Consider the following 57671-nt stretch of genomic DNA (forward strand, 5'->3'; position numbering starts at 1 on the left):
AACAAGTTAGCATGAATCAAAACTTACGTATCCCTTCTGCATTATTAAATGATGTAATTATGGATGCTGTAGCAATCAACCCTACACCTACAGATAAAGGCAAACGTTTGAAAATCTTCTATGGTACACAAGTTGCAGTTAAACCACCAACTTTTGTTATTTTTGTAAACGAAGAAGAATTGATGCATTTTTCATATGAACGTTTCTTAGAAAACCAAATTCGTAAGGCTTTCACGTTTGAAGGAACGCCAATCCGAATTATTCCAAGAAGAAGAAAATAACAAATTTTACCATAGTTTGCGTTATTTGACAAAAATAGTTGTTTATCAGAGAAGAAAATTAAAAAAACGATTGGAAAACGTTAAATCCCTTGATATTATAAGGTTCTTATGATAACGTTATAGCAGAATATTGATGATGAAAATCAATATTTGTCGCAAGGCTTGGACCACTCAAGTTTTGTGATTGATGGAAAGCATCATAAAATTTTTCAGGAGGTGAAACCATCCATGGCAAACAAAGCAGAATTAATCGAAAAAGTTGCAGAAGCTACTGATTTAACTAAAAAAGACGCAACTGCGGCAGTTGATGCTGTATTTTCAACTATTCAAGAAGCTTTAGCTAACGGTGAAAAAGTTCAATTGATCGGTTTTGGTAACTTCGAAGTACGCTCTCGCGCAGAACGTAAAGGACGTAACCCACAAACTGGTGAAGAAATCAAAATCCCTGCAAGCAAAGTACCTGCATTCAAACCAGGTAAAGCTCTTAAAGACGCAGTTAAATAAGACGCTTTTAATAACCCTCGATTAATCGAGGGTTTTTGTTTGAAATAACAGGGAAGTTAATTTAATAAAATGTAATGTAAATTAATAAACATACTTAAGTTTCAAAGCAATATTAATCTAAAATAATGTGATGATAAAAAGAGAGAATATTTATTTTCTCTTTTTTTGTTATTTTTAAAACCTTAATAAACATATTTAATATAATTCGTTGACTCTAACTTAAATATTTGATAAATTATAGATAGACTTTGATGAAGATCACAAAACAATTACTACGAATATTGAAAGGGGTTGCAATAGAGTGCGCATTAAACTTGTAATGGATGTTCCAAGTAAAGTTTTACCTATTGACTATCGTCGTAAAATCATGATGATGATTAAAATGTCATTATCTGAAATTGATAAAGAACTGTTCCATGATTTGTTTAGTTCAAATCAAATGAAGCATTATACATTTTCTGTTTTTTTGCCAAACGCTAAATTCGTACAGAATAAAGTTTATCTTAAAAATAAGTCACAGCTCTTAGTGAATTTTTCAACGAATGATGCAGAGATATTACTACATTTTTACAATGTATTTCAGGCATTAAAGAATAAAGTGATTGATTGGGGAGACGAAACGGGAGAGGTAAAAGTGGTTCAAGTGAACACAGTATCTACACCAAAAATAAATGAAAAGACCGTAATTTGTCGTACATTATCTCCTATTATATGTAGAGACCATAACAGAGAAACCCGAAAAGACTGGTTCTTTGATTATCGCGATAAAGAGTTTCAAGAAATACTAAGAAGAAATTTAAAAATTAAATTAACTAATAAACTAGGCCCACACGTCGTATATGATATTGACAAGTTAGTAATTGAACCACTAGCAATGAAACAAACAGTAGTTAGTCATTATGAAAAGAAAATTAATGTATCTATTGGAAGGTTGAAATTATCTGGGGAACCCTATCTATTGGAAGAATTAATATCTAATGGACTAGGTTCTATGTGTGGTAGTGGCTTTGGTTTGTTGGAAAAAATTTAGCCATTTAGGGGGTGAAAAAATGAGTGACCAAATTAATGTATATTTAAACGAATGGAATAAAAATGCTGCTATCTTAGGTTTTATAAATATTGTAGGAGATAAAAATGTTAAACAAAATAAGGATGGAATTATATTTTCTGAATCTATGTTAGACAATTTTTCGACTAAATATTTCGATTATTTCATTAATATCTATGAAAAAAGTTTATCTTATTACAAAATAGTATCTTACAGAAAACAAATAGAATACTTTGAACAGACAAATTTTGAGAATTTTACAGAAGATAGTCTCAATCATTTAAATAGTTATATTCGTGATACAGTAAAATATTATTTGAAAAGTAGTAGTTATAAGGCAGCATATCCTTTTATTAAATTAAATTATGATATTGAACGAGCTGGTAAAGAATTAACTGTTGTATCTATTTTAAAAACCAAAGATAAATTTGCTGATAAAAAGAATGAAGTCATTACTGAAGTAAAAGATAGGTTTCAAAAATTAACAAAAATTATTGATTATATTACTAGTGATGATGGTAGAAAATATCTTGCTGCTAAAAATGTTATCTATACAGTAATTAACAAAGGGTGGGACGGTGTAGCTTTTTTAAATACCGGAAATTCAAAAAAGGATAGTTATATTGAATTTGAAAAATATTTTGTTCAACCCTTGAAAGAATATTTAGGAGTTGATAAAAGTAAATATAAATTTTCGTGTTGTTCATGCCAGCAGCCTATCAAAAGTTTGAAAAATGATACCTTATCTTTTTTACAAAAGACTGGTTATGATGTTGCAAGAAAAAATGCTCATGCGTGGGAATTTCAAAATGATTTAGCTATTTGTCCACTATGCAAATTGTTATATGCTTGTTTACCTGCAGGAATGACGTATGTGGGGAATCAAGGGATATTTGTCAATGCAAATTCAAGTTTGGATGTTTTGAAAAGAACTAATAATCTAATTAAACAAGAAGTACATGTTCTCAATAAAGAAACATCTTTGAATTTAAATACTTATGGTGCTTTGATTCGTTCATTAAATGAGAAGGAAGAACGAGGATATGAATATGAGTTAGAAGATGTACAAGTAATTCGCTATCAAAATGAAACGTATCGTTTTAATATTCTTTCTAAAAATATCATAAGTGTTATCGTTAATAGTAAGAGAGAATTAGAATTATTACGTAGAACAACTTTTTCAAGTAATAAGGAACGTTTTTACATCTATCAATTAGTTCTTGAACGATTATTTAACAGTCAAAATTTATTCAGTTTAATTCATCAGTTAATTGTTTTAAAAGTGACGAATCGCTCGGATTTATATTATCAATCAATTCATATTAGAAATTTAATTAAAATTAATCAAAAATTCTTAGAAGGAGGAATAAATGCAATGACAGAATTAGATAAAAATATTGTAAATCGTGTATGGTATGTTAGTCAGCTATTCAAAAAAGGTTATAATAATCCGCGTAAAGTAGCAGGGATTTCTCACAAATTATTAAATGCTTTACGAGCAAATGACCGTGATACTTTTATGGATATTATTTTAAATTGTTATGCATATATGAATCAAGCAGTTCCAATCGAATTTAAATATATTTTTAGAGATCGAGAGACTTTTAAAACGATTGGTTATAGCTTTGTATCAGGTATTATTGGACCAGTTGAAACTAAAAATTCGGGGGTAGAAAATGATGGAGAATAAAGGATTAACGGTTACAATTATTTTTGAAGCAGAAAGTGCTAATTATGGAGAATCATTAGGGAATGTGGCATCTTTGAAAAAGATTACTCGTGGAAAAGGCGAACAATATACTTATATTTCTCGTCAAGCTCTACGTTATAACATTGTTGAGCAATTAGGTGAACCATTGACTCCTGTAAAAGGCGAGGGTAGTGGGGATAAAAAAGTCATGCAATTTAAGGCAGAAACAACTATTGCTGAGTATCCAGAATTAGATTTCTTTGGTTATTTGAAAACACAAAAAGGTTCTAATGGTAAAAAACGTTCTGCGAAAGTCAGATTATCCAATGCAATTTCTTTAGATACATTCAAAAATGATACCGATTTCTTAACAAACAAAGGGTTAGCTGATCGTGATAATGAGTCAATGAATTTGGCACAAGCAGAAATTCATCGTTCATATTATCGCTATACACTTACGATAGATTTAGATCAGATTGGTATTGATGTAGTAGACGGCATTGAATTGGATAATACAGAAAAAAATCGACGTGTAGACAAATTATTAGGAACCATTGAGTATTTGTATCGAGATATTCGTGGTCGAAGAGAGGATTTAAAACCGTTGTTCATTATTGGTGGTGTTTATGATGTAAAGAATCCAATTTTCCAAAATGTTGTGAATGTAGAAGAAGGGATTATTCAGCTTAATCCAATTAAATCTGTATTAAGCAAACGGGTTATTGATGATACGATTTGCGGAATTGTTGACGATGAATTTAAAAATACAGAGGAAATAAAAAATGAATTGTTTGCGGTAAATATTGCAGAATCCTTAGAGAATATCAGAAAGAAAGTTGCTGAGTATTATGAAAGCAATTAGATTAAAATTATCTCAAGATTTAGTTAATTATAAAAAAGCAACAAGCACACAATTAAAAGAGACATATCCACTTCCGCCTTATTCAACAGTCATCGGAATGGTGCATGCGGTATGTCAATTTACTGAATATCAGAAAATGGATATTAGTATTCAAGGAAGCTATTTTTCAAAAGTTAATGATTTATATACACGCTATGAGTTTAGTAATGGAATGAAATATGAAGAAGGGAGACATCAAATTAAAGCTGGTGAGTTTGGTGTTTCACGTGGTATCGCCACTGCCGAATTATTAGTTGATGTTCATTTAATGTTACACATTGTCCCTAATAATCAAGAACTAATATCTGTTATTGAGCAAGCATTTTTATTTCCGTATGAATATCCTTCTTTGGGAAGACGAGAAGACCTTGTAACTATTGATGAAGTAAAAATAGTAGAATTGAGCGAAGTAGAACTTCAAAATGATAAAGATGTTAATCAGGCCGCTTATATTCCCAAATCATACTTTGGTGATATTGGAAAGCATGCAGTAAAGGGGACAAGGTATTTTATTTCTAAAGAATATGAGCTAGTTGATTATGGTACAAAAAAGAAACCGCAAGTATTTCGGAAATGGTTACCGAAAAAAGAAGTATTATATGTTACTAAAACAACAATAGTTGAAGATACTATTATAGTTTGTGATGAAGATGGAGAAGTAGTATTTGCAAGTTAATTGAGAGGTGCGTGTATGGAAGGGAAAAAATTTTTAGCCAAATCTGATGGAGAAACTATCATTCAACATACGAAGTTACTTTTGAAAAACTTAGATATTTTAAAAGAAATTTATCCTGATATCAATGTAAATTGGGCGTTATTAAAATTGGCTTGCATATATCATGATTTAGGAAAATTAAACGAAAAATTTCAATATAAAGTTGACAAAAATTTACGTACCACAGCTGGAGAAGTTCCACACGGTCTTTTAAGCACAGCTTTTATTCCTGCAAAAGAATTGATTCATAAAGGATTTAGTAAAGAAGAAGTGGAAATTTTAGCTTATGCCATTGGAAGACATCATGAGCGGGATTTTAGTAAGGTGAGTATAGCGGATATCAAACGAGAAGTAAGTACTTTAGATGTTACTGATTTCCCATATCAACAATTGGGAATTGATGAATTGCATATACGAGTGTTATCTAAAAAATATTTTGAACATGATGTTCACATGTCAGTTATTCAATTTGGTGATGCGTACTTTGATTATGTTATGTTAAAAGGATTGCTTAATCGATTAGACTATGCAGCAAGTGGTCATATAGAAGTGGAACATCCTAATGATTTTCTTATAGATTCGATGGGGAATTTAGGGTATCAATGGAATGATTTACAGGAATATATGTTAACACATCAAAAGGAAAATCTTGTGATTACTGCACAAACTGGTTTAGGAAAAACTGAAGCAGGACTACTATGGTTAGGTAATAATAAAGGTTTTTTTACTTTACCAATTAAAGCTGCTATTAATGCTATATACAATCGAATAGTAACAAAAGTTGTTAAAGATACACAAGAACAAAAAATAGGTTTATTACATTCTAGTATTCATCAAGAATATTTACGAGCCAAAGATGAGGGCATTTTTGAAGAGTTATTAGATGTAGATAATTATGTAAATAGAACAAGACAATTATCATTGCCATTAACAGTGTGTACACTAGATCAATTGTTTGATATAGTTTTTCGCTATCCAGGGTATGAGCAAAAAATTGCTACATTGTCGTATTCCAAAGTAATCATTGATGAAATTCAAATGTATTCTGCTGATTTATTGGCTTATTTGATTTATGGTTTGAAAATGATTACAGATTATGGTGGAAGTTTTGCTGTTTTAACAGCGACACTTCCACCATATATTACAGATCTAATGATGAAAGAAGGATTACGTTTTAAGCAACCTAAAGAAGGTTTTGTAGATGAAAATTTAATGATTCGCCATAGTGTAGAGATTTTACATGAGACAATGAATACTTCAAAAATAATTCGAGTATTTTCTAAAAATAAAATTCTAGTTATTTGTAATACGATAAAGCAAGCAAAACAAATGTATCAACAAATTTCGGATGAAGTAGGAACAGAATGTGTACACTTAATGCATAGTGCGTTTATTCGTAGAGATCGTACGCAAAAAGAAAAAGATATTCTTGATTTTGCCCAAAATGGAAATACAGATGCAGGTATTTGGATTTCCACGCAAATTGTGGAAGCCTCCCTAGATATTGATTTTGATATCTTATTTACAGAACTTTCTGATTTGAGTGGGTTATTTCAGCGAATGGGTAGATGTTATCGTAAAAGACCATGGATTCCAGAAATAGGTATAAATGTCTATGTATATGATGGAGGAAGTAAAAATTGTTCAGGAATTGGAACGGTCATTGACAAAGAAATTTATGAACTGTCTAAAAATGCATTACTACAAGTTTCTGGTCCATTAACAGAATCAGAAAAAATAAAATTGATTTCTCAAATGTTTACAACTGATAAAGTCAAGACATCAACTTTTTATCAGTCGATTAATGATCACTTAGAATTCTTAGAGTTATTATTTGAAGGAGAAAAAACCAAAAATGAGGTGTTGAATGAATTTCGGAACATCCATAATTTGAGTGTAATACCTTCAAGCATTTATGAAGAAAACAAAAAAATAATTACAAAGCTTGTTCAACTTTTAAAAATTCCAAGCAAAATAGCAACATCTCAAGAAAAAATAGAAAAGAAAAAAGGACGTATTCTATTAAATGAATACAAAGTAGATTTACCTATGTATGCACTCAAAGGTTTAGAAATAGAAGAGCTGGAAATAAATGATTATGAAAAAATAAGTATTTTAATCAGTTGCAATTATGATAGTAACAATGGAATAGAATTGCATAAAAGACAGAAAAAAGCAGATATTGACGTGGAAGATCAATTTTTCTAGGAGAATATTTATGAAAATTACAGGTACAATGATTAATTATTATTTTGTTTGTCATAGAAAACTATGGTTGCATGTTCATCGTCTATCTTTTGAAGAACAACATGAGAATGTTCAATTGGGTAAATTATTGGATCAATCAAGTTACACCAGAGAAAAAAAGCAAATTATGATTGACGAAACAGTGAATATTGATTTCTTACAAGATTGGAAAATTATTCATGAAGTTAAAAAAAGTAAATCAATGGAAGAATCTGCAGAATGGCAAGTTCGATACTATATTTCTTATTTACGTAAGAAAGGAATAGCTGTTGAACGAGGAATCTTAGATTATCCTTTATTAAAAAAACGCAAGGAAATATTATTGAATGATGAAGAAGAGGAGAAATTAAAAGATATATTATTAGATATTGAATATATAAGTAACCAAGAAAATGCACCCGCTACAATAAATAAAAAATGGTGTAAGAAGTGTGCATTTTATGAATATTGTTTTTCTTAAGGAGGATATTCAATGGTGGAAAGTTATTATTTATTTAGCAGTGGAGAATTAAAAAGGAAAGACAACGTTGTGAGAATGACTGCACCAGATGGACGTTTCAAGGATATAAAGATAGAAATGACTAGAGATATTTATTTGTTTGGTGAAACAAGTATGAATACTAAATGTTTGAACTTTCTTTCTACAAACAAAATTCCCATGCATCTTTTTAATTATTATGGTTATTATACAGGAAGTTTCTATCCGAAAGAAGTTAATATATCGGGTAACTTGTTGATTCGTCAAGTAGAACATTACACTGATGAAACACGTCGACTGATTATTGCTAAAGAAATTATTTATTCTGCAAGTTATAATATTTATCGCAATGTGCGTTATTATCATCAAAGAGGGAAAGACTTAGAAACACAGTTGGATCAACTAAAAGCGTTGAGAAAACTGATTAGTCGTGCAAAAAATATTCAAGAATTGATGGGAATTGAAGGAAATATCCATCAGGTTTATTATACATGTTGGGCAATTGTTGTAAATCAAAAAATAGATTTTCAAAAACGTGTAAAGCGACCACCGGATAATATGATTAATACTTTGATTTCGTTCTTGAATTCTCTTGTTTATACTAGTTGTCTTTCTGAAATTTATGTCTCTCAACTCAATCCGACAATCAGTTATTTGCATAGTGCAAGTGATAGAAGATTTTCATTGTCGTTAGATATTGCAGAAATTTTTAAACCGATATTGGTAGATCGATTAATATTTTCGTTATTGAATAAAAAAGTTATTTCTGAATCAGATTTTGATACAGAATCTAATTTTTGTTATCTAAAAAAAAATGCACAACAAAAAATTTTAAAAGCATATAATGAACGGTTAGAAAAAACAATTAAACATAGAGAATTAAAACGACATATATCTTATCGTCACTTAATGCGTTTAGAATGTTATAAACTAATTAAACATTTAATGAATGATAAAAATTATGAAGGGTTTAAAATATGGTGGTAATAGATGTATATTATTTTAATATATGATATTTCTACTGAGGGTTCTGGTGCAAGAATTTCTAGAAATGTTTTTAAAATTTGCAAGAAATATCTAACTCATGTTCAAAAATCTGTTTTTGAAGGAGAATTAACTCAAAGTAAATTAAAGAAGTTACAAATAGAGCTATCTGAATTTATTCGCGATGATATGGATTCTGTAGTTGTTTTCAATAGTACTCAACGCAGATGGTTGAAAAAAGACTTTTGGGGAATGAATGAAGAAGAAAAAACTTCTACATTTTTCTAGTCTATCTATCGTTAATAGTGTAAAATTAATAATAGTTCGACAGAATGAGTTGAACAATTGATAAATCAAGGTTTTAACTATAAAAGTTTAATGATATTACCATCAATAAATTAAATTTGCGATTAAAAAAGGACCTATCAACAGAAATGCGAAATGAATCCTATATGTATCAATATTCTTATGCAACGGAGTCTTAATTTAAAATAATGAAATGTAAATATGCTTAAAATGTTTGTCGTGAAATTCCGGGTCATAGTCTTAATTTAAAATAATGAAATGTAAATTTTTTTTTAACGTGTTTGTCAACTAATTTTTGACTGCGTCTTAATTTAAAATAATGAAATGTAAATCTTAATAATTTAGATTATACAGGCAAAATACAAGTCTTAATTTAAAATAATGAAATGTAAATTTGACAAACTCTTTTATCTTTTGCCCTGTTTGGTAATGTCTTAATTTAAAATAATGAAATGTAAATTGAAAAAGGTGGCATTTTTTGGCGGATTTTTCGCACGTCTTAATTTAAAATAATGAAATGTAAATATGCTTGAACACGCATTTCAATTTCTTTTTCTTTGAGTCTTAATTTAAAATAATGAAATGTAAATTTTGCTAAACATACATTGACACCACAAAAACTTTTAGGTCTTAATTTAAAATAATGAAATGTAAATTTGGTAAGAACAATTATAAGACATTCTTCTTTGCTGTCTTAATTTAAAATAATGAAATGTAAATTTGTAATAGATTGTAACTGTTTCTTTTTCTGTTTCGTCTTAATTTAAAATAATGAAATGTAAATCATCAAGAAAAACACAATCTTGGTGTTACGAGTTTGTCTTAATTTAAAATAATGAAATGTAAATTATGGAAAAACCTTACAAGAAACAGCGGTTGATGTGTCTTAATTTAAAATAATGAAATGTAAATTGAAAAAATTAGTTAATCATTTTAACGCTATCACAGTCTTAATTTAAAATAATGAAATGTAAATTTTAAACCTAATACGTCAAACGTATAATCGGTTTTCGTCTTAATTTAAAATAATGAAATGTAAATCTTTGTCCCCTTGAATCTTTTTCATTATTTCATATAGTCTTAATTTAAAATAATGAAATGTAAATTTTGATTGATACAAGGGTTCATGCAATCGTTCGCAGTCTTAATTTAAAATAATGAAATGTAAATTAGAAATGGATAACGCTGCTACTTATCCGGATTTATGTCTTAATTTAAAATAATGAAATGTAAATCACGACAAAGTTTGCGCAAATTAAGTTAATCAAAGAGTCTTAATTTAAAATAATGAAATGTAAATATATTAACGTCAATACCTCTGTACCTTTAAGGCAGAGTCTTAATTTAAAATAATGAAATGTAAATTTCTAAGGCGTTCTAGGTTTAAAGGTTCATTTATCTGTCTTAATTTAAAATAATGAAATGTAAATTTAATTTTACAGTATAAATACGGACGGGAGACAGGGTCTTAATTTAAAATAATGAAATGTAAATCAAGGACAATTAACTATTAAAACCGCTGGAGTATCAGTCTTAATTTAAAATAATGAAATGTAAATCTCAAAACGTTCAAAAAAGCTATAGATTTAGGGGCGTCTTAATTTAAAATAATGAAATGTAAATGCGTACAAAATGGTTTTCTATTCAGTCAGGTACGAGTCTTAATTTAAAATAATGAAATGTAAATCGTGCATATCAACGGATTGTTAAGTTCTAAAGATATGTCTTAATTTAAAATAATGAAATGTAAATTTTTTAATTCTTTAAATGCTGTTTTGGAATTGTTACGTCTTAATTTAAAATAATGAAATGTAAATGCACCAGAAGATGTTCAAGTGCAGATTTCTACTATCGTCTTAATTTAAAATAATGAAATGTAAATCTAATACGTCAGAGACAACGTTATCTAGTAACTATTGTCTTAATTTAAAATAATGAAATGTAAATTTTGCAAATTGAGAAGCTAATTTAGAACGTAATTTTGTCTTAATTTAAAATAATGAAATGTAAATAAAGAAGTTCGTCAAGTTTATCTTCTGTCGTTTGTTGTCTTAATTTAAAATAATGAAATGTAAATAAATACAGCATACAACGAAATTGCAGGACGTACTGGGTCTTAATTTAAAATAATGAAATGTAAATAGGAATTTCTCGTTTTTACCTGGCTTATCTGCTTTGTCTTAATTTAAAATAATGAAATGTAAATAAAGAAGTTCGTCAAGTTTATCTTCTGTCGTTTGTTGTCTTAATTTAAAATAATGAAATGTAAATTCGTTCCGCTCCTCACTCGCCAATTCTCTAATCTCTGTCTTAATTTAAAATAATGAAATGTAAATTCACGAGCGACAGAGCAGCAACGGACTTCACAACGAGTCTTAATTTAAAATAATGAAATGTAAATTTAGGTAACTTTCCAACGCTTGTAGCACAACATCTTTGTCTTAATTTAAAATAATGAAATGTAAATACGAAAAACGGCTCATTATTTACTAAAACTGTTCGAGTCTTAATTTAAAATAATGAAATGTAAATTGTCACAAGGCGAGTGGAAGAAAGCGAAAAAAATTGGTCTTAATTTAAAATAATGAAATGTAAATTGAAAAAACGTTTGGATCAATATCTTGCGAATCAGCGTCTTAATTTAAAATAATGAAATGTAAATATAGAATAAAAACTTTCGTAGCATTTAATCATAATTGTCTTAATTTAAAATAATGAAATGTAAATCTCTTTCGGAAGGATTTCAATTCCTTGTTCCTTCAAGTCTTAATTTAAAATAATGAAATGTAAATTTTCCAGTAGGTGGTGTAAACCCATTTTCAACATCGTCTTAATTTAAAATAATGAAATGTAAATGCGGATAGTGCTTACGGATTTGAAATTGCAACTATGTCTTAATTTAAAATAATGAAATGTAAATCACGATCCATGAGCATTTGATTCTGACTCTCCAAAGTCTTAATTTAAAATAATGAAATGTAAATACTCCAAAGAAACAATAAAAAGACGATTGTCCTAGGTCTTAATTTAAAATAATGAAATGTAAATCAACAAGCATCTAATATTTTCATCTACTCACCTTCTGTCTTAATTTAAAATAATGAAATGTAAATAGAATTGAATTTGAAATAGAAAAATTGGAGGAATCAGTCTTAATTTAAAATAATGAAATGTAAATCTGCTTTAGCAAGAGGTAACCACAAAGCCTTAGAGTCTTAATTTAAAATAATGAAATGTAAATAGACGAGATTTGGTAAATGCGATGGAGATGTTATTGGTCTTAATTTAAAATAATGAAATGTAAATAAGTTTGACAGGTATGGAAATTTCAAGTTGTTCGGGTCTTAATTTAAAATAATGAAATGTAAATTTTTTAAATTCGGGCACTGTCTCCATTTCTTTTTGGTCTTAATTTAAAATAATGAAATGTAAATTCAAATTAACAGACGTAAATATCAAGTTGTAGATGAGTCTTAATTTAAAATAATGAAATGTAAATATGTTCGGGAACAGGCGCAAGAATTATATTTGATACGTCTTAATTTAAAATAATGAAATGTAAATTTGCAAGTTATTTTCTGGATGATGAATACTGTAGCGTCTTAATTTAAAATAATGAAATGTAAATATCAATAAAAAAATTAGTAGTCAAGTCCATAATCCTGTGTAAAATACTATACAATGTTCTCACTGTTTTTTACTTGCCAAACTTAATATACTTTCTTGTCGAACTCAGCCATTCATCATGCAAGTCCATAAGGACTGCTCCAATTAATCGATTGGCTGAAGCATGGTTAGGAAAGATTCGAATGATTTTTTCTCTTCTGCGTACTTCTTGGTTCAGACGTTCAAGAAGGTTGGTGCTTTTCAGTCGGTTGTGAGAGTTACCCAAAACCGTGTATTGAAAGGCATCTTCGAAGCCATTATCTAAGGTTTCGCAAGCTTTTGTATATTTTGTTTGATCGATGTATTCATCTATGAGGCGATTTTTGGCCTCTCGTGCTAAATTGATATCTGTAAACTTAAAGATTCCTTTTACAGCTTCTCTAAAAGGTTTAGAGTTCTTCTTAGGAATCGTTGTAAAAATATTTCTTAAGAAGTGAACTTGACATCTCTGCCAACTTGCGTTGGTAAAGGATTTACGAATCGCAGACACTAAGCCTTTATGGGCATCAGAAATTACGAGTTCTGTTCCCCTTAAACCTCGTTCTTTTAAGTACTCAAAGAAGATGGACCAAGTATCATCACTCTCTTCGCTTTGAATCATAAAGCCAATGATTTCTCGGTCTCCATCTTCTGTAATTCCGATCGCAATATGGCAACTTTTAGAAAGGACCCTGTTATCTTCTCTAATCTTTATGTAGAGAACATCTGTCATCAAGTAAGGATAGTTTGTATCCGAAAGTGAGCGGTTCTGCCACTCGTTGACCATTGGGTCTAACTGTTCAGTCAGACTAGAGACAAAGGATTTAGAAACTGATTTACCACACAGTTCTTCAACGATTTTTGAGACTTTACGTGTTGAAACGCCTGAAACATACATCTCAAGCATTGAAGCGAGCAGCGCTTTTTCATTTCGCTGATAACGCTCAAACACCGTTGGTGAAAACTCGCCGTCACGTGTTCTGGGTACTCGTAATTCAAGAGTTCCAACGCGAGTCGTAAAGTCACGCTCGTAGTAGCCATTTCGTTGGCTTTGTCGGCTTTCAGATCGTTCATAGTCTTCAGCTTGAATGTATTCAGTTCGCTGGTTTTCCATCAATTGATTGAATACAGTGGTCAAAATGTTTTTAGAAACATCGTCTTTTACAGAATGTTCAATAATACTTTGAATCTCTTCGTTGTTCAGTGTAAAATGTACTTGGGTCATGTAAAGTCCTCCTAGGTATGTTTTTAGTGGTTAAAAACATTGTACCGTAAAAGGGCTCTTACATGGCCTTTTATCTTTTACACAATTATATGGACTTTATCAAATTAGTGCATACAATCATTACGATTAGTCTTAATTTAAAATAATGAAATGTAAATGTAGATTCCTTAGTCATAGCAACTGACAATGATTCTGTCTTAATTTAAAATAATGAAATGTAAATTTGAATCGTCTCAACTGTCAATATAGCCACTTGCTAGTCTTAATTTAAAATAATGAAATGTAAATCAAGCATATTCAAATACCTATTGGGAAAATACTTATGTCTTAATTTAAAATAATGAAATGTAAATATCAAAGAGTATGATGATGTCATGGATGCTTTGAGGTCTTAATTTAAAATAATGAAATGTAAATGAAAATATGTTTATCGTTTATGATGACACCATCAAGGTCTTAATTTAAAATAATGAAATGTAAATCAGTATCGAATCAAGTATAAAAACAGCGGAGCTTTTGTCTTAATTTAAAATAATGAAATGTAAATTTATAACTATAAGACGGTCTTTTACGTTTACCTTGGTCTTAATTTAAAATAATGAAATGTAAATTTTTTAGGATGGTCGTCTAACAAAGGAGAGATGAGGGTCTTAATTTAAAATAATGAAATGTAAATCTAAATCGGCTGGAAAAATTGGTATGATCAAACGTGTCTTAATTTAAAATAATGAAATGTAAATAAAATCAACGCTAAAATAAACACTCTTTTAGGGGACGTCTTAATTTAAAATAATGAAATGTAAATGTCAACATTTGCAAAAGCGTTTAGGACAGGTAAGCCGTCTTAATTTAAAATAATGAAATGTAAATTTTCTCGCTGTACTCATTTTCCTTTTCGGTTTAACGTCTTAATTTAAAATAATGAAATGTAAATACTATTCCAAATAACGCTTATGTACTTATTAGACAAGTCTTAATTTAAAATAATGAAATGTAAATAAGCAATTCGGGCATTCTTTGATTGGTTCGACGTCAGTCTTAATTTAAAATAATGAAATGTAAATTCTTGTAATCGGAAAGCCCAGCCTAAAGTGTTAAAAGTCTTAATTTAAAATAATGAAATGTAAATGTGAAAGAAAAACAAGAAGTGACGGCACTGATAAGGTCTTAATTTAAAATAATGAAATGTAAATTTATCATCAGCGTGGGGTTTTACTTATAAGATAAATGTCTTAATTTAAAATAATGAAATGTAAATTATTTTTCTGTTGGCTCAATCGTATATATCGCTAGGGTCTTAATTTAAAATAATGAAATGTAAATCTTCTTTAAGTGAATCTAGTGCTTCTAAAACATGTCGTCTTAATTTAAAATAATGAAATGTAAATCCGATTGCCAAATGCTTGTATCGTCAACGAAATAGTGTCTTAATTTAAAATAATGAAATGTAAATATTGTCAAAATAGTCAACGAATAGCTGATTGTTCTTGTCTTAATTTAAAATAATGAAATGTAAATGATAATCGAACATTAGTTAACAAATACATTTTTATTGTCTTAATTTAAAATAATGAAATGTAAATATCAAAAACAAAGACAAGAAAAGCTTGAATCGAAAGGTCTTAATTTAAAATAATGAAATGTAAATTAACTTAAAATATACACAAAACGGAACGGCAACAGGTCTTAATTTAAAATAATGAAATGTAAATAGTGATAAAAATTTCAATTTGGTTGAGTACATGCACGTCTTAATTTAAAATAATGAAATGTAAATGTTAAAACCAGTAAACTACCGGGCACCTCGTCAGGCGTCTTAATTTAAAATAATGAAATGTAAATACTTATAGAACGGTTGCGATATATGTCTAGGTATCAGTCTTAATTTAAAATAATGAAATGTAAATTAATGTTTCGAATAGCTAAATTAAAAATTAGTATTGGTCTTAATTTAAAATAATGAAATGTAAATACGTACAAACAAGATGTCGGGCGCAATGAGCCAAAAGTCTTAATTTAAAATAATGAAATGTAAATCAAATTATTGGGGCGTTAGTATCGGCTTTTACAGGTGTCTTAATTTAAAATAATGAAATGTAAATAAATGTGCAAGAAATTTTAGAGCAACATGATGTAGCGTCTTAATTTAAAATAATGAAATGTAAATCTGGCAGTCGGAGAGTTGTTAGCAGGGTTAATCGGCGTCTTAATTTAAAATAATGAAATGTAAATCGACATCATCTATAGCTTGATATTTACGTCTGTTAAGTCTTAATTTAAAATAATGAAATGTAAATTTTCGTATTTTGCGGTTAATGCTAACACTCTGACAAGTCTTAATTTAAAATAATGAAATGTAAATACGTGCTTGTAAAACTTGGTTGTCTGTTACATTTTTGTCTTAATTTAAAATAATGAAATGTAAATATATTTTCAGGAAGAGCATGCTCAAAGAAAAACGAGTCTTAATTTAAAATAATGAAATGTAAATGTGGAAGAAAGGGATAAATCAAGGGCTAATACTTTTGTCTTAATTTAAAATAATGAAATGTAAATTCCAGAACGACAAGGATGGGAGAGAGAATGGTATAAGCCTAATTCAAATTATTTCTGAAGAATGTCGCTTAGAAGAATTACCAATTGTCTATAATTCAAACTTTGGGCACACTGCACCAATCATGAGCTTGCCTATTGGTTGTACAATCGAAATTGATTGTATGAAAAAATCTTTAATTCTTCTTGAATCTCCAGTAAAATAACCAGTCCATTTAATTCTAAGTGGGCTGGTTAAATTTTAGGCTTTTTTATTTGCCGAAAATAATTTGTTTTTAGGCTTCAAATAACTAAATCCTTCGCCTTCTACTTCATGGACATTGATAACTGAAACAAAGGCTTTTTCATCTGTTTCGTGGACAATCCGTTTTACTTCAGAAATTTCACGTGGACTGACAACGATGTAAATGATATTTTTTGTTTGGTTTGAATAACCACCTTCACCATTGAAATAAGTTAAACCGCGTTCGAGTTGCTGCATTAATAAAGGCGCAATCTCTGGATTTTTATCAGACATGATTAAAATACCTTTAGCTGAGTAACCGCCATCCAAAATGGAATCAATGATTTTAGTAAAGACATAAGCGAAAATTAAGGTGTACATCATACGATTTAAATTGATATAAGATAATGAAAGAATCAAAATAATTACGTCAAAAATTAGTAATGACTTTCCAACAGAAATTCCAAAATTTTTCTCTACAATACGTGCGATAACGTCACTACCACCTGTTGTTCCCCCAACTTTATAAACCATTCCACTACCAATTCCTGTAATGACACCAGCTAGTAAAGCTACAATGAGCAAGTCGTGTTGTAAATCGATGACTAGTGGGATTTTTTGCCAAAAGCTTAACCAAAAAGATAAACCCACAGTTCCCAAGATTGTGTAATACAAAGCACGTTTACCTAAAATTCGTCCACCAATAATTATTAAAGGGATATTTAAAAATAATGTACTAATAGCTGGATCAATAGAAAATAAGGCGCGTAAAATTAACGTAATTCCTGTAATCCCGCCTTCTGCTAAGTCGTTAGGAATATTGAAAAAGACAATTCCAAATCCATAAATAGCTGTGCCTAGAAGAATAACGAAAATATCTCGAATGGTTCGAAATGAAAAAATTGCTTGCATGATGTTCCTCCTTATAAAATAATCGTTCTAAATGTAGCACGTAAAGATGGAACAGACAATAGTTCTTTTCTATGAATTCTTTTTACAATTTGTTAAGATAGAAAAGGAGAAATTTAGAGGAGTGGATCATTTTGGAGAATCAACGTTCATTAGCGTCGATGCAAGAAGAAGTCGATGCGTATATTCAACAATTTAAATCAGGTTATTTTGGCCCGTTAGCGCAAATGGCGCGTTTAACAGAAGAAGTTGGGGAATTAGCTCGAGAAGTTAATCATCATTACGGTGAGAAATCTAAAAAAACAACAGAAGCTGCCAAAACAGTCGCAGAAGAGCTAGGTGATGTTTTATTTGTGACAATGATTATGGCGAATTCTTTAGATATTGATTTGACAGAAGTTTTTGAAGAAAATATGGAAAAATTTAATCGCAGAGATAGCTATCGTTTTGAACGAAAAGATGGGAAACAACCTGCGGAAGATAAATGAGGTGAGTCGATGAAATTAAAGGTAATCCCTCAAGAATATCAAACAGCATTACCTATTTTGAAGAAAATTGAAGATGCAGGATTTGAAGCGTACTTTGTAGGGGGGAGTGTGCGTGATGTCTTATTAGGCCACCCTATTCATGATGTTGATATTGCGACTAGTGCTTTTCCTGTTGAAATTAAAGAAATTTTTCCTCGAACGATTGATGTAGGAATTGAACATGGTACGGTTTTAGTACTAGATGGTGATGAACAATACGAAATCACTACGTTTCGAACAGAATCAGCATATCAAGATTTTCGTCGCCCAGATCATGTTGAATTTGTTCGTTCGTTAGAAGAAGATTTAAAGCGTCGTGATTTTACAATCAATGCTTTTGCGTTGAAAGAAGATGGTGAAATTGTTGATTTATTTGATGGTTTAGTTGATTTGGAAAACAAAGTTCTACGTGCTGTGGGGAATCCTCATGAACGGTTTCATGAAGATGCGTTGCGAATGATGCGTGGCTTGCGTTTCGTTAGTCAATTAGGCTTTCAATTGGAAGCAGAAACATTTGCATCTATTTATGAGAATCATGCGCTATTGGAAAAAATTTCAGTTGAACGGATTAATATTGAATTTATCAAATTATTATTAGGGCGTTATCGCCAAGCAGGTCTAGAGATGTTTGTGGAAACAGAATGCTATATTTATTGTCCCCAATTACGTAGATTTGGTGAAGGCTTACTCCGATTTTCTGAATTAACTGATCGACAAATTGAAAAGGAAATTCATGCGTGGGTTTTGTTAATCGATCAATTAGGATTAGCAGAGACAGAAATTCGACCGTTTATGAAAGCATGGAAGTGTTCAAATGAAATTATTCGTACGACACAAGCTGTATTTACAGGATTACAATTTCGAAAAACACAGATGTTTACGAAGCAATTACTTTATACCTTAGGAGAAGAACAAGCGATTTTAACTGAAGAATTATTGCCCTATTTTGGATTAGATAATGATGTGGTTGCTGTTCAAGAACAATACCATCAATTACCGATTCATTCGTTGCATGATTTGGCAATTAGTGGACATGATCTCTTAGCGCATGTTAAGCGAAAACCTGGAAAATGGATGAAAGAAATCTTGACGCTTTGTGAGCAAGCTGTGGTAGAACAAGTAATTCCTAATGAGAAAAAAGAGTTGCTTAACTATGCAGCAGCTGCAATTGAAAAAAAAGAATGTTAAGAATTTGATGCACAATGAGAAAAACTAGTTCTTCTCATTGTGTATTATATTTACTAGAGACAATTGTTATGCTACACTAAGTATGTGGCATTTATTAACCAATAAGGTAAGGAGAGTTCAACATGGCTAGACAAATGAAAGCGTTAAAATTACTTTTCCGAAATGGAGAGACTTGGACAATCGATCGTCGTTACATTGGTGATTTATGGATCAAGCAAATTTCAACAAGTTTTGGTCGTATTAAAGGTAGTGACTTTGTAGAAATTCACCCATGTGAAGCATTTAAAATTGAAATCTTCCAAGAAGGCGATCATGTATCAACTCACGATATCAACTTAGGTGGTTTGGAATCAGGAATGTTTGCACGTGCCTTAAAATATGAAGATATCGAACGTATGGAAATATTATACGAAACAGGTCATCCTGATGTTATTTATTTCCCATACAAAGATAAATCAACTGATGGATTGGATAATGCATACCAATCAACAAAAATCAGTGAAAAAACTAAAAATCTTTACATTGTTATCGATCCAAAAAATACTGTAGATGATATCTACGGCAAACACTTCGAATAAACAACAGGCGAGAATTCTTTTTAGAATTCTCGTTTCTTTCTGAAAAAATATAAGGTGGAATGATATGGCAAAGAAAAAAAACAATACACCGACAAATACTGTTAAAGGGGTATTGTATTCACTTGTTGCGTTGCTTGTTTTCACGGCGACAGCTGGACAAATTGACTTGTCAAAAGTGGATTGGTCCGATCCAACAACTATTTTGGATGCGTTTGATGATACACCAAAACAGTTAGCAAATTATCCACAGCTTGATGCGTTACCAGAGTATGATGGTACAAATATTGTGGTGACACTAAATGACAATCATACGACGTTTACCGAACAAGAATTATCACTTGCCAATGGACCTTGGCAAACTTTTTCTCCGCTTGATTCTCTCAACCGTGTCGGGCCAGCAAATGCTCTATTACATAAAAGTATGATGCCTAAAGAAGAGCGAGGAGATATCTCAGGTGTGTATCCAACAGGGTGGAAGCAAAAGAAACTTGATGACGGCAAATGGCTATATAACCGCTCGCATTTAATTGCTTTCCGTTTTACTGGAGAAAATGATAATTGGCAAAACTTATTTACAGGTACGCAACAAATGAATCAAAAACCAATGAAAGAATATGAAGATAAAGTCGCCAATTATTTAAAAGAAACTTCCAATCACGTACGATATCGAGTGACACCTTATTTTAAAGGGGATGAACTTGTTCCTCGTGGTGTCCAGATTGAAGCACATAGTATTGAAGATCAAGGATTGTGTTTTAATATTTTTATCTACAATGTGCAAGACGGGTATAGTATTGACTATGCTACAGGGGATTCTAGAAAAGCATAAGACAGTCACGATTACAATGTGTAGTCGTGGCTGTTTTTTTTAAGCAAAATAAAAAACGCTAAATTCTGGTTAACCAAGAATTTCAGCGTTTAATCAAACTATTATTTAGTTTCACGATGTAAAGTAACTTTTCTTTCACGTGGGCAATATTTTTGTTTTTCCAAACGATCAGGGTTGTTACGTTTGTTTTTGTTTGTTAAGTAGTTACGTTCTTTACAAGAAGTACATTCTAATGTAATGTTTACGCGCATCTGTTTTCCCTCCCATATATCTAGAATATTCCAAGAACTCTCTCTCAGACCAAACTATAATATCACGTTTGGTCTGAGAAATCTAGCCTTTTTAGCAAATTTTGTTAAGTAATTTTACTTGACGATTCTTCGATGTTTAATTGGTGGTTAGTTATAGGCGGAACGTGGGTTCCATGTTAAAATAAAGGATGTGCGTAAGAGCTTGAATAGAGTTAAAGGAGTGTGAATTTATGGAAAAAACAGAACTTCGTCAGTCAGGGATTGCCACGCTAAAAAAACTGGCAGAGCAACCTAAAAAGAAGGCAAAGAAAGAAGAAATGATTTTAGCGCTCTTTTTTGCTTCACGGATTTGGAAAGAAGCGAACGTCATTGGTATGATTCGTTCTACCCCGTTTGAATTTAATACAGAACCGATTATGCAACGTGCTTGGGCTGAAAATAAGAGAGTTGTGGTTCCAAAGTCACTACCGAAGCGTCAGTTAGCTTTTTATGAAGTAGACGCGCGAACAGCTTATCGAACCACTAAATTTGGTGTAGATGAACCGATCAGCGCGTTACATGTTTCAAAAGAAGAAATTGATGTGTTACTTGTTCCAGGTATTATTTTTTCAAAAGATGGGTATCGAATTGGTTTTGGCGGTGGTTTTTATGATCGCTACTTAGCGGAATATAAGGGACGAACCTGTAGTTTAATTTTTTCGGAACAATTGAATAATGACTGGCAACACGATTCATTTGACCTTCCTGTTGCGCGAATTTTTACAGATACTTTTAAGGGAGTGACGTATGAATAATTTATCATTGAACCGTTTAAAACGAACGCCGTTTTTGACATATACTTTCTTGACAATTCAAGTTGTGGTCTATCTCTTAGCGTTTTTATTTCCCGGTTTATATTTGGAATTTCGAGGTGCGATGTTTGGCCCATTAGTCGTTCAAGGTCATGAATATTGGCGTTTTATTACCCCGATTTTTATCCACTATGGATTGATGCACTTTGCAGTAAATTCGGTTGTACTTTATTTTATGGGACAACAAATTGAAGCTATTTATGGACATACGCGTTTTTTTATTATCTATCTCATTAGTGGACTTACTGGAAATGCGATGAGTTTTGCTTTTAATCAAGCAGGTGTGCAATCTGCAGGTTCAAGTACATCATTATTTGGTTTATTTGGCGCATTTGTTATTTTAGGTGTGCATTTCAAAGGACATCCAGCGATTCAAGGAATGGTTCGTCAATTCACGCTATTTATTGGAATGAGTCTATTATTTGGTGTCTTTGACCGTTCGATTGATATGTGGGGACATATTGGTGGGTTAGTTGGTGGTCTGTTATTAGGAAACGTTTTAGGATTACCGAATAACGGCAAACGTTACTCGATTCATCTACGAATTATTTCCGGAATGATTTTAGCATTTTTGGTCATTTTTTGTATCGTGTACGGTTTCAAAAAGTATGAAATACTTGTATAATGTTTAGGAAGTGTCTTTATGGAAACTTTATATGATGTTCAGCAGTTATTTAAACAATTCGGTTTGTACATTTATGTGGGCAAACGTATCTATGACATTGAACTGATGGCAATTGAATTACAAAAGCTATTCGAAGCGCGGCTTATCGATCGAGAAACCTATTTTACAGCACGTGGTATTTTGAATCGAGAACATCGTATCGAAGAAAGCAGGGAGGATTTTTAAGATGGAAGAAAAGAAAATCATTGGGATTGATTTAGGTGGCACAACAGTTAAATTTGCGATTGTGACACTTGAAGGAGAAATCCAACAAAAATGGAGTATTGAAACAAATATTTTGGATGAAGGATCACATATTGTACCTGAAATTATTGAATCAATTAACCATCGTTTGAATTTATATGAGTTAAAAGCAGACGATTTTGTTGGTATCGGTATGGGAACTCCGGGAAGTGTTGACCGTGAAAATGGCACAGTTATCGGTGCATACAATCTAAATTGGAAAACATTACAACCTGTTCGTGAACAAATTGAAGCAGGAACTGGTATCCAATTTACGTTAGATAATGATGCGAACGTAGCGGCTTTAGGTGAACGTTGGAAAGGTGCTGGTGAAAATAATCCAGACGTTATTCTCATGACGCTAGGAACTGGCGTTGGTGGCGGTATTATTGCAGAAGGAAACTTGTTGCATGGTGTTGCTGGTTGTGCTGGTGAAATTGGTCACGTAACCGTTGATCCTCATGGTTTTGAATGTACATGTGGAAAAGTAGGATGTTTAGAAACAGTCGCAAGTGCCACGGGTGTGGTTCGTGTTGCACGTCAATTATCTGAGGAATATGCGGGTGATTCTGAATTGAAACGTCGTTTAGATGATGGACAAGATATTTCAAGTAAAGATGTCTTTGTACTAGCAGAACAAGATGATCCATTTGCGTTAATGGTTGTGGACAAAGTTTGTTTCTATTTAGGTTTGGCTTGCGGTAATTTAGGTAATACATTGAATCCATCAAGTATCGTTTTAGGTGGCGGTGTTTCGGCAGCCGGTGAATTTTTACGAAGCCGTGTAGAGAACTACTTCAATGAATACACATTCCCTCAAGTAAGAGAAAGTACACAAATCAAATTAGCACAGTTAGGAAATGATGCCGGTGTCATTGGTGCTGCGTCATTAGCTTTGCAATTTGTAAAATAGAAAGGTAGAAATGAAACATGGATCTTTTTAACACAATAACTCTGATTTTATTATTAGTTTTAATTTTCATGGGATTAAATTGGTTGTATTATTATATCCTAGGAAAACGTTCAGCGACAACTATCACCGAAGAGGAATTCCGTGAAGGGATGCGTAAAGCCCAAGTGATTGATGTCCGTGAAAAAAATGAATTTGACGCAGGTCATATTCTAGGTGCGCGTAATATTCCTTATACTGTTTTGGATAATTCAATTACAGCGATTCGCAAAGACCAGCCAGTATATCTATACGATCGCTCAAAAGCATTAAGTGTGCGTGCTGCGAATAAATTACGTAAACATGGCTACAAAGATGTGTATGTCTTAAAAGAAGGCTATGATGGCTGGACAGGAAAAACGAAAAAGAAAAATTAAACAAAAAAGAGGGACGATATCGTCTCTCTTTTTTTGCTATAGCGGACTCTTTTAAAGAAGTGCTTGATATAAAAAACTGTAGCAATCAGCCAATGAAGGCGACTGCTACAGTTTTTTTGATTATCTTGCGAAGCTTTTACGGTTTGCTTTACGGCGTTTTTCATCAATGATCGCTTCTTTTTCGTCGATTGGATCAATGACTTGTTTTTTTATTGTGGCAATCAAGCCGATTGTTGCTGCTGTTGTAGCAAGAGAACCTACAACAAATCCTGTAACAAATTTTTTCATTGTTCCTTCACCTCACTTCATTCATCTTACTTACATTATGAATGAAGTACGGGATTTTGCAAAGTAATATACTATATGAAATTATTTTAATAAATAAATTGAAAAAATTTAGTAAATGTTTTATAATGAGTTTACTAATAGCAAAAGGAGCCGATGACGAGATGGAGAAAATAGAAAAGGTTTTCAATGAAGTGTTTGAAAAAACAGCTGATGGCACATATTTTGCGCCTGGTCGGATTAATTTGATTGGGGAGCATACAGATTATAATGGAGGACATGTTTTTCCTGCGTCGATTACTTTAGGAACATATGGTGTCGCGAGCAAACGATCAGATAATCTGGTATGTCTTTATTCAGAAAATTTCCCAGAGGCTGGGGTCATTACTTTTTCATTGGATGACTTGGTTTATGATAAAGCGCATGATTGGGCCAATTATCCTAAAGGGATGATTCACTTTTTAAAAGCAGCAGGCTATACGATTGATTCAGGATTTAATGTGGTTTTTTATGGAAATATTCCAAATGGTGCCGGATTGTCTTCGTCTGCATCAATCGAACTATTAACAGGTGTTATCTTGGAAGATTTGTTCGATTTATCCATTGAACGTTTAGAATTAGTCAAAATTGGAAAACAAGTAGAAAATGAATTTATTGGTGTCAATTCAGGTATTATGGATCAGTTTGCAATTGGTATGGGAAAAAAAGACCATGCTTTATTATTAGACACTAATACATTACACTATGAAGTCGTGCCAGCCGCTTTTGGCGAATATGTGGTAGCCATTATGAATACAAATAAACGTCGTGAACTGGCGGATTCAAAATATAATGAGCGTCGTAGTGAATGTGAAGAAGCGCTTCGTCGTTTGCAAACAAAACTCACGATTCAATCGTTAGGTGAACTGGATGAAGCAACCTTTTTTGAAAATACAGCGGTAGTTGGTGACGAAACATTAATGAAACGTGCCAAACATGCAGTAACTGAAAATCAGCGAACATTGCAAGCACGTCAAGCGTTACGAGCTGACGATTTAGTGACATTTGGCAAATTATTAAATGCGTCGCACGCTTCTTTAAAAGAAGATTATGAAGTAACGGGTGCTGAATTGGATACTTTAGTTACCGCAGCGCAAAATTATCCGAGTGTTTTAGGTGCACGGATGACCGGTGCCGGTTTTGGTGGTTGTGCAATTGCTTTAGTCAAACAAGCAGATTGGCAAGATTTTGTTGTGACTGTTTCCCAAGAATATTTAGACAAAATTGGGTATGCGACGGATATTTATCAAGCAAGCATTGATGATGGTGCTAGAAAGTTATAAGATAGAACAAGAGAATTTAAAAGAAGAAAGCGAGGACAATCAATGTCTATTTTAGTCTTAGGTGGAGCTGGGTATATCGGTTCTCACGCAGTCGATCAATTAATTCAACGCGGGGAGGATGTTGTCGTCATTGATAACTTATTAACCGGACACCGTGCAGCAATACACCCCAACGCACGTTTTTATGAAGGGGATGTACGTGATAAATCATTTGTCACTAGTGTGTTTGACAAAGAAACAATTGCAGGAGTCATTCATTTTGCAGCTAGCTCTTTAGTGGGTGAGTCTGTGGAAAAACCACTGAAATACTTCAATAATAATGTGTATGGGATGCAAGTGCTTTTAGAAGTCATGCAAGAACATGACGTGAAACACATTGTCTTTTCATCAACGGCTGCAACTTATGGCGAACCAGAAGTCACTCCAATTGCGGAAACAACCCCAACAAATCCCAAGAATCCATATGGGGAAAGCAAATTGATGATGGAAAAAATGATGAAATGGTGCGATAACGCGTATGGAATGAAATATGTTGCGTTGCGTTATTTCAATGTAGCTGGTGCCAAAGCGGATGCCTCTATTGGCGAAGATCACACGCCAGAAACGCATTTAGTGCCAATTATTTTACAAGTTGCATTAGGGCAACGGAAGGAATTGTCTATTTTTGGCGATGATTACAATACACCGGATGGGACTTGTATTCGTGATTATGTGCATGTGGAAGATTTAATTGCCGCTCATTTATTAGCTTTGGATTATTTAAAAGCAGGAAATGAAAGCAATGTCTTTAATTTGGGTAGTAACAACGGGTATTCGGTGAAAGAAATGTTGGATGCTACGCGTGAAGTGACGAAAAAAGAGATTCCAGCTGTTGTCGTTCCTCGTCGTGCTGGTGACCCAAGTACATTAGTCGCTTCAAGTGACAAAGCCAAAGAAATATTAGGTTGGGAACCGGCTTATACGGATGTGAAAAAAATCATTGAGACTGCTTGGAACTGGCATGTCAGCCATCCAAATGGGTATGAAGAATAGGAGTTGAAGGTATGTTAAGTCAAACAATTGCTGATTTTACAACACTTGCAATTGCAGCAGGTGGTTGGATGGAAATGGATCGTTTGTATTTACACAATCGTATCTTAGGGATGATTGGTGAAGATCAATTAGACGAATTTGATGTCCATCCTGTCACACGCCCCTCAACCGAATTATTAGATGAATTAGTAGCCACCGCACAAAAAAATCACGTCATTGATGATACCTTATCAGCGATTGAAATTTTGGAAGGCGAATTGATGGATTTCTTAACACCACCACCGTCTGTTGTCAATGCTTTTTTTGCGCAACATTATGCTAATGATCCACAAGAAGCAACGGATTATTTTTTTGAGTTATGTAAAAATAATGATTACATCAAAACACGGGCGATTGCTAAGAATATTTATTTTCCAGTTGAGACACCCTATGGTGAATTAGAAATTACGATTAATTTATCTAAACCTGAAAAAGACCCCAAACAAATTGCTGCAGAGCGTCATGCAGTTACAAGTAATTATCCGAAATGTATGCTTTGTATGGAAAATGAGGGCTACAAAGGACGCGTAAATTATCCCGCACGAACCAATCATCGCATTATTCGTATGAATTTAGATGGCGAATCTTGGGGCTTCCAATATTCCCCTTATGCGTATTATAATGAACATTGTATTGTGTTATCAGAAGAACATCGTCCGATGGAAATTAGCGAACAAACTTTTGCACGCTTGTTGCAAATTGTGGAAGTATTACCGCATTATTTTGCTGGCTCAAATGCTGACTTACCAATTGTGGGTGGTTCTATTTTGTCGCATGACCATTATCAAGGAGGCAATCATACTTTTGCGATGGCGAAAGCACCAATTGACCGCTTGTTTGTCCTGAAAGATTATCCCACAGTAGTAGCGGGAACAGTTAAATGGCCAATGTCGGTTATTCGCCTCCAAGCAACAGATAAAGCATTGTTAATTGATGCTGCCACACATGTCTTAGAAACATGGCGCAATTATTCTGCACCAGAATTAAATATTGTGGCATTTTCTGAAGATGGTACACAGCATCATACGATTACACCGATTGCTCGTAAAAAAGGGGATTTCTTTGAACTAGATTTGGTCTTGCGTGATAACAATGTATCTGAAGAATACCCAGATGGCATTTTTCATCCTCATCAAGATGTCCACCATATCAAAAAAGAAAATATTGGTTTAATTGAAGTGATGGGCTTAGCTATTTTACCGCCACGTCTTGAAAAAGAGTTACAAGAGGTAGAAAAATATTTATTAAATCAAGACAATGAATTAGCCGAAAGCCATCGTCCATGGGCAGAGCGTATGAAAGCATCCTATACGTTCTCGACTGAAAACGTACGAGAAGTAATGGAAAAAGAAATCGGCAACATTTTTACACGCGTGTTAGAAGATGCTGGTGTCTTTAAACGTGATGACCAAGGACAACGTGCTTTTGAAGCCTTTACCCAAACACTTTAAATCAAAGGAGGAGAGATCGTGGCAACGATTAAAGATATTGCAGATAAAGCAGGAGTCTCTCCTGCAACGGTCTCGCGTGTCCTCAACTATGATCCGGACTTATCTGTAGGCCAAGAGACTAAGCAGAAGATTTTTGAAGCAGCCGAGTCGCTGAATTATACAAAGCATAAGAAAAAACGTCGCGAACAACTCGTTATCCGTTTAGTACAATGGCACGATACTGCCGAAGAGTTAGCAGATTTGTATTATTTAGCGATTCGCTTAGGAATTGAGAAAAAAGCCGAAGAATTAAACATTTTGTTATTAAAAGAGCCGTTAGATCAATTGTCAGAAACAACTGCTGCAGGAACGATTGCATTAGGTAAATTTGATCCGAAGCAAATTCGTTTATTAGAAAAATTAGCAGGGACGTTATTATTTGTAGATACGAACGATACGATTCATGGTCATGATTCGCTAGTGGTTGATTTTACACAAAGTATCGAACAAGTGATTGATCATTTTATTCAAGAAAAACATGAAAAAATTGCTATTTTATCAGGCATTGAATACACAAAGCGAAGCAACTATGAAATTGCTGATCCACGTTTTAAGGCATTTAAAGAACGTTTGACACAGTTGAAACTTTACCGTGAAAATTACCATCTTCAAGGTACGTTTACCGTAGAAGGCGGCTATCAAGCGATGAATCAATTTTTAGCAAAAGAAAATGACTATCCAACGGCATTGTTTGCTTCAAGCGATGCGCTGGCCATTGGAGCGATGCGAGCTATTCAAGAACATGGGTTAAGTATTCCAGAAGACATTTCTGTGATTGGCTTTAATGATGTGAGTGTCGCAAAATATGTGAGCCCAGCATTAACTACGATTCGTGTTTATACCGAATGGATGGGTGAATTAGCAGTTTTAACCTTAGTTGATTTAATTAAAGAACAACCACCTGTTTCTAAACGAATCGTTTTAGCAACGGAATTAATTTTACGTCAATCAACATTGAAAACAAACGAGAGTCTGTAAAGGACTCTTTTTTGTTTTAGGGAGAAACGTTAGTCTCAATGCGAACTTTTGTGGTAAAATATGAAAGAACTTGAATAAGGTAGGGAATAAAAATGAAGATACTTGCAATAGATACATCGAATCAAACGATGGCAGTTGCAGTGACAGAAGACCAACGTCTATTGGGACAACTGCAAACAACTGTCAATAAAAACCACAGTAAAACATTGATGCCAGCAATTGAAACACTGATGCGAGAGCTTGATTTAACACCACAAGCATTGGATCGCATTGTCGTTGCTCAAGGGCCAGGTTCGTATACTGGTTTGCGCATTGGGGTAACCACAGCCAAAACTTTAGCAGATACATTAAATATTGAATTGGTTGGTGTGTCTAGTCTAGCAACAGTTGCTGGCAATTGTGTTGGTCGCAATGAATGGATTGTACCGCTTTTTGATGCACGTCGCCAAAATGTCTATGCTGGAGCCTATCAATGGCAACAAGGACAATTAGTCAACGTATTGCCTGAGCAACACATTGCTTTAGACGCCTTATTGACAAAATTACAAGGACAAGAAGTTTATTTTGTTGGGGAAGATGTCCAAAAATTCCAAGAAATCATTGCGGAAAAAATCCCTACAGCAATTTGTAATACCGTCTTAGCTTGGAATTATCCAAGTGGCGTTGTATTAGCTGAATTAGGGAAACAAGCACCGGTAGTGGACGCCCATCCTTTTTTACCAAATTATTTAAAACGTGTGGAAGCTGAAGAAAAATGGTTAGAATCCCACGAAATTGGAGAAGAAAGTTATGTTGAAAAGATTTAAAGCTTTTCTTTCTTTTTTACGTGAACAAAGTGATTATCTAGAAAAGACTGTGACGTTGGATGATAAAACCTATCATTTTCGTGAAGTCTTTCCAAAAGATATTAAAGCATTAATGCATGTCCAACAGTTGGTTTATAAAGAATACCAACCATGGCATCGTGGTGCGTTTTTATCAGAGTTGTATTCGATACACATTCATCGCTATTTGTGCGTATCTGTCCATAAAAAAATTATCGCTTTTATTGGTATTCGTGTCGTCGGTAGTGATGCGCACATTACCAATATTGCCGTTATCCCGACTTATCAAAACAAAGGATTAGGCAAGCAATTATTGGCAGAAGCAGAAATGTTTGCCCGTCAGCATGGGTGTCAAACGATGTCGTTGGAAGTTCGTATCAGTAATAGTGGTGCGCAACGTTTGTATACAACATTCGGTTATACAACGCGCCAAGTTTTGACAGAATATTATAGTGAAGGCAATGAAGATGCCTTAGATATGGTGAAACAATTAAAATGAAAATAACGAGCAAGCATTTTTTTGAGACAACTGCATTAGCAACCGAATTGCATCAAGTCGCAGAAAATAGTTACACATACGGTTCGCCGTGGACGGTGGATCAGTTTATAGCAGATATTCGCAATGAGCAAAGCGAATACCTAATTTTAGAAAAAGCGCATATTGCCGGTTTTTTAGGCTACCATCAGTTTTTAGATGAAATGGAAATTTTTAATTTAGTTGTCCATACAGATGAAAAACATCAAGGATTAGGCGCAACGTTGTTAAAAGAATTATTTCGAGTAGCCGAAGAAGATCAAATGAGTCAAATTTTGTTAGAAGTACGCGTGTCAAATTTTTCTGCACAAAATCTCTATTTGAGTCATGGTTTTGAAATTATTGCGCGTAGAAAAAATTACTATCAAGCACCGGTTGAAGATGCCTTGATTATGATAAAGAAAGTGAGGCCAACGTTGGTCAAATGAGAGAATTGATTTTAGCAATTGAAAGTAGTTGTGATGAGACAAGTGTGGCAGTAATTGAAGATGGTGCCATTATTTTAAGTAATATCGTTGCATCACAAATTAAAAGTCACCAACGATTTGGTGGCGTGGTACCTGAAGTGGCAAGTCGTCATCATGTCGAGCAAATCACGTTGTGTATTGAAGAAGCTTTAGCAGAAGCCGATGTGTCGATTGATGAGTTATCAGCGGTTGCAGTGACGCAAGGTCCTGGGTTGGTAGGGTCATTATTAATAGGGATTTCTGCAGCAAAAGCGTTCGCTTGGGCGCATAACTTACCATTAATTCCAGTCAATCATATGGCAGGGCATATTTATGCGGCACGTTTTGTCCAACCTTTGATATTTCCTTTAATGGCCTTATTGGTTAGCGGCGGACATACAGAGTTAGTCTTAATGGCTGAAGATGGTTCGTATGAAATTGTCGGGGAAACACGAGATGATGCTGCCGGAGAAGCGTATGATAAAGTCGGACGTGTTCTTGGTTTACCTTATCCAAGCGGCAAAGAAATTGACCGATTGGCGCATATTGGGAGTGACACGTATCATTTTCCTCGTGCGATGATTCATGAAGATAATTTTGATTTTAGTTTTAGTGGATTGAAAAGTGCCTTTATTAATTTGGTGCATAACGCAGAACAGCGCGGCGAAGAACTATCTACAGAAAATTTAGCCGCCAGTTTCCAAGCAAGTGTCATTGATGTCTTAGTGAGTAAAACATTACGTGCTTGTCAAGAATATCCAGTCAAACAATTGGTGGTGGCTGGTGGTGTTGCTGCCAACCAAGGCTTACGTCAAGCGTTAGAAGAAGCAGTAGAGCAACTTCCGGATTTGACCTTAGTTATTCCACCGCTACGCTTATGTGGCGATAATGCGGCTATGATTGGTGCAGCTGCACATGTTGAATTGGCGAAAAACCATTTTGCGGATATGTCGTTGAATGCTGTTCCCAGTTTAGCATTTCCTACAAAAAAAGTATAACTTGCAAAAAGACAAGTCTCCCTACTTATAGGAAAGACTTGTCTTTTTTAGACAACAATCGCTTCTTCTTTAAATAACGTTTTTGTTGCACGATAAATACTTAATGCAGTTTGCGATTGATTCATCGTGTACAAATGAATCCCAGATGTGTCTTGTGTCACTAAATCGACAATCTGATCAATGGCGTAGGCTAAACCAGCTGCACGCAGTGATTCTGGATCGTGCTCATATTTTTCTAAAATCGCAATGAATTTACGGGGAAGAGCCGTTTTGGTTGTTTTGATTAAACGCAACGCTTGATTACGATTAACAATGGGCATAATCCCCGCATAGATAGGGACATCAATGCCGACAATATCACAATTTTCGCGGAAACGGTAAAAAATATCGTTATCAAAGAATAATTGAGTAATTAAATCGTCACACCCACTATCAACTTTTTTCTTTAAATTCTGTAAATCTTCCACACGATTTTTTGCTTCTGGATGTACTTCTGGATGACAAGCGCCACTGATTTGGAAGGCGGGTTCTTCTTCTTTAATGAAATGAATCAAATCACTCGCATGTCTGAAATCTTCCAAAGGTGGTTTGTCTGCATAAATATCGCCGCGTAATGCTAAAATACGGTTGGTATTGGAACGTTTTAAAATATTAATGGCTTCCCGAATATCTTCTTTTGAAGAATACGCTGCCGTCAAATGAGCAATGCTAGGGACGTTCAATGTTTTTTGAATGTAACCAGCTAACTTTAATGTCGTCGTTTTTAAATCAGCATTTTTATTGCTACAAGTCACACTGATGAAATGCGGACCTAAGTCCTGCAATTCATCCAGTGTGTCCAAAAGCAACTCGTTTGACGTCTTTGTGTTGGGTGGGAAAATTTCAAAAGAAAGGGAAGGACGTTGTCTTTCCGCGTTATCAGTCATTTACAAGCCCCTCTCTTACTTCTTTTGCAGCTAATACTAAGTTTTCTAAACTTGCGTATGTTTCTTTTTCACCACGTGTTTTTAAACCGCAGTCAGGGTTTACCCAAACTTTGTCCGTTGGGATTTTTTCTAAAATCTTGCCAATCGTTTGTTTAATTTCTTCTACAGAAGGGATACGTGGTGAATGAATATCGTACACACCAGGACCAACTTGTGTTTGGAAATTGTTGCGATTTAAAGCATCTAATAAGGCTAAGTTTGAACGAGAAGCTTCGAAACTAATCACGTCTGCATCCATATCATCAATTGCTTGAATGATATCTTCAAACTCGCTATAGCACATATGTGTATGAATTTGGGTTTCTGGTTGCACTTTGCTATGAACAAGTCGGAAAGCAGGGATTGCCCAATCTAAATATTCACTGTACCAATCCGTTTGACGCAATGGTAATTTTTCACGTAACGCAGCTTCATCGATTTGGATAATACGAATACCATTCGCTTCTAAATCTAAAACTTCTTCTTGGATAGCTAAAGCTAATTGATATGTGCTGTCTTTAATTGAGATATCTTCACGTGGGAATGACCAGTTCAAGATAGTTACGGGACCTGTTAGCATCCCTTTCACAATTTGTTCTGTTTTGCTTTGGGCATATTTTGACCATTGGACTGTGATGGCTTTGGAACGAGCGATATCGCCCCAGATAATGGGTGGTTTCACCCCACGAGTACCATAAGATTGTACCCAACCGTTTTTAGAGAATAAATACCCATCTAATGCTTCGCCAAAGAATTCCACCATGTCATTGCGTTCAAATTCACCATGGACTAAAACATCTAAACCGATTTTTTCTTGGAAAGCGATACAGTCATCAATTTTCTTCGCGATAAATGCATCGTATTCTTCTTGCGTAATTTCTCCACGTTTAAATTTCCCACGAGTGATTTTAACTTCTTTTGTTTGTGGGAAAGAACCAATAGTTGTCGTTGGTAAGTTTGGTAATTTCAACAAGTCTGTTTGTAATGCTTCACGTTCATCAAAAGCAGGTAAACGAACAAAGTCAGCGTCTGTTAATTGGGCAATTTTTTCTTGTAGTGCTTTGTTTGCAGTAATACGTTCCTGTTTGAAAATACGATTGTTTTTCTCGATTGCTGCTTGGTCAGTTTTGTCTAGCGCGACTAATTCTGCTAATTTTTCTTTCGCAAAAGCAAAATATTGTTTGATTTCATCTGAAAAAACTTCATTTTCAACAGAATATGGCACATGTAGTAACGAACAAGAAGTGCTTAATACGACATTTTTTGGTAATTTCGCTAATAAATCAAAAGTACTTGTATAGTTGTTTGTCCAAATATTTTTTCCATTAACGATACCAGCAAATAATTTTTTATCTTCTGGGAAGGGAGTGTTCGTGATTAAGTTTAACGTTTCTTTTCCTTCGACAAAATCTAACCCAATTCCATCAAAGTCTAAGGCAATAACTTCTTCGTAAATGTCACGAATATCACCAAAATAAGTTTGTAATAAGACATTTAGACCATTTTTGTTGGCTAATAAAGTTTGGTAAAATTCTTTGAAACGAGCAATGTCTTCAGCCGTTAAATCTAAAACTAATCCTGGTTCATCAATTTGAATCCATTCCGCACCTGCTGCTGCAAGTTTTGTGAAAACTTCTTGATAAGCGGCTAATAAATCCGTCGCAAAATCAGCACTACTTGTCCCATCGTGGTATTGACCTAATTGTAGTAACGTAAATGGTCCTAAAATAACCGGACGTGTTAGGATACCCAATTCTTTGGCTTCTAAAAATTCATCGACAATTTTCGTCGTGTTCACTTGGATGTTAGTTGTTTTTTCAAATTGAGGAACCAAATAATGGTAGTTTGTATTGAACCATTTTTTCATTGGTAGGGCATGAACATCCCCTTTTTCCCCTTGATAACCACGAGCTAAAGCAAAATATTCTTCTAACTCGTCAAAGTCTAAATCTTTTACTTTTTTAGGAATAATATTAAATAAGACCGATGTATCTAATGTATTGTCATAGAAAGAAAAATCATTACTTGGAATTTGATCGATGCCAGCGTCTTTAATAACGTTCCAATGTTTTTGACGCAATTCTTTTGCAAAAGCTTTTAAGTCATCTGCTGAAATTTCATTTCTAAAATATTTTTCTGTTTCAAATTTTAATTCTCTAAATTCACCTAAACGGGGAAACCCGATAATTGTTGTTGTCATTCACCAACACTCCTTTTTTTGTGTTGAAGATAATGTATCACGAAAGAAAAAAGTTTGATAAGTGAAGATTTCTATGGTAGGTTATAAATGAAATCTATAACCTGTAGTGTTTATATAAGGAGGAACAATGATGAGGATTCAGCAATTAGAATATTTAGAAAAAATCGTGGCATTAGGTTCAATGAATGAAGCAGCTAAAGCTTTATATATGACCCAACCTAGTTTATCAAGTGCGATTAAAGAATTGGAAAATGAAATGAATATCCAAATTTTGGTACGAAGTAAAACAGGTGTGCGTTTAACAGAAGAAGGGCGTGAATTCATGTCTTATGCCCAACAAATCATGGATCAAGTCCAGTTATTGGAAGAAAAATATAAAGATACACGTCCGCGAAAACAAACCTTTTCTGTCTCTGCCCAGCATTATGCGTTTGTGGTTCACGCATTTGTTGAATTAATTAATAGTTTGGATGTTGAAGAATACCAATTTAAATTACGAGAAACAGAAACGGAAAATATTTTAGAAGATTTAAGTCGTTTTAAAAGTGAGTTAGGTATTTTGTATTTAAATTCGTTTAATGAAAAAGTGATGATGAAATTATTTAAAGAACGAGAATTAGTTTTCCAACCATTGTTTCGTGCCAAACCACATGTATTTGTGAGCAATACATCACCACTTGGGCAAAAAGAATTAGTGGAATTAGCTGATTTAGAAGATTATCCATATTTATCTTATGAACAAGGTGAACGGAATTCATTTTATTTTGCGGAAGAAATTTTAAGTACCTTAGAACATCGCAAAGACATTAAAGTTAGCGATCGTGCAACGATTTTTAATCTGATGGTAGGCGTGAATGGTTATACAATTAGTTCAGGCGTTTTGAGTAAAAAATTAAACGACGATAAAATTATTGCAGTTCCCTTAAATGTCAAAGATGAAATGACTATTGGCTATTTAAAGCATAAACAAAAGGAATTATCACCTATCGCTCAACACTATCTACAAATGCTAGAAGATCACATTCAAGGGTATGGTTTTGAAATTTTATAAACAATAGTTGCATGTATCGATTAATAAGTGTATATTTATTCAAAAGAATGTCAGTCTCCTTCATATATGGAAATGAACAAAAGTAGAAGGATATCTGGAAGACAACTGAGGAGTGAATGATCGTGGGAAATTATTTATTTTCAAATTATGCAAGAAAACCTTTTGAAATTATGGAAGGAGATGGTTGCTATGTCACAGATAATCAAGGGAAAACGTATTTAGACTTTACTAGTGGAATAGGTGTGATGAACTTAGGTTACAATCAACCGAAATTAAATCAAGTTTTAGCTGAACAAGCGCAAAAAATTTGGCATACACCGAACCTTTATGATAATCATTTGCAAGAAATCGTGGCAGAAAAACTAATTCAAAACAAAGATTATTTGGCTTTTTTCTGTAACTCAGGAGCCGAAGCAAACGAAGCAGCCATTAAATTAGCCCGAAAAGCAACCGGAAAATCACAAATTATTACCTTTACAAATTCATTTCATGGACGAACGTATGGTGCGATGTCAGCGACTGGTCAACCTTCGATTCATGCAGGTTTTGAACCGCTAGTTCCAGGATTTGTTTATGTGCCTTATAATGATTTTGCAGCGCTAGAAGCAGAAGTAACTGATCAAACAGCAGCGATTATGTTGGAATTAATTCAAGGAGAAGGTGGTGTCACAGTCGCTGATTCAGAATGGATTCAGCAAATTGCGACTCTTTGCCAAGAAAAAAATATTCTATTGGTGATTGATGAGGTGCAGACGGGAATTGGACGAACAGGCAGTCTATTTGCTTTTGAACAGTTTCAAGTGACACCGGATATTTTTACTTTAGCAAAAGGGTTAGGGAATGGTTTTCCTGTGGGCGCGATGCTAGGAAAAACAGAGTTGGGCGAACATTTTGGACCAGGAAGTCATGGAACCACATTTGGTGGCAATAAATTAGGTATGGCTGTGGCAAGTGAAATTTTAGAGGAGTTGTCTTCTGAATTGTTGGTTGCTAGTCAACAAAGAAGCCAGCAGTTATTTTCAGGACTAGCCGAAATTAAATCAGATAAAATTCGTGAAATTCGCGGAAAAGGGTTAATGATTGGTATTGAATTGGATCCAGAGGTTTCTGTCAATGATATATTAGAAGCCTTAGAGATAGAAGGACTATTGGCGTTACGAGCTGGTACCAATACGTTACGTTTATTACCGCCGTTGACGATTTCTGAAGCAGAAATCACTTTGGGAGTGGAGAAATTAAAAAAAGTATTCACTAAATAAGTCAAAAAAGAGTTGTTTGATCGATAGGAACAACTCTTTTTTTGTATAAAAATGTAGGGAATATTCGTCTTTTTACATATATTTACAAAAAAATACGTATTTTTTTATAAAAAACCATTGACCTTTAACCAATAACTCTCTATAATTCTAATTACTTTATAAAAGGAGTGAAGAGGATGAAAGCAGCAATCGTTGGTGTAACAGGATATACAGGGATAGAATTAGTACGTCTAATCCATCAACATCCCTCGTTAACATTGGGGACATTACATAGTCATTCAATGCATAAAAACTCAATTTCTGAGTTATATCCACACTTACAACAGCTTTGTGAGCAAGAAGTGGAAGCTTACGATGCAGAAAAAATTATGGAAAATAATGATTTAGTCTTTTTTGCCACTCCTTCAGGAATTAGTAAAGATCTTGTTCATGAATTTGTTGCCAAAGATTTTCCAGTCATTGATTTATCTGGGGATCTTCGCTTAAAAGATTTAGAAAGTTATCAAAGATGGTATAAAAAAGAACCGACGACACAAGAGATTGTTGATCAAGCAGTGTATGCTTTACCTGAATTTTCACCAATTAAAGGAAATTTATTATCAAATCCAGGATGCTATGCAACAGCGGCAATTCTTTCATTAGTCCCCTTAATTCAAGCACAACTTATTGCGTTAGATACAATTATTTTAGATGGAAAATCAGGATTATCTGGTGCCGGGAAACAATTATCCGATAGCAGTCATTATGTGACAGTCGATGAAAATATGACCATGTATAAATTAAATCAACATCAACATATTCCAGAAATTATTCAATATTTACAATCATTTGATGCAGATTTAACCACACTTCAATTTACTACTAGCTTAATTCCAATTAAGCGTGGAATTTTTATGACCCTTTATGCGAAAGTCAAAGAAGGTGTCACGAATGAACAAATTCAGCAAGCATTTGATGTTTATCAAACAAAACCATTTGTACGTGTACAATCAAATGGAAGATTACCAGAATTACGACAAGTCACCGGAACGAATTTTTGTGACATTGGTTTTGATTTAAATGAAGAAAATCAAACATTAACCGTGGTAGCAGTTATCGATAATTTGATGAAAGGTGCTGCTGGTCAAGCAATTCAGAATTTTAACTTATGGGCGGGACTTGATGAAACTTGTGGTTTGACACAAGTACCATTGTTCCCGTAAGGAGCGAACGATATAGATGGAGAAAATTAAAGGTACGATTGCCAGTCCGATAGGGTTTCATGCAGATGGCATTCATTGTGGGTTAAAAAGAAAAAAATTAGATCTAGGTTGGATTTATTCAGATGTCCCAGCAAGCGTTGCGGGTGTTTTTACAACAAATCAAGTACAAGCTGCACCGATTAAACAAAGTAAAGAAGTTATTCAAGGTGGGAAAATTCAAGGGATTCTCGTAAATTCTGGCAATGCCAATGCGTGTACTGGAGAAGAAGGACTTGCAAATGCCAAGCAAATGCAAGTGTTAGCGAGTGAAAAACTAGGGATTGATGCTTCATTAGTAGCGGTCGCTTCAACCGGTGTGATTGGTCATCAGCTGGAAATGGAAAAAATCGTGGCAGGCGTGGAGATGTTGCATCAATCGGATGCACAGCAACCGGAAAATTTCCAAAAAGCTATTTTAACGACAGATACAACCGAAAAGGCGGTTACTGTTACGGCAGAGATTGATGGTAAACAAGTCACCGTTGCTGGATGTAGTAAAGGTTCTGGCATGATTCATCCCAATATGGCAACGATGTTAGGGTTTGTGACTACAGACATTGCGATTTCATCTGAGTTATTACAAACTTTATTAAAAGAATTAACGGAAGTTACCTTTAATCAAATTACCGTTGATGGTGATACGTCAACCAACGACATGGTGGTTGTGATGGCAAATGGTTTGGCGAAAAATGTAGAAATTACAGAAAAAAATACGGCATATTTAGCATTTAAAGAAATGCTACGTGTGGTACTGACCGAATTAGCGAAATTAATTGCCAAAGATGGTGAAGGTGCCACGAAATTAATTGAAGTTGATGTGACGGGTGCCCAGTCTGCAAGCGATGCTCGTATGATTGCTAAATCAATTGTGGGTTCTATGTTAGTGAAATCAGCTATTTTTGGTAAAGATCCCAACTGGGGGCGCATTTTATGTGCGATTGGTTACAGTGGCATTTCTTTTGATCCAACAAACGTTACGATCGAACTAGCAGGATTACCTGTTTTTAAAGCGGGCGAACCGCTTGAGTTTGATGCAGAACAAATGGAAGACAATTTAAGTGAAGAAGAAATTAAGATTGGCGTGTATTTAAATGAAGGAACATCATTTGGTCAAGCATGGGGCTGTGATTTGACTTATGACTATGTCAAAATCAATGCACTTTATAATACGTAGGAGGAAATGAATATGAAAACAATCGTAGTAAAAATGGGCGGCGTTGCTTCAGACAATTTAAATGATGCGTTTTTTCAAAAAATTTCTTCTTGGCAAAATCAAGGCTATCGCGTCATTATTGTGCATGGAGGGGGACATTACATTTCTAAAATGATGGATATTTTAGGAATTAAAGTCGAAGTAAAACAAGGTTTGCGTGTTACTTCTGAAAAAACTTTAGAAATCACTCGTATGGTATTATTAGGACAAGTCCAACCGATGATTACCACACATTTTCAACAAGCTGGTTTTCCTACGCTTGGAATGAATGCCGGGTGTGATCAATTGATTCAAGGAAAAATTATTGATGAAGAAAAATTAGGATTTGTTGGTGAAGTCACCGCTGTCAATAGCGCATTATTAAATACATTGATTGAAAAACATCATATTCCAATTATTGCCCCATTAGGGATTACAGAATCGGGTCAATGGTTGAATATTAATGCTGATGAAGTAGCTTGTAAAGTTGCGGCAAGTATTAAAGCCGAAAAATTATATTTATTAACCGATGTACCTGGAATAAAAAAAGAATCGGAATGGTTAAAAGAAATTTCAGTAGAAGAAATTTCTCAATTAAAAACAGACAAAGTTGTTACTGGCGGCATGTTACCAAAATTAGACAGTGCACACAAAGCCTTGTTAGCAGGAGTGAAATCAGTTTTTATCAGTAATACAATTGATTCATTTGGCACGGAAATCAAAGCAGTGTGTTGAACGAAACGGGGGGAAAAGATGGAATTTCAAGGAAAGAGTTTTTTAGCAGAGAAAGATTTTACGCAAGCGGAATTGCAGTATTTAATTGATTTGTCACAACATCTGAAAAAACTAAAAAAACAAGGGATTGTGCATCGGTATTTAGAAGGGAAAAATATCGCCTTATTATTTGAAAAAACATCGACACGAACACGGGCTGCTTTCACAGTTGCTGCCGTTGATTTAGGTGCACATCCAGAATTTTTAGGCGCAAACGATATTCAATTAGGGAAAAAAGAATCCGTAGAAGATACAGCCAAAGTATTGGGCAGTATGTTTGATGGCATTGAATTTCGTGGTTCAAGTCAACAAGTAGTAGAAGCTTTGGCAGAACATGCGGGAGTCCCTGTGTGGAATGGTCTGACGGATGAATGGCATCCCACACAAATGATTGCCGACTATTTAACCATTCAAGAAAGCTTTGGAAAAGTCAAAGGAATTAATCTGGTTTATTGTGGTGATGGACGAAATAATGTCGCACGGTCTTTATTAGTGACTGGAGCTATTTTAGGAACCAATGTTCGTATTGTCGCGCCAAAATCCTTGCATCCAGATGAAGCATTAATCGCCTTAGCACAAGAGTATGCGAACCAATCTGGTGCAAAAATTTTAGTCACAGATAATGTGGATGAAGGTGTCTTACATGCGGATGTGTTATATACAGATGTATGGGTATCGATGGGCGAGGAAGACAAATTCGCTGAACGAATTGAGCTATTGTTGCCGTACCAAGTCAATCAAGCGATGATAGAAAAAACGCAAAATGAGCAAGTAATTTTCTTACATTGCCTACCAGCGTTTCATGATGTTGAAACCAATTATGGTCAAGAGATTCAAGAAAAATTTGGTTTGAGTGAGATGGAAGTGACAGATGAAGTCTTCCGAGGCAAACACGGCAGGCAATTTGAACAAGCTGAAAATCGGATGCACTCCATTAAAGCCATTATGGCAGCGACTTTGGGACACTTATTTATCCCCAATGTTTAAAATGAAACACAAGACTAGCGCAATAAAAAAAGATTTGCTATAATCAGTGTACATTTCATACATGATTTAGTGATCAAGAGAGTAACTTTTCATTTTTTAGCTAGCGAGTTCGGGAAGGTGGAAGCCGAAATAAAGAAGAAAAGTGAAGCGCACTTGTGAAAATTTGCTTAGCAAACGGCATCTACCGTTATCAGATAAAGTGGGTTCGATTTGTCGAACAATCAGAGTGGTACCGCGGGAATTCTCGTCTCTAGTGTTTTAAACACTAGGGACTTTTTGTTTGCTGTCAAGCAAAAAATCAATGAGACAACTTTTAGGAGGAAGCATTTATGAACAACAAAGACATCGTATCAAAAGCAATTTTTGATGTGGTCAAAGAAGATTTATCATTTGAACAAGTCCAACAGTTATTAGAAAATCCAAAATCAGCCGATCATGGAGACGTCGCTTTTCCAGCTTTTGCTTTAGCGAAAGTCTATCGTAAAGCACCACAACAAATTGCAGCAGAGTTAGCTGAAAAAATTGATGGTTCATCTTTTGAGAAAATTGAAGTAGTCGGCCCTTATTTAAACTTCTTCATGAATAAAGCAGTGATTACCCAAAATGTTTTAGCGTCTGTAGTTAAAGAAAAAAATCATTTTGGTGATAGTAGTGAAGGAAATAATGCGAATGTACCTATCGATATGTCTTCACCAAACATCGCTAAACCAATTTCAATGGGACATTTACGTTCAACAGTCATTGGGAATTCCATTGGTTTTATTTTAGAAAAAGTTGGCTACAATCCAATTCGTATCAATCACTTAGGTGACTGGGGAACACAATTTGGTAAATTGATTGTTGCTTATAAAAAATGGGGTTCAGAAGAAGCGGTTCGTAATGAACCAATTAATGAATTATTGCGTTTATACGTTGATTTCCATGAAAAAGCGGAAGAAGATAAGTCACTAGAAGATGAAGCCCGTGCTTGGTTTAAAAAACTAGAAGATGGCGATGAAGAAGCCACTGCTTTATGGCAATGGTTCCGTGATGAATCGATGAAAGAATTTAACAAAATTTACGATATGTTAGAAGTATCGTTTGATTCATTAAATGGAGAAGCTTTCTACAACGATAAAATGGTTGAAGTTGTAGAAATGTTAGAAGAAAAACACCTATTAAAAGAAGACCAAGGTGCCGAAATTGTTGATTTATCAAATTATGATTTAAATCCTGCTTTAATCCGTAAATCAGATGGTGCGACATTGTACATCACTCGTGACATGGCAGCTGCGATTTATCGCAAACGTACGTATAATTTTGGTAAGTCACTGTATGTTGTTGGGAACGAACAAAGCTACCACTTTAAACAATTAAAAGCTGTCTTAAAAGAAATGGGCTTTGATTGGGCAGATGATATGTACCATATTCCATTTGGTTTAATTACGAAAGATGGAAAAAAATTATCCACACGTAAAGGAAAAATTGTTTTATTAGAAGAAGTATTAAATGAAGCAATTGATTCTGCAAAAGCCCAAATTAGTGAGAAAAATCCAACCTTAGAAAACAAAGAAGAAGTCGCAAAACAAGTTGGTGTGGGCGCAGTCGTCTTCCATGATTTGAAAAATGATCGTCTCAACAACTTTGACTTTACATTAGAAGAGGTTGTACGTTTTGAAGGAGAAACGGGCCCATATGTTCAATATGCCCATGCACGTGCGATGAGTTTATTAGCAAAAGCTGATTTTACACCTGATGAATCACATGAATATGCTTTAAATGATGATGAAAGTTGGGAAGTTATTAAATTAATCCAACGTTATCCAGAAACAATCAAACAAGCGGCAGATAAATACGAACCATCAGTCATTGCGAAACATTCAATTAAATTGGCACAAGCATTTAACAAATATTACGCAAATACAAAAATCTTGGCAGAAGACGAGCAAAAAGAAGCACGTTTAGCGTTAGTTTACGCTGTAACTGTCTTGTTAAAAGAAGATTTACGTTTATTAGGCTTGCATGCACCAGACAAAATGTAATAAAAAAGACCAAATTCTTTGCGGATTTGGTCTTTTTTATTAGATAGCGTATGTTTTGAAATAGTTTTCAATGACTTGTGCGTCTTCTTCTGTTCGAGAAATCACCACGACAATGTCAAATCCAGCTAATGTACAAACTTTTTCACTCATCGATACTTCATCGATTGCTGCAGACAAAATAGGGGCATTGTCAGGAATCGTATTAATTAAGGTTAAAAACTGTACACGATCAACTTTTGTTACCACATCTTGAATGATATGAATTAAACGTTGATTTTCAGTTTCTTCTGTTTGTCCTTGATTTTCTTGGAACAATTCAAACTTTGCCTGACCTGTGCCATCAGGAGACTTCACGATTTGTAAGTCACGAATGTCACGTGAAATCGTTGCTTGTGTTGCAGTTACTCCTTCTTTTTCTAAAAGATGTAACAATTCTTCTTGTGTACGAATCGTATGGTTATTCACAAGTTGTTTAATTAATACATGGCGATCTGCTTTACGCACATGATTCAGCTCCTTTTTGCATATAAATTCATTTCTTATCATAGCAAAAGATGTTTAAAATAGATAGTTTTAAGATGCTAAAAAAGAAAAAAGAGCTTGTGATAACAGTCAACTTTATAAGAAGTTATCCGAAAGATAGACAGTTTGTTCCTACAATACAACAGGGCTTCACTAGCATTTGCACATTGCTTCTATCTTATTGCTTCTATCTTATTGCTTATTCGGATAGTCTGATCTGATTTTGACTTGTAACACATACTCTTGAAAAAGAATTAATGTCAGTCTAATTGAAGTGACATCATGATGTCTGAATCAAGATATTTATTATTAACCATTGGGATTTCTTGAAAACCAAATTTTTTGTAGAGTAACAAAGCAGTCGGTAGTTTATGGTCTGTGTACAAAATAATTTTTTCAGCTTGTTGTTTTTTCGCTGTTTGAATGGCGGTTTCCATCAATAAATTGCCAAGTTTTAAGCCTTTGTATTTCTCGGTTACCGCTAGTTTGGCTAATTCAAATGTGTGGTCGTCCACACGGATCAATGAAACTGTCCCAACGATTTCTTGTTTGTATTTTGCAAAAAAGATAAAGCCACCGTTATCCAAAATAATTTCTTTTGGCGCATTTAAGATTTTGACGTCTTCTGGTTCAACCGTCACGTATTTTTCTAACCATTCATATCCTAGACGTTTGAAATCCGCGAGATATTTTTCTTCATAAAATACAATTTCAACCTGTTCCATTTCATCACCCTCCATCTTTAAATTATTAAAAATTATAACATATTGGCAGTCATGTAATTGAGAAATAAAAATAAAGGATTTAATGGTTGCATATTTTGTCATGCTGTTATATACTATCAAAGGTGTGTTAAGTAATTCTTAAGGCACTTGATAAATCCACATTCTAAGAATATTTTCTATGGGGTGCTTAGACATTCTAAGTCCAGAGGAGAGCTTTAAAACTTAGGAGAGGGAAAAAATAAAAACCAAATTGGAGGAAACACAAAATGGCAGTAATTTCTATGAAACAATTACTAGAAGCCGGCGTACACTTTGGTCACCAAACACGTCGCTGGAACCCAAAAATGAAGAAATATATCTTCACAGAAAGAAACGGAATCTACATCATTGACTTACAAAAAACAGTTAAATTAGTAGATGCTGCTTACGATTACATGAAAGAAGTCGCTGAAGATGGCGGAATCGCTTTATTCGTAGGAACTAAAAAACAAGCTCAAGAAGCTATCAAAGAAGAAGCTATCCGCGCTGGTCAATACTATGTAAACCACCGTTGGTTAGGTGGAACTTTAACAAACTGGGAAACAATCCAAAAACGTATTTCTCGTTTGAAACAAATCAATGCAATGGAACAAGATGGAACATTTGATGTTTTACCTAAAAAAGAAGTTGCTGGTTTGAACAAAGAACGTGAACGTTTAGAAAAATTCTTAGGCGGTATCGCTGATATGCCAAGAATTCCAGACGTAATGTACGTGGTTGACCCTCGTAAAGAACGTATTGCAATTCAAGAAGCACACAAATTAAATATCCCAATCGTTGCTATGGTTGATACAAACTGTGACCCAGACGAAATCGACGTAGTAATCCCTTCAAATGACGATGCTATCCGCGCCGTTAAATTGATTACTTCTAAAATGGCAGATGCTTTCATCGAAGGTAACCAAGGTGAAGATCAAGTAGTTGAAGAAGATTTCGTAGCTGAAGAAGCTGCAACTTCAATTGAAGAAATTGTTGATGTAGTAGAAGGCGACAACGCATCAGCTGAATAATTTTTAAACGACGGAGCTGTTTCAAAGGCTAGGCGAAAAGCCGCACTCTCCTTTGAAGCAGCTTTTTTTAAAAAACTAACACATATTTCAGGAGGAAATTCAAAAATGGCTCAAATCTCAGCTAAATTAGTAAAAGAATTACGCGACATGACTGGCGTAGGTATGATGGATGCTAAAAAAGCATTAGTAGAAGTAGAAGGCGACATCGATAAAGCAGTTGACTTTTTACGCGAAAAAGGTATGGCAAAAGCTGCTAAGAAAAATGACCGTATCGCTGCTGAAGGTTTAGCTGCAGTTGCAGTTAACGGAAACACTGCTGCAATCGTAGAAGTAAACTCTGAAACAGACTTCGTATCTAAAAATGAAAAATTCCAAACTTTAGTAAAAGAAATCGCTGAAGTGATTGCTGCAAACAAACCAGCTGACATGGATGCTGCAGTGGAATTAGAAATTTCTACTGGCGTAATGAAAGATGCTTTGATTGAAGCAACTCAAGTAATCGGTGAAAAAATCAGCTTCCGTCGTTTTGAGGTTGTTGAAAAAGATGATAACGCAGCATTTGGCGGCTACCTACACATGGGCGGACGTATCGCTGTATTAACTGTTGTAGAAGGTACAACTGATGAAGAAGTTGCAAAAGACGTAGCAATGCACGTTGCTGCAATCAACCCTCGTTATGTTGACGAATCTCAAATTCCTCAAGAAGAATTAGATCACGAAAAATCAGTATTAACTGAACAAGCATTAAACGAAGGCAAACCAGCGAATATCGTTGAAAAAATGGTTGTTGGACGTTTGAATAAATTCAAAGCGGAAATCTCATTAGTAGACCAACCATTCGTTAAAGATCCAGATATGACAGTAGCTAAATATGTTGCTTCAAAAGGCGCTACTGTAAAATCATTCACTCGTTTTGAAGTGGGCGAAGGTATCGAAAAACGTGAAGATAACTTTGTAGAAGAAGTTATGAGCCAAGTGAATAAATAAGTCTGTTCCTAGAACAGGTGGGAACGCATGAAAATGCGCTCCCTTTTTTTAAGCAAAATTAGATTTATCAATGAACGCTCATAACTGGGCAAATTGCTACTATAAGGAATAGAGAATTTACGGAGGAATCATCATGGTAAAACCAAAATATCAACGTGTTGTTTTAAAATTAAGTGGAGAAGCTTTAGCTGGGGATGAAGGATTTGGTATTAAACCACCAACTATCCAAGAAATCGTTAAAGAATTGAAACAAGTTCATGATTTAGGCGTAGAATTAGCTATCGTTGTTGGTGGTGGAAATATTTGGCGTGGACAAATCGGTGCACAAATGGGTATGGAACGTGCGCAAGCAGATTATATGGGCATGCTGGCAACAGTAATGAATGCTTTAGCATTACAAGATACACTTGAAAATGCCGGGGTACCAACTCGTGTACAAACATCAATTGATATGCGTCAAATCGCAGAACCGTACATTCGTCGTCGTGCAGAACGTCACTTAGAAAAAGGACGCGTAGTTATTTTTGCTGGAGGAACAGGAAATCCATATTTCTCAACAGATACAACTGCAGCATTAAGAGCAGCTGAAATTAATGCTGATGTTATCTTGATGGCTAAAAATAATGTGGATGGTGTCTACTCTGCCGATCCTAAAGTAGATACAAGTGCTGTTAAATTTGAAGAATTAACACATTTAGATGTTATCTCTAAAGGATTACAAGTAATGGATTCTACCGCAAGTTCTTTAAGTATGGATAACGATATTCCATTAGTTGTATTTAACTTAAATGAAGCTGGAAATATTCAACGTGCTATTTTAGGTGAAAATATTGGTACAACTGTACGCGGAAAATAATAAAAAGAATCGTTAATTACTCTTGAGAGTGGTTAACGATTCTTTTATTATTAAAACAGAAGAATCTAGTTTTTAATGGTTAAAGGTTGTATATTCGACTAGAAATCACGTATAATAAAGATATTGGCAAAGCTTGCATATTTGATGAATAAAGGTTGTTTTAAGAAAACTACAACAGTTTTTTCACCAAGTTTTGTGCAAAGAATTTATTTTAAAAATAAAAATTTAGGGTTTCCAGACTTTTGTGTGGGAACTATTAGTGAGGGGAAATAAAATGGCAGATCAAATTTTTACAGAAGCACAAGAGAAAATGAAAAAAGCAGCAGATAGCTTGCAACGTGATTTAGGACAAATTCGTGCAGGTCGTGCGAACGCCAGTCTTTTAGACCGCGTTTCAGTTGTTTATTATGGCGTACCTACACCATTAAACCAAATGGCATCTATTACGATTCCAGAAGCACGCGTATTAATGGTAACACCATTTGACAAATCAATGTTACAAGAAGTTGAAAAATCAATTATGGCATCTGATTTAGGAATTACACCAACAAATGATGGTAACGTGATTCGTTTGGTACTTCCTCAATTAACAGAAGAACGTCGTAAAGAGTTAGCAAAAGACGTTAAAAAAGCAGCAGAAAATGCAAAAGTTGCTGTTCGTAATGCACGTCGTGATGCGATTGACGCTTACAAAAAACAACAAAAAGCAAGTGAAATCACTGAAGATGATTTGAAAGATTCAGAAAAAGAAATACAAACATTAACAGATGAAAGCATTAAAAACTTAGATGCGATTGCAGCAGAAAAAGAAAAAGAACTTTTAGAAGTTTAATTTTTAAGGTGAAACTATGTAAAAATAGTTTCGCCTTTTTATTATTCTATTAAAAAACAGCTAAAATTATTCGATTTCTATTAATAAATTAGCGGAACTCCTTTTTTTTATAGGCAATATTTCTTATTATTGCTATAATGTAAAGGATGAATTTTTTAAATTGGGATGATAGGAGAGAACAAGATGCTACGTTTTTTTCCACAAAAGAACAAATACATCCAGGAAGAAGGGGAATTTGAATTCCAAAAAGAATTGCCAGTCCCCAAACATATAGCAATTATTATGGATGGAAATGGACGATGGGCCCAAAACCGTCGTTTGCCTCGAGTAGCGGGGCATAAGGAAGGCATGGAAACAGTCAAAAAAATTACGAAACATGCTTCTCATTTAGGTGTACAAGTGTTAACACTTTATGCCTTTTCGACTGAAAATTGGAAACGCCCAACCGAAGAAGTCGACTTTTTGATGCAGTTGCCAGTTGATTTTTTTGATACATTTGTACCTGAATTAATTAAAGAAAATGTTCGCGTGAATGTCATGGGCTATCAAGAATTTTTACCTAAACACACACAAGATGCAGTCGAGCGAGCAATGGCACAAACAAAAGATAACACCGGCATGATTTTGAATTTCGCCTTAAACTATGGAAGCCGCGCAGAAATCGTTTCTGCAGTAAAAGCGGTGTATCAGGAAGTTTCAGAGCAATCTGGTGATATCGAGACAATTAATGAAGAAATGATTGCCAATCATTTGATGACAGGATTTCTACCAACTGAATTACGTGATCCAGAACTATTAATTCGTACGAGTGGTGAGGAGCGTATTAGTAATTTTCTTCTTTGGCAAATTGCATACAGTGAATTGTTCTTCACTGACGCTTTGTGGCCAGATTTTAACGAATCATTATTGGAGACATCCATTGCGAGTTTCCAAAATCGAGATCGCCGCTTTGGTGGGTTGAAAAACAAGGAGGAGAAAAAATGAGACAACGTGTAATTACGGCAGTTGTTGCGTTAGCACTATTTTTACCAATTATTTACTTTGATTTTGGTGGTATATCTGTTGCGTTGTTAGGAGCAGCATTAGCAGTTGTTGGTGTATATGAATTGTTCCGGATGAAAGGTTTGGCAATGCTAAGTTTTGAAGGCGTCCTTTCCGGATTAGGAGCGGTAATTTTAGTGTTACCGAGAGAATGGTTTGTGTTCTTACCTGATAAAACCGATAAATTTATGTTATTTTACTTTATCGTGATGTTATTATTAGGTATTTCAGTTATTTCCAAGAATACGTATACGATTGATGAAGCAGCCTTTCCGGTTATTGCGAGTTTATATGCAGGTGTCGGTTTTGAAAGTTTTGTTAATGCACGTATGGAAAACCTAATCGTTTTATGTTTTGGATTATTTATTGTTTGGGCAACAGATATTGGTGCCTATATGGTCGGCAGACAATATGGTAAAAATAAACTGTGGCCAGACATTTCACCAAACAAAACAATTGAAGGCGCATTGGGTGGCATTTTAAGTGCAGTAGTTGTGGCAGCAATTTATCTAGCCATTTTCCATAGTAGCGATGCGTTTGGTCATAATTCTTTTGTGATGATTTTATTGACAATCATTTTCTCAATTGTTGGTCAATTTGGCGATTTAGTTGAGTCTGCGATTAAACGTCATTATAAAGTCAAAGATTCAGGAAATATTTTACCTGGACATGGCGGTATTTTAGATCGCTTTGACAGTATGTTATTTGTTTTTCCGATTATGAGCCTTTTAGGCGTATTTTAAAAAAGGAACGTTTCAGCATCAAAGGCTGGAACGTTTTTTTATGGTTAGGGAGTAAATACTACTTGGAACGTTAAATTCTTGTTACAAAGTGGGGGATTAATTGTGAATTGGTTGAGATATGATAAAATAGTGGAGTATTTAACCTAATATTTGTAGGAAATAACATAAAGAGAGGAGCAAACAGATGAAGACTGTTTTAGTATTTTTAATTGTCTTCTCGGTCGTGGTAGTTATTCATGAGTTTGGTCATTTTTATTTTGCGAAACGCGCCGGTATTTTAGTACGGGAATTTGCAATTGGCATGGGACCAAAACTATTTAGTCATCAAGGTAAAGATGGCACGACATATACCATTCGAGCCTTACCAATGGGTGGTTATGTCCGAATGGCTGGCTATGAAGAAGAAGAGGAAATTAAAGCAGGCATGCAAGTGGGGCTAGTATTGGATCAAAAAGATACTGTCGTTAAAATTAATACGAGTCATAAAGTCCAACTAACCAATGCTATTCCTTTAGAAGTCGCGCAACAAGATTTAGTAGATGCGTTAACGATTACTGGCTATGTGAATGGCGATGAGAGTCAAACAGTTACTTATCCCGTTGCTCATGATGCGATAATCATTGAAGAAGATGGGACGGAAGTACGCATTGCCCCAAGAGATGTGCAATTCCAATCTGCGAAATTATGGCAACGAATGTTGACGAATTTTGCTGGTCCGATGAACAATTTCTTATTAACGATTGCTATTTTTATTTTAGCAGCTTTCCTTAATGGTGGTTCTGCGGATAGAAATTCGACAATAATAAATGTTGTTGAAAATGGAGCTGCTGCAAGTGCAGGATTAAAAGACGGCGATGAAATTATGGCTATTAACCAAGAACCTGTGGAAAATTGGGCACAAGTTAGCCAAATTATTCAAGCCAATCCTGAGAAAGAATTACAGATTGAAGTCAAACGTGAGAATCAAACGCAAACCTTTACGGCAGTGCCTAAAGCGATTGAAGCGGGAGAACAAAAAGTTGGACAACTAGGCATACAAGCACCATTAAAAACGGGCTTTTTCGATAAAATCATCGGTGGTTTTCAAGAAAGTATTGCAGCGTTCTTCCGAATAATTGATGCTTTACGCTCACTATTAACAAACTTTAGTATCGATCAATTAGGAGGGCCGGTTGCTATCTTCCAACTATCATCAGAAGCCGCAAAACAAGGACCAATGACGGTGCTCATGATGACAGCGATGATTTCAATCAACTTAGGTATTTTCAACTTATTACCAATTCCCGGTTTAGATGGTGGGAAATTGCTGTTAAATATCATTGAAGGTGTTCGGGGGAAACCTTTAAGTCAAGAAAAAGAAGGAATCATTACATTAGTTGGTTTTGGTTTATTGATGTTATTGATGGTTCTTGTGACTTGGAATGATATTCAGCGCTTTTTCTTTTAATTGAAAGTTGAAGATAGTAAAGGAGATAAAAATGAAACAGTCGAAACTTTTGATTCCAACATTACGAGAAATCCCTTCAGAAGCTGATATAAGAAGTCATCAACTCTTAGTTCGAGCAGGATTTATTCGTCAGGTATCTAGTGGAATCTATATGTATCTACCCTTAGCGCATCGAGTGATTGAAAAAATAAAAAAAATCATTCGTGAAGAATTTGAAAAGATTAACGCAGTAGAAATGACGATGCCGATTTTACTTCCCAAAGAATTATGGAAAGAATCTGGACGTTACGATTCGTATGGTGACGCCTTATATCGCTTAGAAGATCGCAAGCAGCGAGAATATATTTTGAGTCCGACTCATGAAGAAATTTTTACAGAATTAGTCCGTAATGAAATTTTTTCTTATAAAGATTTACCGCTAAATCTTTATCAAATTCAAAATAAATATCGTGATGAAATTCGTCCCCGTTTTGGTTTATTGCGTAGCCGAGAATTCTTGATGTGTGATGGTTATTCGTTTCACTCTTCTGAAGAAAGTTTAGAAGCACAGTATCGTCAATATGAACAAGCGTATCGTGAAATTTTTACGCGTTGCGATGTGGTTTTCAAAAGTGTTTTAGGAGATAGTGGTTTTATGGGTGGAAAAGAATCCAAAGAATTTATGGCAATTTCTGAAGTAGGAGAAGATATTATTTGTTCTTCAACTGAAAGTGATTATGCGGCGAATCGTGAAATGGCAACGAGTTTATACGCTTCTAAAAAATCGCATGCCACATTTCTAGAAAAAGAAAAAGTAGCGACGCCAAATACACATACGATTCAAGAAGTTACTGAGTTATTAGCGATTGGTCCAGAAAAAATCATTAAGTCACTCTTTTTCATGGCGGATGAACAGCCAATCCTTATCTTGATGCGAGGCGATCATGAGTTGAATTTAGTGAAATTAAAGAACTATCTAGGAAAGCAAACTTTACGTGAGGGCTCTGCAGAAGAAGCCCAACAAATTTTTGGTGCTTCTTTTGGTTCGATTGGTCCCGTAAATGTATCTGATGAAGTTCGTATTTTTGCTGATTTATATGTGCAAGATTTAGTGAATAGCGTGTCTGGAGCAAATGAAGACGGTTATCATTTTATTAATGTGAATGCTAGTCGTGATTTTAAAGTGACAGAATATGTTGATTTACATTTAGTACAAGAAGGCGATCTTTCTCCAGATGGTGCTGGTGAAATCATCTTCCATCGTGGAGTGGAAATTGGACATATTTTCAAACTACGCACGTATTATAGTGAGAAAATGAATGCAATGGTGGCAGATGAAACAGGAACAGACATTCCAGTGTTGATGGGCTGTTATGGAATTGGCGTTAGTCGTTTATTAGCAACTATTGCGGAACAACACAGCGATGATACGGGGATTTCATGGCCTAAAGAAATTGCGCCATTTGATGTTCATTTATTGCAAATGGATATGACGGACGATTACCAAGCAAATTTGACTGAAGAAGTAGAAACTGCATTACAATTAGCAGGCTATGAAGTATTAACAGATGATCGTAAAGAACGTCCAGGTATCAAATTTGTTGAAGCCGATTTGATTGGTTGCCCAATCCGTATTACGATTGGCAAAAAAGCGGTTGAAGGTGTTGTAGAAATTAAAATTAAAAAAACTGGTGCAGCGATAGAAGTGCGTAAAGAAGAGTTAGCGACTACGTTAAGTATTTTATTAAGCACAGAATAAAAAGAAGTCTAGGATACTCGTCAAATGATGAATGTCCTAGACTTCTTTAATGAAAATGAAAGAAAAAAAGAGTATACTAGAATGTACGATATAAAAAGGGAGGAGTCAACTTGTCTAAAGAAAGAGAGAAGTTTGAAATATTATTGGATCAAATGCAATTAGATCCAGAGATACAAAAACATCCCTTACTACAAACAGGAAAAATGACCCAAGTCGTGGTACATCGCCAGTCAAAATGTTGGTCATTTACCTTGGGATTTGAAAAAATATTGCCTGCGATGTTGTATCAAAATTTTTACCAACATCTCCAACTTGCATTTAAAGATATTGCAGATGTACAACTACGAATTGAAGCAGAAGACAATCAGTTTGATGAACAGTTATTACAAGACTATTGGTCGTTAGCATTAGCGAACCAAAACTGTGATACGCCATTAGTGAAACAAGTGTTAAAATCACAATTTCCTAAAATGCAAGAGAAGCGTATTGTATTGCCAGTAACCAATGATGCGGTGATTTCCATTTTGCAACAGCAATATTTACCGCTGGTTGAAACAAATTATCAACGTTTTGGTTTCGATCGTTTTCGTATCCAACCAATTCTTGACCATAAACAAGCAGAAGCAGACTTGCAAGAATTGGCACAACGTCAACAAGAACAGCATGAAGCATTTATGCAACAAGCCGTAGAAAGTATCGCTTCGAATGAACAACGCAAAAAAGAGAAAAAACAAGCGCCAGCTGCTTTGGAAGGTCCTATTATGTTAGGGCGCAATATTCCTGCTGATGAACTAATCACTCCAATGGGAAATATTTTGGAAGAAGAACGTCGTGTGACGATTCAAGGATATGTATTTGATAAAGAAGTGCGTGAATTACGATCAAAACGTAAGATTTTAATCTTAAAAATTACCGACTATACGTCATCATTTATCGTTAAAAAATTCTCAAATGGCGAGAAAGATGAACAAATATTTGATGCGATTTCGAAAGGTAGTTGGCTAAAAGTTCGTGGAAGTATTCAAGAAGATACCTTCATGCGCGATTTGGTTATGAATGCGCAAGATTTAATGGAAATCAAACATGAATCACGTAAAGATTATGCACCTGAAGGCGAAAAACGTGTGGAATTACATCTACATTCCAATATGAGTACGATGGATGCGACCAATAATGTGGGAGATTTAGTTGCACAAGCCGGTAAGTGGGGCCACAAAGCGATGGCGATTACCGATCACGGGGGGGCACAAGCCTTTCCTGATGCCCATCAAGCCGGAAAAAAAGCAGGCGTTAAAATTATCTATGGCGTGGAAGCAAATGTAGTGGATGATGGTGTCGAAGTTGCTTACAATGCACAACCTGTTCCATTAACTGATGCAACCTATGTCGTTTTTGACGTGGAAACAACTGGTTTATCAGCTGTTTACGACACGATTATTGAATTAGCCGCTGTGAAAATGCATAAAGGAAATGTCGAATCGTCTTTTGATGAATTTATTGATCCTGGACATCGTTTATCTAATACAACCGTGAATTTAACAGGAATTACAGATGAAATGGTTCGTGGGTCAAAATCGGAGGAAGAGGTTTTACGATTGTTCCGTGAATTTTCAGAAGGGGCAATTCTCGTTGCCCATAATGCTTCATTTGATATGGGCTTTTTAAATATGAGTTATAAAAAATACGGTATTCCTGAAGCCGATAATCCGGTTATTGATACGCTGGAATTGGCTCGTTACTTGTATCCTGAATTTAAACGTTTTGGTTTAGGGGTATTATCGAAAAAATTTGGTGTTTCATTGGAACAACATCACCGTGCGATTTATGATGCGGAAGCCACAGGGCACTTGGCGTGGATTTTCGTTAAAGAAGCGATTGAAAAACATGATATGTTGCTTCATGAAGATTTAAACCGTCATGTTGGTGGGGCAAATTCGATTAAAGCTGCTCGACCATTTCACGCAACGATTTTGGTGAAAACTCAAGCAGGTTTAAAAAATCTCTTTAAACTAATTTCGATGTCTAATATTACTTATTTCCATGACAAAGCGCCACGGATTCCTCGGTCAGAATTAGGGAAATTACGTGATGGTTTACTGGTAGGGACTGCCTGTGATAAAGGCGAAGTCTTTGTTGCTATGATGCAAAAAGGATATGAAGCAGCGAAAGAGAAAGCGAAGTTTTATGATTATATCGAAGTGATGCCAAAACCTGTTTATGCACCGTTGATTGAGCAAGAATTAGTGAAAAGTGAAAAAGATTTAGAAGATATTATTCAAAAATTAGTTGCGATTGGTGATGAACTAGGTAAACCTGTTGTTGCTACAGGAAATGTGCACTATTTGAATGAAGAAGATGCTATTTATCGTAAAATTTTGATTAATTCAATGGGGGGCGCCAATCCTTTAAATCGCCACAGTTTACCAAAAGTACATTTTAGAACCACCGATGAAATGTTGACAGAATTCCAATTTTTAGGCAATGAACTTGCGAAAAAAATCGTCGTGGAAAATCCAAACGATTTAGTCGACAGTTGTGAGGTAGTCGTACCTGTTAAAGACGATTTATATACGCCAAAAATTCCAGGATCTGAACAAGAAATTACCGATTTGAGTTACAATCGTGCCAGAGAAATTTATGGTAATCCATTACCAGAAATTGTTGAAAAACGGTTAGAAAAAGAACTGAATTCGATTATCGGAAATGGTTTCTCCGTTATCTACTTAATTTCACAAAAATTGGTACACAAGAGTAATCAAGATGGGTATTTGGTTGGTTCTCGTGGATCGGTTGGTTCTAGTTTTGTGGCGACGATGACAGGGATTACCGAAGTCAATCCATTAGCCCCGCATTATTTTTGTCCAGAATGCCAATATTCAGAGTTTTATGAAGATGGTTCCTATGGTTCAGGTTTTGATATGCCTGAAAAAGCTTGTCCAAAATGTGGTACGCGTTTGAAAAAAGATGGTCATGATATTCCATTTGAGACTTTCTTAGGTTTCCATGGAGATAAAGTACCCGATATCGATTTGAACTTCTCAGGAGAATATCAGCCAGAAGCGCATAACTATACGAAAGTCTTGTTTGGTGAGGAATACGTGTACCGTGCGGGAACAATTGGTACAGTTGCAGATAAGACCGCCTATGGTTTCGTAAAAGGTTATGAGCGTGATCATAATCTGCATTATAGAGGTGCTGAAATTGATCGCTTAGCCAAAGGTGCGACAGGTGTTAAACGGACGACTGGTCAGCATCCGGGTGGGATTATTGTTATTCCTGACTATATGGACGTGTATGATTTCACGCCGATTCAATATCCTGCTGATGATTTGGATTCTGAATGGCGAACCACTCACTTTGATTTCCATTCGATTCATGACAATATTTTGAAACTTGATATCCTAGGACACGATGATCCGACCGTGATTCGTATGTTGCAAGATTTATCGGGAATTGATCCGAAAACTATCCCAACCGATGATCCAGAAGTGATGCGTATTTTTGAAGGGACCGATGTATTAGGTGTTCATCCTGATGCCATTTATTCTAAGACTGGAACGCTAGGTATTCCAGAATTTGGTACCCGTTTTGTACGAGGAATGTTGGAGCAAACCCATCCATCGACTTTTGCGGAATTACTCCAAATTTCTGGACTATCACATGGAACCGACGTATGGTTAGGTAACGCCGAAGAACTGATCCGTCAAGGTACAGCAGATTTAGCGAATGTAATTGGGTGTCGTGATGATATCATGGTTTATTTAATGCATGCTGGATTAGATGATGGATTAGCCTTTAAGATTATGGAAAGTGTGCGTAAAGGAAAAGGAATTCCGGATGATTGGCAAGTCGAAATGAAGAAACAAAATGTACCCGATTGGTATATTGATTCTTGTTTGAAAATCAAGTATATGTTCCCGAAAGCC

The 57671-nt window shown here is 34.6% G+C and carries 51 protein-coding genes, 1 pseudogene, 2 CRISPR repeat arrays and 1 other annotated feature (2 of these 55 running past the window's edge); of the genes and pseudogenes, 44 read left to right on the plus strand and 8 right to left on the minus strand.

What is annotated here, in order from left to right:
* The 10 genes from der to cas2 form a co-directional block, all read left to right on the plus strand.
* Window positions 1-281, plus strand: the end of a protein-coding gene (gene der / locus PYW32_RS04750; protein WP_016175479.1) for a ribosome biogenesis GTPase Der. 1030 nt of this gene lie to the left of the window's left edge; only the last 281 of its 1311 coding nucleotides appear in the window; the start codon falls outside the window, past its left edge; its stop codon occupies window positions 279-281.
* A gap of 228 nt (window positions 282-509) precedes the next feature.
* On the plus strand, window positions 510-785 hold the full coding sequence (locus PYW32_RS04755) for an HU family DNA-binding protein (RefSeq protein WP_016175478.1): 276 nt from the start codon (window positions 510-512) through the stop codon (window positions 783-785).
* A 301-nt stretch (window positions 786-1086) separates the two neighbouring features.
* Window positions 1087-1815 (plus strand): CRISPR-associated endoribonuclease Cas6, encoded by a 729-nt coding sequence (cas6, locus tag PYW32_RS04760; protein ID WP_016175477.1) that lies wholly within the window; start codon window positions 1087-1089, stop codon window positions 1813-1815.
* A 19-nt stretch (window positions 1816-1834) separates the two neighbouring features.
* Window positions 1835-3523, plus strand: a complete 1689-nt coding sequence (cas8a1, locus tag PYW32_RS04765) for a type I-B CRISPR-associated protein Cas8b1/Cst1 (protein WP_016175476.1) — start codon at window positions 1835-1837, stop codon at window positions 3521-3523.
* Window positions 3510-4385: a type I-B CRISPR-associated protein Cas7/Cst2/DevR gene (gene cas7i / locus PYW32_RS04770; protein ID WP_016175475.1), complete on the plus strand. Its 876-nt coding sequence runs from the start codon at window positions 3510-3512 to the stop codon at window positions 4383-4385. Before cas8a1 ends, cas7i begins: the two co-directional genes overlap by 14 nt.
* The gene (gene cas5b, locus PYW32_RS04775; RefSeq protein ID WP_016175474.1) at window positions 4372-5100 is read left to right on the plus strand and encodes a type I-B CRISPR-associated protein Cas5b; all 729 of its coding nucleotides are present in this window, start codon (window positions 4372-4374) and stop codon (window positions 5098-5100) included. The genes cas7i and cas5b overlap by 14 nt, the downstream gene beginning before the upstream one ends.
* Window positions 5101-5115: 15 nt before the next feature.
* A complete protein-coding gene (locus tag PYW32_RS04780) occupies window positions 5116-7347 on the plus strand; it encodes a CRISPR-associated helicase/endonuclease Cas3 (RefSeq protein WP_016175473.1) in 2232 nt (743 codons plus the stop codon).
* A gap of 10 nt (window positions 7348-7357) precedes the next feature.
* Window positions 7358-7846 carry a CRISPR-associated protein Cas4 gene (cas4, locus tag PYW32_RS04785; RefSeq protein ID WP_016175472.1) on the plus strand — a complete coding sequence of 163 codons (489 nt, stop codon included), beginning with the start codon at window positions 7358-7360 and terminating at the stop codon, window positions 7844-7846.
* Between the two features lie 12 nt (window positions 7847-7858).
* Entirely contained in the window at window positions 7859-8851 is a 993-nt protein-coding gene (gene cas1b, locus PYW32_RS04790) for a type I-B CRISPR-associated endonuclease Cas1b (RefSeq protein ID WP_016175471.1), read from the plus strand.
* 3 nt (window positions 8852-8854) lie between these two features.
* Window positions 8855-9136: a CRISPR-associated endonuclease Cas2 gene (cas2, locus tag PYW32_RS04795; RefSeq protein WP_016175470.1), complete on the plus strand. Its 282-nt coding sequence runs from the start codon at window positions 8855-8857 to the stop codon at window positions 9134-9136.
* Between the two features lie 190 nt (window positions 9137-9326).
* Window positions 9327-12783: direct repeats of the CRISPR family, unit length 29 nt; unit sequence GTCTTAATTTAAAATAATGAAATGTAAAT.
* A 68-nt stretch (window positions 12784-12851) separates the two neighbouring features.
* On the opposite strand, the gene PYW32_RS04800 is transcribed toward cas2, so the two are convergent.
* A complete protein-coding gene (locus PYW32_RS04800) occupies window positions 12852-14024 on the minus strand; it encodes an IS256 family transposase (RefSeq protein ID WP_016175400.1) in 1173 nt (390 codons plus the stop codon).
* 129 nt (window positions 14025-14153) lie between these two features.
* Window positions 14154-16580: a CRISPR direct-repeat array (repeat unit 29 nt; unit sequence GTCTTAATTTAAAATAATGAAATGTAAAT).
* Between the two features lie 14 nt (window positions 16581-16594).
* On the opposite strand from PYW32_RS04800, the pseudogene PYW32_RS13345 reads away from it, so the two are divergent.
* A pseudogene (locus PYW32_RS13345) lies at window positions 16595-16783 on the plus strand (hypothetical protein); the annotation flags it as partial.
* Window positions 16784-16818: 35 nt separating this feature from the next.
* Here the strand turns inward: PYW32_RS13345 and PYW32_RS04805 are convergent.
* Entirely contained in the window at window positions 16819-17712 is an 894-nt protein-coding gene (locus tag PYW32_RS04805) for a YitT family protein (protein ID WP_016175469.1), read from the minus strand.
* Window positions 17713-17843: 131 nt separating this feature from the next.
* Between PYW32_RS04805 and PYW32_RS04810 the strand changes: the two genes are divergently transcribed.
* The 4 genes from PYW32_RS04810 (at window position 17844) to PYW32_RS04825 (ending at window position 20831) form a co-directional block, all read left to right on the plus strand.
* Window positions 17844-18197, plus strand: a complete 354-nt coding sequence (locus tag PYW32_RS04810; protein ID WP_016175468.1) for a nucleotide pyrophosphohydrolase — start codon at window positions 17844-17846, stop codon at window positions 18195-18197.
* Window positions 18198-18206: 9 nt separating this feature from the next.
* Complete coding sequence (locus tag PYW32_RS04815) at window positions 18207-19424, plus strand: CCA tRNA nucleotidyltransferase (protein WP_016175467.1); 1218 nt, start codon at window positions 18207-18209, stop codon at window positions 19422-19424.
* Window positions 19425-19546: 122 nt separating this feature from the next.
* Window positions 19547-20002 (plus strand): hypothetical protein, encoded by a 456-nt coding sequence (locus tag PYW32_RS04820; RefSeq protein WP_016175466.1) that lies wholly within the window; start codon window positions 19547-19549, stop codon window positions 20000-20002.
* A gap of 64 nt (window positions 20003-20066) precedes the next feature.
* Complete coding sequence (locus PYW32_RS04825) at window positions 20067-20831, plus strand: DNA/RNA non-specific endonuclease (RefSeq protein ID WP_016175465.1); 765 nt, start codon at window positions 20067-20069, stop codon at window positions 20829-20831.
* 101 nt (window positions 20832-20932) lie between these two features.
* On the opposite strand, the gene rpmG is transcribed toward PYW32_RS04825, so the two are convergent.
* Window positions 20933-21082, minus strand: a complete 150-nt coding sequence (gene rpmG / locus PYW32_RS04830; protein WP_002356321.1) for a 50S ribosomal protein L33 — start codon at window positions 21080-21082, stop codon at window positions 20933-20935.
* Between the two features lie 230 nt (window positions 21083-21312).
* Between rpmG and PYW32_RS04835 the strand changes: the two genes are divergently transcribed.
* The 5 genes from PYW32_RS04835 to PYW32_RS04855 are packed head-to-tail and all read left to right on the plus strand — an operon-like array spanning window position 21313 to window position 24166.
* Complete coding sequence (locus PYW32_RS04835; RefSeq protein WP_016175464.1) at window positions 21313-21876, plus strand: 5-formyltetrahydrofolate cyclo-ligase; 564 nt, start codon at window positions 21313-21315, stop codon at window positions 21874-21876.
* Window positions 21869-22558, plus strand: coding sequence for a rhomboid family intramembrane serine protease (locus PYW32_RS04840; protein ID WP_016175463.1), 690 nt, complete (start codon window positions 21869-21871; stop codon window positions 22556-22558). Before PYW32_RS04835 ends, PYW32_RS04840 begins: the two co-directional genes overlap by 8 nt.
* Window positions 22559-22576: 18 nt before the next feature.
* Window positions 22577-22783, plus strand: a complete 207-nt coding sequence (locus tag PYW32_RS04845) for a YqgQ family protein (RefSeq protein WP_016175462.1) — start codon at window positions 22577-22579, stop codon at window positions 22781-22783.
* Between the two features lies 1 nt (window position 22784).
* On the plus strand, window positions 22785-23753 hold the full coding sequence (locus PYW32_RS04850) for an ROK family glucokinase (protein ID WP_016175461.1): 969 nt from the start codon (window positions 22785-22787) through the stop codon (window positions 23751-23753).
* A gap of 17 nt (window positions 23754-23770) precedes the next feature.
* Window positions 23771-24166 carry a rhodanese-like domain-containing protein gene (locus tag PYW32_RS04855; RefSeq protein ID WP_016175460.1) on the plus strand — a complete coding sequence of 132 codons (396 nt, stop codon included), beginning with the start codon at window positions 23771-23773 and terminating at the stop codon, window positions 24164-24166.
* Between the two features lie 120 nt (window positions 24167-24286).
* Here the strand turns inward: PYW32_RS04855 and PYW32_RS04860 are convergent, their stop codons facing one another.
* Window positions 24287-24454 (minus strand): DUF3042 family protein, encoded by a 168-nt coding sequence (locus PYW32_RS04860; RefSeq protein ID WP_016175459.1) that lies wholly within the window; start codon window positions 24452-24454, stop codon window positions 24287-24289.
* Window positions 24455-24615: 161 nt separating this feature from the next.
* Here PYW32_RS04860 and PYW32_RS04865 point away from each other — a divergent pair, with 161 nt between their 5' ends.
* The 8 genes from PYW32_RS04865 to tsaD all read left to right on the plus strand — a co-directional run bounded on the left by PYW32_RS04865 (window position 24616) and on the right by tsaD (window position 32115).
* On the plus strand, window positions 24616-25773 hold the full coding sequence (locus PYW32_RS04865; RefSeq protein ID WP_016175458.1) for a galactokinase: 1158 nt from the start codon (window positions 24616-24618) through the stop codon (window positions 25771-25773).
* Between the two features lie 42 nt (window positions 25774-25815).
* Entirely contained in the window at window positions 25816-26805 is a 990-nt protein-coding gene (galE, locus tag PYW32_RS04870) for a UDP-glucose 4-epimerase GalE (RefSeq protein ID WP_016175457.1), read from the plus strand.
* Between the two features lie 11 nt (window positions 26806-26816).
* Window positions 26817-28295 (plus strand): UDP-glucose--hexose-1-phosphate uridylyltransferase, encoded by a 1479-nt coding sequence (gene galT / locus PYW32_RS04875; protein ID WP_016175456.1) that lies wholly within the window; start codon window positions 26817-26819, stop codon window positions 28293-28295.
* Between the two features lie 18 nt (window positions 28296-28313).
* Window positions 28314-29312 carry a LacI family DNA-binding transcriptional regulator gene (locus PYW32_RS04880; protein WP_016175455.1) on the plus strand — a complete coding sequence of 333 codons (999 nt, stop codon included), beginning with the start codon at window positions 28314-28316 and terminating at the stop codon, window positions 29310-29312.
* Window positions 29313-29404: 92 nt separating this feature from the next.
* A complete protein-coding gene (gene tsaB / locus PYW32_RS04885; protein WP_016175454.1) occupies window positions 29405-30118 on the plus strand; it encodes a tRNA (adenosine(37)-N6)-threonylcarbamoyltransferase complex dimerization subunit type 1 TsaB in 714 nt (237 codons plus the stop codon).
* Entirely contained in the window at window positions 30102-30635 is a 534-nt protein-coding gene (gene rimI, locus PYW32_RS04890; RefSeq protein WP_016175453.1) for a ribosomal protein S18-alanine N-acetyltransferase, read from the plus strand. The genes tsaB and rimI (PYW32_RS04890) overlap by 17 nt, the downstream gene beginning before the upstream one ends.
* Entirely contained in the window at window positions 30632-31099 is a 468-nt protein-coding gene (rimI, locus tag PYW32_RS04895; RefSeq protein ID WP_016175452.1) for a ribosomal protein S18-alanine N-acetyltransferase, read from the plus strand. The genes rimI (PYW32_RS04890) and rimI (PYW32_RS04895) overlap by 4 nt, the downstream gene beginning before the upstream one ends.
* Window positions 31096-32115 (plus strand): tRNA (adenosine(37)-N6)-threonylcarbamoyltransferase complex transferase subunit TsaD, encoded by a 1020-nt coding sequence (gene tsaD / locus PYW32_RS04900; RefSeq protein ID WP_016175451.1) that lies wholly within the window; start codon window positions 31096-31098, stop codon window positions 32113-32115. The genes rimI (PYW32_RS04895) and tsaD overlap by 4 nt, the downstream gene beginning before the upstream one ends.
* Before the next feature lie 47 nt (window positions 32116-32162).
* Here the strand turns inward: tsaD and metF are convergent, their stop codons facing one another.
* The gene (metF, locus tag PYW32_RS04905) at window positions 32163-33041 is read right to left on the minus strand and encodes a methylenetetrahydrofolate reductase [NAD(P)H] (RefSeq protein ID WP_016175450.1); all 879 of its coding nucleotides are present in this window, start codon (window positions 33039-33041) and stop codon (window positions 32163-32165) included.
* Window positions 33034-35280: a 5-methyltetrahydropteroyltriglutamate--homocysteine S-methyltransferase gene (gene metE, locus PYW32_RS04910; protein ID WP_016175449.1), complete on the minus strand. Its 2247-nt coding sequence runs from the start codon at window positions 35278-35280 to the stop codon at window positions 33034-33036. The genes metF and metE overlap by 8 nt, the downstream gene beginning before the upstream one ends.
* A gap of 130 nt (window positions 35281-35410) precedes the next feature.
* Between metE and PYW32_RS04915 the strand changes: the two genes are divergently transcribed.
* The 7 genes from PYW32_RS04915 to argS all read left to right on the plus strand — a co-directional run bounded on the left by PYW32_RS04915 (window position 35411) and on the right by argS (window position 43805).
* On the plus strand, window positions 35411-36331 hold the full coding sequence (locus tag PYW32_RS04915; protein ID WP_016175448.1) for a LysR family transcriptional regulator: 921 nt from the start codon (window positions 35411-35413) through the stop codon (window positions 36329-36331).
* 116 nt (window positions 36332-36447) lie between these two features.
* Complete coding sequence (locus PYW32_RS04920) at window positions 36448-37590, plus strand: acetylornithine transaminase (RefSeq protein ID WP_016175447.1); 1143 nt, start codon at window positions 36448-36450, stop codon at window positions 37588-37590.
* 176 nt (window positions 37591-37766) lie between these two features.
* Window positions 37767-38792, plus strand: a complete 1026-nt coding sequence (argC, locus tag PYW32_RS04925; RefSeq protein WP_016175446.1) for an N-acetyl-gamma-glutamyl-phosphate reductase — start codon at window positions 37767-37769, stop codon at window positions 38790-38792.
* 16 nt (window positions 38793-38808) lie between these two features.
* Window positions 38809-40005: a bifunctional ornithine acetyltransferase/N-acetylglutamate synthase gene (gene argJ, locus PYW32_RS04930; protein ID WP_016175445.1), complete on the plus strand. Its 1197-nt coding sequence runs from the start codon at window positions 38809-38811 to the stop codon at window positions 40003-40005.
* A gap of 12 nt (window positions 40006-40017) precedes the next feature.
* Window positions 40018-40758: an acetylglutamate kinase gene (argB, locus tag PYW32_RS04935; protein ID WP_016175444.1), complete on the plus strand. Its 741-nt coding sequence runs from the start codon at window positions 40018-40020 to the stop codon at window positions 40756-40758.
* A gap of 18 nt (window positions 40759-40776) precedes the next feature.
* On the plus strand, window positions 40777-41784 hold the full coding sequence (gene argF / locus PYW32_RS04940; protein ID WP_016175443.1) for an ornithine carbamoyltransferase: 1008 nt from the start codon (window positions 40777-40779) through the stop codon (window positions 41782-41784).
* Window positions 41785-41844: 60 nt separating this feature from the next.
* Window positions 41845-42039, plus strand: a binding site (T-box leader).
* A 74-nt stretch (window positions 42040-42113) separates the two neighbouring features.
* Entirely contained in the window at window positions 42114-43805 is a 1692-nt protein-coding gene (gene argS, locus PYW32_RS04945; RefSeq protein WP_016175442.1) for an arginine--tRNA ligase, read from the plus strand.
* Window positions 43806-43844: 39 nt separating this feature from the next.
* On the opposite strand, the gene PYW32_RS04950 is transcribed toward argS, so the two are convergent.
* Window positions 43845-44309 carry an arginine repressor gene (locus tag PYW32_RS04950; protein ID WP_016175441.1) on the minus strand — a complete coding sequence of 155 codons (465 nt, stop codon included), beginning with the start codon at window positions 44307-44309 and terminating at the stop codon, window positions 43845-43847.
* Window positions 44310-44587: 278 nt separating this feature from the next.
* Window positions 44588-45052 carry a GNAT family N-acetyltransferase gene (locus PYW32_RS04955; RefSeq protein ID WP_016175440.1) on the minus strand — a complete coding sequence of 155 codons (465 nt, stop codon included), beginning with the start codon at window positions 45050-45052 and terminating at the stop codon, window positions 44588-44590.
* Between the two features lie 266 nt (window positions 45053-45318).
* On the opposite strand from PYW32_RS04955, the gene rpsB reads away from it, so the two are divergent.
* The 9 genes from rpsB to PYW32_RS05000 form a co-directional block, all read left to right on the plus strand.
* Window positions 45319-46101, plus strand: coding sequence for a 30S ribosomal protein S2 (gene rpsB, locus PYW32_RS04960; protein ID WP_016175439.1), 783 nt, complete (start codon window positions 45319-45321; stop codon window positions 46099-46101).
* Window positions 46102-46206: 105 nt separating this feature from the next.
* Window positions 46207-47088 carry a translation elongation factor Ts gene (gene tsf / locus PYW32_RS04965; RefSeq protein ID WP_016175438.1) on the plus strand — a complete coding sequence of 294 codons (882 nt, stop codon included), beginning with the start codon at window positions 46207-46209 and terminating at the stop codon, window positions 47086-47088.
* Between the two features lie 133 nt (window positions 47089-47221).
* Window positions 47222-47944 carry a UMP kinase gene (gene pyrH / locus PYW32_RS04970; protein WP_016175437.1) on the plus strand — a complete coding sequence of 241 codons (723 nt, stop codon included), beginning with the start codon at window positions 47222-47224 and terminating at the stop codon, window positions 47942-47944.
* A 274-nt stretch (window positions 47945-48218) separates the two neighbouring features.
* Window positions 48219-48776: a ribosome recycling factor gene (gene frr / locus PYW32_RS04975; protein ID WP_016175436.1), complete on the plus strand. Its 558-nt coding sequence runs from the start codon at window positions 48219-48221 to the stop codon at window positions 48774-48776.
* Window positions 48777-48959: 183 nt separating this feature from the next.
* A complete protein-coding gene (locus tag PYW32_RS04980) occupies window positions 48960-49760 on the plus strand; it encodes an undecaprenyl pyrophosphate synthase (protein ID WP_016175435.1) in 801 nt (266 codons plus the stop codon).
* Complete coding sequence (locus tag PYW32_RS04985; RefSeq protein WP_016175434.1) at window positions 49757-50560, plus strand: phosphatidate cytidylyltransferase; 804 nt, start codon at window positions 49757-49759, stop codon at window positions 50558-50560. Before PYW32_RS04980 ends, PYW32_RS04985 begins: the two co-directional genes overlap by 4 nt.
* 184 nt (window positions 50561-50744) lie before the next feature.
* Window positions 50745-52007, plus strand: a complete 1263-nt coding sequence (gene rseP, locus PYW32_RS04990) for an RIP metalloprotease RseP (protein ID WP_016175433.1) — start codon at window positions 50745-50747, stop codon at window positions 52005-52007.
* A gap of 31 nt (window positions 52008-52038) precedes the next feature.
* Window positions 52039-53745, plus strand: a complete 1707-nt coding sequence (locus PYW32_RS04995) for a proline--tRNA ligase (protein WP_016175432.1) — start codon at window positions 52039-52041, stop codon at window positions 53743-53745.
* Window positions 53746-53855: 110 nt separating this feature from the next.
* A protein-coding gene (locus tag PYW32_RS05000) for a PolC-type DNA polymerase III (RefSeq protein WP_016175431.1) crosses the window boundary here: on the plus strand, window positions 53856-57671 show its 5' portion. It continues 519 nt past the right edge of the window; the window shows 3816 of its 4335 coding nt (coding positions 1-3816); it begins with the start codon at window positions 53856-53858; its stop codon lies off the right edge, out of view.

Origin of the sequence: Enterococcus saccharolyticus subsp. saccharolyticus, from assembly GCF_029023825.1 — a bacterium.
Taxonomy (GTDB): domain Bacteria; phylum Bacillota; class Bacilli; order Lactobacillales; family Enterococcaceae; genus Enterococcus_F; species Enterococcus_F saccharolyticus.

Coding starts and splice junctions, on each gene's coding strand:
- metE (WP_016175449.1), bottom strand. CDS start 35,280: ATGACAACAACAATTATCGGGTTTCCCCGTTTAGGTGAATTTAGAGAA.
- galT (WP_016175456.1), top strand. CDS start 26,817: ATGTTAAGTCAAACAATTGCTGATTTTACAACACTTGCAATTGCAGCA.
- rpmG (WP_002356321.1), bottom strand. CDS start 21,082: ATGCGCGTAAACATTACATTAGAATGTACTTCTTGTAAAGAACGTAAC.
- tsaB (WP_016175454.1), top strand. CDS start 29,405: ATGAAGATACTTGCAATAGATACATCGAATCAAACGATGGCAGTTGCA.
- argS (WP_016175442.1), top strand. CDS start 42,114: ATGAACAACAAAGACATCGTATCAAAAGCAATTTTTGATGTGGTCAAA.
- PYW32_RS04820 (WP_016175466.1), top strand. CDS start 19,547: ATGGCTAGACAAATGAAAGCGTTAAAATTACTTTTCCGAAATGGAGAG.
- PYW32_RS04865 (WP_016175458.1), top strand. CDS start 24,616: ATGGAGAAAATAGAAAAGGTTTTCAATGAAGTGTTTGAAAAAACAGCT.
- rimI (WP_016175453.1), top strand. CDS start 30,102: ATGTTGAAAAGATTTAAAGCTTTTCTTTCTTTTTTACGTGAACAAAGT.
- tsaD (WP_016175451.1), top strand. CDS start 31,096: ATGAGAGAATTGATTTTAGCAATTGAAAGTAGTTGTGATGAGACAAGT.
- PYW32_RS04850 (WP_016175461.1), top strand. CDS start 22,785: ATGGAAGAAAAGAAAATCATTGGGATTGATTTAGGTGGCACAACAGTT.
- cas5b (WP_016175474.1), top strand. CDS start 4,372: ATGAAAGCAATTAGATTAAAATTATCTCAAGATTTAGTTAATTATAAA.
- PYW32_RS04920 (WP_016175447.1), top strand. CDS start 36,448: ATGATCGTGGGAAATTATTTATTTTCAAATTATGCAAGAAAACCTTTT.
- PYW32_RS04780 (WP_016175473.1), top strand. CDS start 5,116: ATGGAAGGGAAAAAATTTTTAGCCAAATCTGATGGAGAAACTATCATT.
- argB (WP_016175444.1), top strand. CDS start 40,018: ATGAAAACAATCGTAGTAAAAATGGGCGGCGTTGCTTCAGACAATTTA.
- PYW32_RS04980 (WP_016175435.1), top strand. CDS start 48,960: ATGCTACGTTTTTTTCCACAAAAGAACAAATACATCCAGGAAGAAGGG.
- PYW32_RS04955 (WP_016175440.1), bottom strand. CDS start 45,052: ATGGAACAGGTTGAAATTGTATTTTATGAAGAAAAATATCTCGCGGAT.
- PYW32_RS04825 (WP_016175465.1), top strand. CDS start 20,067: ATGGCAAAGAAAAAAAACAATACACCGACAAATACTGTTAAAGGGGTA.
- PYW32_RS04800 (WP_016175400.1), bottom strand. CDS start 14,024: ATGACCCAAGTACATTTTACACTGAACAACGAAGAGATTCAAAGTATT.
- cas7i (WP_016175475.1), top strand. CDS start 3,510: ATGATGGAGAATAAAGGATTAACGGTTACAATTATTTTTGAAGCAGAA.
- cas1b (WP_016175471.1), top strand. CDS start 7,859: ATGGTGGAAAGTTATTATTTATTTAGCAGTGGAGAATTAAAAAGGAAA.
- argJ (WP_016175445.1), top strand. CDS start 38,809: ATGGAGAAAATTAAAGGTACGATTGCCAGTCCGATAGGGTTTCATGCA.
- tsf (WP_016175438.1), top strand. CDS start 46,207: ATGGCTCAAATCTCAGCTAAATTAGTAAAAGAATTACGCGACATGACT.
- argF (WP_016175443.1), top strand. CDS start 40,777: ATGGAATTTCAAGGAAAGAGTTTTTTAGCAGAGAAAGATTTTACGCAA.
- PYW32_RS04835 (WP_016175464.1), top strand. CDS start 21,313: ATGGAAAAAACAGAACTTCGTCAGTCAGGGATTGCCACGCTAAAAAAA.
- PYW32_RS04805 (WP_016175469.1), bottom strand. CDS start 17,712: ATGCAAGCAATTTTTTCATTTCGAACCATTCGAGATATTTTCGTTATT.
- frr (WP_016175436.1), top strand. CDS start 48,219: ATGGCAGATCAAATTTTTACAGAAGCACAAGAGAAAATGAAAAAAGCA.
- pyrH (WP_016175437.1), top strand. CDS start 47,222: ATGGTAAAACCAAAATATCAACGTGTTGTTTTAAAATTAAGTGGAGAA.
- PYW32_RS04755 (WP_016175478.1), top strand. CDS start 510: ATGGCAAACAAAGCAGAATTAATCGAAAAAGTTGCAGAAGCTACTGAT.
- cas4 (WP_016175472.1), top strand. CDS start 7,358: ATGAAAATTACAGGTACAATGATTAATTATTATTTTGTTTGTCATAGA.
- PYW32_RS04985 (WP_016175434.1), top strand. CDS start 49,757: ATGAGACAACGTGTAATTACGGCAGTTGTTGCGTTAGCACTATTTTTA.
- metF (WP_016175450.1), bottom strand. CDS start 33,041: ATGACTGATAACGCGGAAAGACAACGTCCTTCCCTTTCTTTTGAAATT.
- cas8a1 (WP_016175476.1), top strand. CDS start 1,835: ATGAGTGACCAAATTAATGTATATTTAAACGAATGGAATAAAAATGCT.
- rseP (WP_016175433.1), top strand. CDS start 50,745: ATGAAGACTGTTTTAGTATTTTTAATTGTCTTCTCGGTCGTGGTAGTT.
- PYW32_RS04855 (WP_016175460.1), top strand. CDS start 23,771: ATGGATCTTTTTAACACAATAACTCTGATTTTATTATTAGTTTTAATT.
- PYW32_RS04915 (WP_016175448.1), top strand. CDS start 35,411: ATGAGGATTCAGCAATTAGAATATTTAGAAAAAATCGTGGCATTAGGT.
- PYW32_RS04845 (WP_016175462.1), top strand. CDS start 22,577: ATGGAAACTTTATATGATGTTCAGCAGTTATTTAAACAATTCGGTTTG.
- galE (WP_016175457.1), top strand. CDS start 25,816: ATGTCTATTTTAGTCTTAGGTGGAGCTGGGTATATCGGTTCTCACGCA.
- argC (WP_016175446.1), top strand. CDS start 37,767: ATGAAAGCAGCAATCGTTGGTGTAACAGGATATACAGGGATAGAATTA.
- PYW32_RS04995 (WP_016175432.1), top strand. CDS start 52,039: ATGAAACAGTCGAAACTTTTGATTCCAACATTACGAGAAATCCCTTCA.
- rimI (WP_016175452.1), top strand. CDS start 30,632: ATGAAAATAACGAGCAAGCATTTTTTTGAGACAACTGCATTAGCAACC.
- PYW32_RS04860 (WP_016175459.1), bottom strand. CDS start 24,454: ATGAAAAAATTTGTTACAGGATTTGTTGTAGGTTCTCTTGCTACAACA.
- rpsB (WP_016175439.1), top strand. CDS start 45,319: ATGGCAGTAATTTCTATGAAACAATTACTAGAAGCCGGCGTACACTTT.
- cas2 (WP_016175470.1), top strand. CDS start 8,855: ATGTATATTATTTTAATATATGATATTTCTACTGAGGGTTCTGGTGCA.
- PYW32_RS04815 (WP_016175467.1), top strand. CDS start 18,207: ATGAAATTAAAGGTAATCCCTCAAGAATATCAAACAGCATTACCTATT.
- PYW32_RS04840 (WP_016175463.1), top strand. CDS start 21,869: ATGAATAATTTATCATTGAACCGTTTAAAACGAACGCCGTTTTTGACA.